The 57,671-nt window shown below is 35.2% G+C and carries 54 protein-coding genes, 4 tRNA genes and 1 pseudogene (1 of these 59 only partly in view); 30 read left to right on the plus strand and 29 right to left on the minus strand.

The annotated features are described in order from the left end of the window. The 4 genes from V7M80_RS04845 to V7M80_RS04860 form a co-directional block, all read left to right on the plus strand. A protein-coding gene (locus V7M80_RS04845) for a hypothetical protein (RefSeq protein WP_333694436.1) crosses the window boundary here: on the plus strand, positions 1-532 show its 3' end. It extends 554 nt beyond the left edge of the window; only the last 532 of its 1,086 coding nucleotides appear in the window; its start codon lies beyond the left edge, outside the window; its stop codon occupies positions 530-532. Positions 533-556: 24 nt separating this feature from the next. Further along, a complete protein-coding gene (locus V7M80_RS04850) occupies positions 557-2,602 on the plus strand; it encodes an FG-GAP-like repeat-containing protein (protein WP_333694437.1) in 2,046 nt (681 codons plus the stop codon). Between the two features lie 76 nt (positions 2,603-2,678). Next, on the plus strand, positions 2,679-3,854 hold the full coding sequence (locus V7M80_RS04855; RefSeq protein ID WP_333694439.1) for a GlmU family protein: 1,176 nt from the start codon (positions 2,679-2,681) through the stop codon (positions 3,852-3,854). A 62-nt stretch (positions 3,855-3,916) separates the two neighbouring features. Then, on the plus strand, positions 3,917-4,435 hold the full coding sequence (locus tag V7M80_RS04860; protein ID WP_333694441.1) for a hypothetical protein: 519 nt from the start codon (positions 3,917-3,919) through the stop codon (positions 4,433-4,435). Between the two features lie 53 nt (positions 4,436-4,488). Here the strand turns inward: V7M80_RS04860 and V7M80_RS04865 are convergent, their stop codons facing one another. The 3 genes from V7M80_RS04865 to V7M80_RS04875 all read right to left on the minus strand — a co-directional run bounded on the left by V7M80_RS04865 (position 4,489) and on the right by V7M80_RS04875 (position 7,061). Further along, positions 4,489-4,710 carry a hypothetical protein gene (locus V7M80_RS04865; RefSeq protein WP_333694443.1) on the minus strand — a complete coding sequence of 74 codons (222 nt, stop codon included), beginning with the start codon at positions 4,708-4,710 and terminating at the stop codon, positions 4,489-4,491. Between the two features lie 84 nt (positions 4,711-4,794). Next, positions 4,795-5,364, minus strand: a complete 570-nt coding sequence (locus V7M80_RS04870) for a hypothetical protein (RefSeq protein WP_333694445.1) — start codon at positions 5,362-5,364, stop codon at positions 4,795-4,797. A gap of 95 nt (positions 5,365-5,459) precedes the next feature. Beyond that, positions 5,460-7,061, minus strand: coding sequence for an ABC transporter substrate-binding protein (locus V7M80_RS04875; protein ID WP_333694446.1), 1,602 nt, complete (start codon positions 7,059-7,061; stop codon positions 5,460-5,462). Between the two features lie 379 nt (positions 7,062-7,440). Here V7M80_RS04875 and mtaB point away from each other — a divergent pair, with 379 nt between their 5' ends. Further along, positions 7,441-8,775: a tRNA (N(6)-L-threonylcarbamoyladenosine(37)-C(2))-methylthiotransferase MtaB gene (gene mtaB, locus V7M80_RS04880; protein WP_333694447.1), complete on the plus strand. Its 1,335-nt coding sequence runs from the start codon at positions 7,441-7,443 to the stop codon at positions 8,773-8,775. A 242-nt stretch (positions 8,776-9,017) separates the two neighbouring features. Here the strand turns inward: mtaB and V7M80_RS04885 are convergent, their stop codons facing one another. After that, positions 9,018-9,644, minus strand: a complete 627-nt coding sequence (locus V7M80_RS04885) for a class I SAM-dependent methyltransferase (protein ID WP_333694449.1) — start codon at positions 9,642-9,644, stop codon at positions 9,018-9,020. Between the two features lie 2 nt (positions 9,645-9,646). After that, on the minus strand, positions 9,647-9,928 hold the full coding sequence (locus tag V7M80_RS04890) for a GNAT family N-acetyltransferase (RefSeq protein WP_333694451.1): 282 nt from the start codon (positions 9,926-9,928) through the stop codon (positions 9,647-9,649). Positions 9,929-10,126: 198 nt separating this feature from the next. On the opposite strand from V7M80_RS04890, the gene V7M80_RS04895 reads away from it, so the two are divergent. Genes V7M80_RS04895 through V7M80_RS04905 form a run of 3 tightly spaced genes read left to right on the plus strand, consistent with a single transcriptional unit; the run spans position 10,127 to position 12,102 of the window. Continuing rightward, positions 10,127-10,786, plus strand: coding sequence for an alpha/beta fold hydrolase (locus V7M80_RS04895; protein WP_333694452.1), 660 nt, complete (start codon positions 10,127-10,129; stop codon positions 10,784-10,786). Between the two features lie 48 nt (positions 10,787-10,834). Next, the gene (locus V7M80_RS04900; RefSeq protein WP_333694454.1) at positions 10,835-11,722 is read left to right on the plus strand and encodes a lytic transglycosylase domain-containing protein; all 888 of its coding nucleotides are present in this window, start codon (positions 10,835-10,837) and stop codon (positions 11,720-11,722) included. A gap of 14 nt (positions 11,723-11,736) precedes the next feature. Next, complete coding sequence (locus V7M80_RS04905; RefSeq protein WP_333694455.1) at positions 11,737-12,102, plus strand: sulfite exporter TauE/SafE family protein; 366 nt, start codon at positions 11,737-11,739, stop codon at positions 12,100-12,102. Between the two features lies 1 nt (position 12,103). On the opposite strand, the gene V7M80_RS04910 is transcribed toward V7M80_RS04905, so the two are convergent. Both V7M80_RS04910 and V7M80_RS04915 read right to left on the minus strand, forming a co-directional pair. After that, positions 12,104-12,796, minus strand: coding sequence for a TlpA family protein disulfide reductase (locus V7M80_RS04910; RefSeq protein ID WP_333694456.1), 693 nt, complete (start codon positions 12,794-12,796; stop codon positions 12,104-12,106). A 140-nt stretch (positions 12,797-12,936) separates the two neighbouring features. After that, positions 12,937-13,452: a DUF2892 domain-containing protein gene (locus V7M80_RS04915; RefSeq protein ID WP_333694457.1), complete on the minus strand. Its 516-nt coding sequence runs from the start codon at positions 13,450-13,452 to the stop codon at positions 12,937-12,939. Positions 13,453-13,608: 156 nt separating this feature from the next. Here V7M80_RS04915 and rpmH point away from each other — a divergent pair, with 156 nt between their 5' ends. The 4 genes from rpmH (at position 13,609) to V7M80_RS04935 (ending at position 18,173) form a co-directional block, all read left to right on the plus strand. Next, entirely contained in the window at positions 13,609-13,770 is a 162-nt protein-coding gene (rpmH, locus tag V7M80_RS04920; RefSeq protein ID WP_026710894.1) for a 50S ribosomal protein L34, read from the plus strand. Between the two features lie 101 nt (positions 13,771-13,871). Further along, positions 13,872-16,724, plus strand: coding sequence for a carbamoyl-phosphate synthase large subunit (carB, locus tag V7M80_RS04925; protein ID WP_333694462.1), 2,853 nt, complete (start codon positions 13,872-13,874; stop codon positions 16,722-16,724). Positions 16,725-16,865: 141 nt separating this feature from the next. Further along, positions 16,866-17,384, plus strand: coding sequence for an ankyrin repeat domain-containing protein (locus V7M80_RS04930; RefSeq protein WP_333694464.1), 519 nt, complete (start codon positions 16,866-16,868; stop codon positions 17,382-17,384). A 3-nt stretch (positions 17,385-17,387) separates the two neighbouring features. Continuing rightward, on the plus strand, positions 17,388-18,173 hold the full coding sequence (locus V7M80_RS04935; RefSeq protein ID WP_333694466.1) for a T9SS type A sorting domain-containing protein: 786 nt from the start codon (positions 17,388-17,390) through the stop codon (positions 18,171-18,173). Between the two features lie 45 nt (positions 18,174-18,218). Here V7M80_RS04935 and V7M80_RS04940 read toward each other — a convergent pair whose 3' ends face one another. The 8 genes from V7M80_RS04940 to V7M80_RS04975 all read right to left on the minus strand — a co-directional run bounded on the left by V7M80_RS04940 (position 18,219) and on the right by V7M80_RS04975 (position 22,517). Next, a complete protein-coding gene (locus tag V7M80_RS04940) occupies positions 18,219-18,668 on the minus strand; it encodes a beta-carotene hydroxylase (protein WP_333694467.1) in 450 nt (149 codons plus the stop codon). Positions 18,669-18,671: 3 nt separating this feature from the next. Beyond that, complete coding sequence (locus V7M80_RS04945; protein WP_333694468.1) at positions 18,672-19,511, minus strand: phytoene/squalene synthase family protein; 840 nt, start codon at positions 19,509-19,511, stop codon at positions 18,672-18,674. Positions 19,512-19,533: 22 nt separating this feature from the next. Continuing rightward, positions 19,534-20,994 (minus strand): phytoene desaturase family protein, encoded by a 1,461-nt coding sequence (locus V7M80_RS04950; protein WP_333694469.1) that lies wholly within the window; start codon positions 20,992-20,994, stop codon positions 19,534-19,536. Between the two features lie 54 nt (positions 20,995-21,048). Beyond that, positions 21,049-21,945: a MerR family transcriptional regulator gene (locus V7M80_RS04955; RefSeq protein ID WP_333694470.1), complete on the minus strand. Its 897-nt coding sequence runs from the start codon at positions 21,943-21,945 to the stop codon at positions 21,049-21,051. A gap of 180 nt (positions 21,946-22,125) precedes the next feature. Next, positions 22,126-22,207 (minus strand) — tRNA-Leu (locus tag V7M80_RS04960). Between the two features lie 39 nt (positions 22,208-22,246). Further along, positions 22,247-22,319 (minus strand) — tRNA-Lys (locus V7M80_RS04965). A gap of 26 nt (positions 22,320-22,345) precedes the next feature. Beyond that, positions 22,346-22,418 (minus strand) — tRNA-Lys (locus tag V7M80_RS04970). Positions 22,419-22,444: 26 nt separating this feature from the next. After that, a tRNA-Lys gene (locus tag V7M80_RS04975) sits at positions 22,445-22,517 on the minus strand. 129 nt (positions 22,518-22,646) lie between these two features. Here V7M80_RS04975 and V7M80_RS04980 point away from each other — a divergent pair. Next, on the plus strand, positions 22,647-23,168 hold the full coding sequence (locus V7M80_RS04980) for a shikimate kinase (protein ID WP_333694472.1): 522 nt from the start codon (positions 22,647-22,649) through the stop codon (positions 23,166-23,168). Here V7M80_RS04980 and V7M80_RS04985 read toward each other — a convergent pair. From V7M80_RS04985 to V7M80_RS04995, 3 genes are read right to left on the minus strand one after another with little or no spacing between them, the layout of a single operon-like run. Further along, entirely contained in the window at positions 23,153-23,653 is a 501-nt protein-coding gene (locus tag V7M80_RS04985) for a phosphoribosyltransferase family protein (protein ID WP_333694473.1), read from the minus strand. The two genes, V7M80_RS04980 and V7M80_RS04985, sit on opposite strands and share 16 nt — an antisense overlap. A 5-nt stretch (positions 23,654-23,658) precedes the next feature. Continuing rightward, positions 23,659-24,243 (minus strand): methyltransferase, encoded by a 585-nt coding sequence (locus tag V7M80_RS04990; protein WP_333694474.1) that lies wholly within the window; start codon positions 24,241-24,243, stop codon positions 23,659-23,661. Beyond that, on the minus strand, positions 24,233-24,616 hold the full coding sequence (locus V7M80_RS04995) for an RNA-binding S4 domain-containing protein (protein ID WP_333694476.1): 384 nt from the start codon (positions 24,614-24,616) through the stop codon (positions 24,233-24,235). Before V7M80_RS04995 ends, V7M80_RS04990 begins: the two co-directional genes overlap by 11 nt. A gap of 104 nt (positions 24,617-24,720) precedes the next feature. Here V7M80_RS04995 and V7M80_RS05000 point away from each other — a divergent pair, with 104 nt between their 5' ends. Then, positions 24,721-25,704 (plus strand): FKBP-type peptidyl-prolyl cis-trans isomerase, encoded by a 984-nt coding sequence (locus V7M80_RS05000; RefSeq protein ID WP_333694477.1) that lies wholly within the window; start codon positions 24,721-24,723, stop codon positions 25,702-25,704. A 41-nt stretch (positions 25,705-25,745) separates the two neighbouring features. Here V7M80_RS05000 and V7M80_RS05005 read toward each other — a convergent pair whose 3' ends face one another. Together V7M80_RS05005 and V7M80_RS05010 are read right to left on the minus strand one after the other, a co-directional pair. Next, positions 25,746-26,699: a transketolase family protein gene (locus V7M80_RS05005; RefSeq protein WP_333694479.1), complete on the minus strand. Its 954-nt coding sequence runs from the start codon at positions 26,697-26,699 to the stop codon at positions 25,746-25,748. A 62-nt stretch (positions 26,700-26,761) separates the two neighbouring features. Beyond that, positions 26,762-27,610, minus strand: coding sequence for a transketolase (locus V7M80_RS05010; RefSeq protein ID WP_333694480.1), 849 nt, complete (start codon positions 27,608-27,610; stop codon positions 26,762-26,764). 190 nt (positions 27,611-27,800) lie between these two features. Between V7M80_RS05010 and tgt the strand changes: the two genes are divergently transcribed. The 6 genes from tgt (at position 27,801) to V7M80_RS05040 (ending at position 35,032) form a co-directional block, all read left to right on the plus strand. Beyond that, complete coding sequence (tgt, locus tag V7M80_RS05015) at positions 27,801-28,931, plus strand: tRNA guanosine(34) transglycosylase Tgt (RefSeq protein WP_333694481.1); 1,131 nt, start codon at positions 27,801-27,803, stop codon at positions 28,929-28,931. A gap of 47 nt (positions 28,932-28,978) precedes the next feature. Beyond that, complete coding sequence (locus tag V7M80_RS05020) at positions 28,979-30,055, plus strand: LptF/LptG family permease (protein ID WP_333694483.1); 1,077 nt, start codon at positions 28,979-28,981, stop codon at positions 30,053-30,055. Next, positions 30,042-30,950, plus strand: coding sequence for a DMT family transporter (locus V7M80_RS05025; RefSeq protein ID WP_333694484.1), 909 nt, complete (start codon positions 30,042-30,044; stop codon positions 30,948-30,950). The genes V7M80_RS05020 and V7M80_RS05025 overlap by 14 nt, the downstream gene beginning before the upstream one ends. An 89-nt stretch (positions 30,951-31,039) precedes the next feature. Beyond that, positions 31,040-31,993, plus strand: coding sequence for an acetyl-CoA carboxylase carboxyltransferase subunit alpha (locus V7M80_RS05030; RefSeq protein WP_333694485.1), 954 nt, complete (start codon positions 31,040-31,042; stop codon positions 31,991-31,993). 141 nt (positions 31,994-32,134) lie between these two features. Then, positions 32,135-33,679 (plus strand): replicative DNA helicase, encoded by a 1,545-nt coding sequence (dnaB, locus tag V7M80_RS05035; RefSeq protein WP_333694487.1) that lies wholly within the window; start codon positions 32,135-32,137, stop codon positions 33,677-33,679. Positions 33,680-33,766: 87 nt separating this feature from the next. After that, the gene (locus V7M80_RS05040; protein ID WP_333694488.1) at positions 33,767-35,032 is read left to right on the plus strand and encodes an asparagine synthetase B; all 1,266 of its coding nucleotides are present in this window, start codon (positions 33,767-33,769) and stop codon (positions 35,030-35,032) included. Between the two features lie 90 nt (positions 35,033-35,122). Here V7M80_RS05040 and cphA read toward each other — a convergent pair whose 3' ends face one another. Beyond that, positions 35,123-37,747: a cyanophycin synthetase gene (gene cphA / locus V7M80_RS05045; RefSeq protein WP_333694490.1), complete on the minus strand. Its 2,625-nt coding sequence runs from the start codon at positions 37,745-37,747 to the stop codon at positions 35,123-35,125. Positions 37,748-37,981: 234 nt separating this feature from the next. On the opposite strand from cphA, the gene V7M80_RS05050 reads away from it, so the two are divergent. Then, complete coding sequence (locus V7M80_RS05050; protein ID WP_333694492.1) at positions 37,982-38,854, plus strand: cyanophycinase; 873 nt, start codon at positions 37,982-37,984, stop codon at positions 38,852-38,854. 20 nt (positions 38,855-38,874) lie between these two features. Next, positions 38,875-39,717, plus strand: a complete 843-nt coding sequence (locus tag V7M80_RS05055; RefSeq protein ID WP_333694494.1) for an isoaspartyl peptidase/L-asparaginase — start codon at positions 38,875-38,877, stop codon at positions 39,715-39,717. A gap of 58 nt (positions 39,718-39,775) precedes the next feature. Here the strand turns inward: V7M80_RS05055 and V7M80_RS05060 are convergent, their stop codons facing one another. The 5 genes from V7M80_RS05060 to thrS all read right to left on the minus strand — a co-directional run bounded on the left by V7M80_RS05060 (position 39,776) and on the right by thrS (position 45,813). Next, a complete protein-coding gene (locus tag V7M80_RS05060) occupies positions 39,776-42,376 on the minus strand; it encodes a zinc-dependent metalloprotease (RefSeq protein ID WP_333694495.1) in 2,601 nt (866 codons plus the stop codon). A 163-nt stretch (positions 42,377-42,539) separates the two neighbouring features. Further along, positions 42,540-42,884, minus strand: a complete 345-nt coding sequence (gene rplT / locus V7M80_RS05065; RefSeq protein WP_333694496.1) for a 50S ribosomal protein L20 — start codon at positions 42,882-42,884, stop codon at positions 42,540-42,542. 122 nt (positions 42,885-43,006) lie between these two features. Beyond that, a complete protein-coding gene (rpmI, locus tag V7M80_RS05070) occupies positions 43,007-43,204 on the minus strand; it encodes a 50S ribosomal protein L35 (protein WP_081709383.1) in 198 nt (65 codons plus the stop codon). A gap of 89 nt (positions 43,205-43,293) precedes the next feature. Beyond that, positions 43,294-43,842 (minus strand): translation initiation factor IF-3, encoded by a 549-nt coding sequence (infC, locus tag V7M80_RS05075; RefSeq protein ID WP_333694625.1) that lies wholly within the window; start codon positions 43,840-43,842, stop codon positions 43,294-43,296. A gap of 24 nt (positions 43,843-43,866) precedes the next feature. After that, on the minus strand, positions 43,867-45,813 hold the full coding sequence (gene thrS, locus V7M80_RS05080; protein WP_333694499.1) for a threonine--tRNA ligase: 1,947 nt from the start codon (positions 45,811-45,813) through the stop codon (positions 43,867-43,869). Between the two features lie 157 nt (positions 45,814-45,970). Between thrS and V7M80_RS05085 the strand changes: the two genes are divergently transcribed. Then, positions 45,971-46,873, plus strand: coding sequence for a TIGR01777 family oxidoreductase (locus tag V7M80_RS05085; RefSeq protein WP_333694500.1), 903 nt, complete (start codon positions 45,971-45,973; stop codon positions 46,871-46,873). Positions 46,874-46,906: 33 nt separating this feature from the next. Here the strand turns inward: V7M80_RS05085 and V7M80_RS05090 are convergent, their stop codons facing one another. Next, positions 46,907-47,569 carry a YceI family protein gene (locus tag V7M80_RS05090; protein ID WP_333694502.1) on the minus strand — a complete coding sequence of 221 codons (663 nt, stop codon included), beginning with the start codon at positions 47,567-47,569 and terminating at the stop codon, positions 46,907-46,909. Between the two features lie 142 nt (positions 47,570-47,711). On the opposite strand from V7M80_RS05090, the gene V7M80_RS05095 reads away from it, so the two are divergent. Both V7M80_RS05095 and dnaJ read left to right on the plus strand, forming a co-directional pair. Next, entirely contained in the window at positions 47,712-48,296 is a 585-nt protein-coding gene (locus V7M80_RS05095) for a nucleotide exchange factor GrpE (RefSeq protein ID WP_442902340.1), read from the plus strand. Between the two features lie 49 nt (positions 48,297-48,345). Then, entirely contained in the window at positions 48,346-49,467 is a 1,122-nt protein-coding gene (gene dnaJ, locus V7M80_RS05100; RefSeq protein ID WP_333694506.1) for a molecular chaperone DnaJ, read from the plus strand. Between the two features lie 250 nt (positions 49,468-49,717). Here dnaJ and V7M80_RS05105 read toward each other — a convergent pair whose 3' ends face one another. Both V7M80_RS05105 and V7M80_RS05110 read right to left on the minus strand, forming a co-directional pair. Beyond that, on the minus strand, positions 49,718-50,008 hold the full coding sequence (locus V7M80_RS05105) for a hypothetical protein (protein WP_333694508.1): 291 nt from the start codon (positions 50,006-50,008) through the stop codon (positions 49,718-49,720). Positions 50,009-50,019: 11 nt separating this feature from the next. Then, positions 50,020-50,676, minus strand: a complete 657-nt coding sequence (locus tag V7M80_RS05110; RefSeq protein ID WP_333694509.1) for a hypothetical protein — start codon at positions 50,674-50,676, stop codon at positions 50,020-50,022. 489 nt (positions 50,677-51,165) lie between these two features. On the opposite strand from V7M80_RS05110, the gene V7M80_RS05115 reads away from it, so the two are divergent. The 5 genes and pseudogenes from V7M80_RS05115 (at position 51,166) to V7M80_RS05135 (ending at position 57,609) form a co-directional block, all read left to right on the plus strand. After that, positions 51,166-52,092: an ABC transporter ATP-binding protein gene (locus V7M80_RS05115; protein WP_333694510.1), complete on the plus strand. Its 927-nt coding sequence runs from the start codon at positions 51,166-51,168 to the stop codon at positions 52,090-52,092. Continuing rightward, positions 52,092-53,399 (plus strand): ABC transporter permease, encoded by a 1,308-nt coding sequence (locus V7M80_RS05120; protein WP_333694512.1) that lies wholly within the window; start codon positions 52,092-52,094, stop codon positions 53,397-53,399. Before V7M80_RS05115 ends, V7M80_RS05120 begins: the two co-directional genes overlap by 1 nt. Positions 53,400-53,411: 12 nt before the next feature. Next, positions 53,412-54,872: pseudogene (locus V7M80_RS05125) on the plus strand (potassium/proton antiporter); the annotation flags it as partial. An 868-nt stretch (positions 54,873-55,740) separates the two neighbouring features. Next, positions 55,741-56,904: a sigma-54-dependent transcriptional regulator gene (locus V7M80_RS05130; protein ID WP_333694514.1), complete on the plus strand. Its 1,164-nt coding sequence runs from the start codon at positions 55,741-55,743 to the stop codon at positions 56,902-56,904. 93 nt (positions 56,905-56,997) lie between these two features. Next, the gene (locus V7M80_RS05135) at positions 56,998-57,609 is read left to right on the plus strand and encodes a DEAD/DEAH box helicase (protein WP_333694516.1); all 612 of its coding nucleotides are present in this window, start codon (positions 56,998-57,000) and stop codon (positions 57,607-57,609) included. Positions 57,610-57,671: the final 62 nt, after the last annotated feature.

Consider the following 57,671-nt stretch of genomic DNA (forward strand, 5'->3'; position numbering starts at 1 on the left):
ACCCTCTGAAGCTGAATGTCTTACCTGTCATAAAATAAATGAAGAAGCAGTACCTATTGGTCCTAAACCTCAAAATTTAAATAAGAGTTTGGCCTACACTACCGGGAATCAAAATCAGTTGGCCAAGTGGGTTCAAATGGGATACTTAGAAAGTTATCCCTCCAATATTACTACAGTAGTAAATTACAAAGATGAAAGTCAGCCTCTAGAATTAAGAGTTCGTTCGTTTGTTGATATCAATTGTGCCCATTGTCACAGAGCGGGTAGTCATTGTGATTACAGACCTATTCGTCTGGCATTTAACGAAACGACAAACAGAGCCAATCTCGGGGTTTGTGTAACTCCGGAGGAAGAAATTCCGGGACTGGTAAATATTGTAACTCCTGCGAATACATCCCGTTCGGTTTTACATTACCGATTATCAACAAATGATGAGCAGTTTAGAATGCCATTGATTGGTAGAAATATGGTTTATCAAGAGAGTGTTGAAATGATTGAACAATGGATCAATTCCCTTTCCGGATGCAATTAAAAACAAAACTAAACCCACTATAAAATGAAAAAAACTTTACTATTATTAATTTTTTCTTTTCAATTTTCGCTTTGGAGTCAATCCAATTGTGCTGAAGCCATTGCTATTGAACCTGGGAACCACACCGTAGGAACAATTAGCGGAACACCTCCAACCACATTTTGTGCCCCAAATGGTTCTGCCACAGCAGCGGTGTGGTACAGATATACTCCTACCACTTCTTCAACAGTTACGTTAACCACTGATTTGCAAGAAAATGCGTCAAATTCTCGTGATACCCGTTTTCATGTTTACACCGGGAACTGTGGAAATCTTACTTGCTTTGCCGGGGATGATGATGGTGGCGTATTAGGAAATGGCTTCCTGTCAACAGCTACTTTTTTAGTAACCGCCAATACAACATATTACATTGCTTTTGATAATAGATGGCAAAATTCAAGTAATTTTATATTCCAATTAACTTTGGGTCAGGTTCAAGATCCGAGTCCAACCGGTACCATAACTTTTACCAATGTTGCACTTCCAACAGTAAACAGCCAATACAATATAGCTGTTGTAGATATGAACGGAGATTATTTGGACGATATCTTAGGCGTGAGTTCTACCAATATAAAAGTTCATGCCCAAACCTCTACGGGTGGATTTGATGTATTGAATTTCCCAACCACTTCGGCAGAGAATTTACCCACTTGGAGTATGGCAGTAGCCGATTTCAATAAAGACGGACACAACGATTTGATGTATGGAGGGGGAAGCGGTGTAACGTTTATGAAATCTGCATCCGAAGGTTCGGCATACGTTCAAGAAAGTTTTCCGCAATATGTTTTTTGTCAAAGAACCAATTTTGTGGATTTAAATAATGACGGAAATTTGGACGCTTTTTCTTGTCATGATGTGCAACCCAATGTTTACTTTTTGAATGATGGGACCGGAACGCTTACCTTTTATCAATCGAATGTAACTGCGGGAGCCATGGCTTTAGGAATTCACCCCAATGGTGGTAATTATGGTTCAATTTGGATTGATTATGATAATGATGGAGATCAGGATTTATTTATAGCCAAATGTAGAGGAGGTTCCGGAACAGCCAAATTCAACGAGTTGCATCGCAATAATGGAAACGGAACATTCACAGATGTTTCTGTAGCTGCCGGTTTGTATGACCCACTTCAAACTTGGTCTGCAGCTTGGGCTGATTTTGACAACGACGGTGACATGGATGTAATTGTGGGAGCTAGCTCTACAAGTGATGGTTCGCACAAATACATGCGAAATAATGGAAATGGTACTTTTACAGATATTACAGCCGGTTCCGGTTGGGATACCAACACCAGTACCAATATTGAGCACATTGCTCATGACTTTGACAATGATGGTTTTGTAGATGTAATGGGTGGAGGTAGTAAAATTATGAAAAACAATGGTGATGGTACTTTTTCGGCTGTTGCTGTAGGTTTTGGAGTTGCTGCTGTTGGAGATCTTAACAATGATGGTTTTCTAGATTTTCAAACCGGAGCTACTTTACGTATCAATAATGGTAATTCGAATAATTGGATCAAATTGAGTTTGCAAGGAGTTCAAAGTAACCGAAACGGTATTGGAGCTCGTGTTGAAATTTACGGCTCATGGGGTAAACAAATCCGAGATGTAAGAAGTGGAGATGGTTTTAAATTTATGAGTTCTTTAAATGTACATTTTGGTATTGGTCAAGCTACTCAAATTACGCAAGTTATCGTAAGATGGCCTTCCGGAATTGTTGATGTTTTTGAAAATCCAACCATCAATCAAAGATTGCATGTGGTAGAGGGAGTTACTCTTAGTACACCAACGGTTAATACAGAAGCTTTCCAGATTTTTCCAAATCCGGCTTCACACACGATTCAAATTAAAGCTCCGGCTTCTAAGTCAATTGTAAGTGTAGAAATTTTTGATACCTTAGGAAAAAGAGTACTTCAAACTCCCGTTGTGAATGAATCTGTTACCATACAACATCTCAATCAAGGAGCCTATATATTAGTAGCCAAAGATCAAGAGGGGAATATAACCTCTCATAAGTTTATAAAAAATTAATTTTTGAATTTATATGCTAAATAGCCCTCCTTTGTGAGGGCTTTTTTTTAACTTTGGATTTCAAAATAGCATCAGAATGAACTATATACTTTTTGACGGACCGGTTCGCAATGCCTTATTGCCATTCACATTCACTCGTCCGGTTGCCGATATCCGCATTGGAATTTTAACCATTCGTGAAAAATGGGAAAAATACTTAGGCTATACCACAACAACCATAACCGAAGATTATTTGTCCGAAAAATATCCTATGGTAGAAATGGAAGAAAATATTCTTATCAACGCCTCTTTTTTACCCAATGAAGTTTTGGTAGAAATGATAAAAAGTTTAGAGAAAAACCAAGCTATTTGTAAAGGGGATGAAGTAATTGCGTTTTACACCAATGACACACAAGAAGAGGTAGATTTTGATTCGTACGAAATCATAGATTATAATGAGGAAGGTCTTCGTATTGAACATACTTGGGATATTTTTGCTAAAAATGATGCCGCTATTCGTGAAGATTTTGAATTGTTAACCGAAGGAAGAACTTCGCAACCCATTCCCAAAAGTGTGAATGTAATTGCTCCCGAGAATATATTTATTGAAAAAGGAGCCAAGCTTGAATTTGTAACCTTAAACGCTTCAACCGGGCCCATTTATATAGGTTCTAATTCCGAAATCATGGAAGGTTCTGTGATTCGTGGCCCTTTTGCCTTGTGCGAAGAAGCTCAAGTAAAATTAGCTACCAAAGTGTATGGAGCAACTACCGTTGGACCACATTGCCGAATTGGTGGCGAAGTGAATAACTCTGTACTGTTTGGTTATTCGAATAAAGGTCACGATGGGTTTTTAGGAAATTCCGTTTTGGGAGAATGGTGTAACATAGGAGCCGATTCCAACAATTCCAATTTGAAAAACAATTACGAAGAAGTGCGTTTGTGGAGCTATGAAACAGAAGGTTTTGCCAAAACCGGTTTGCAGTTTTGCGGACTCATGATGGGCGACCACAGTAAATGTGGCATCAACACCATGTTTAACACCGGAACGGTTGTAGGTGTTTCAGCTAATATTTTCGGTAGCGGATTTCCACGCAATTTTGTACCGAGCTTCAGTTGGGGTGGAGCAGCCGGGTTTACAACCTATATTACTAAAAAAGCGTTTGAAACCGCTCGTATTGTGATGTCTCGCCGTCAAGTAGAATTCACCGAACAAGATGCTAAGATTTTAGAACATGTGTTTGAGGAGACGAAGAAGTGGAGGAAGGAGTAGGGTTTAACCGCAAAGGGCACAAAGATTTACGCAAAGTAATTTTTTAAATTTAAAATGATATTTTGAAAAAGATATTTTATCCTAAAATTTTTTTGCCATCAATAAAATTGATTTTTATTATTGGATTTTTTTACTTTCTCTTTTTAGGTGTGGTTAAATTCATTGACAAGCCAAAGTCACATATAGATTTAGGATTTATAATATCTGCAATAGTTTTTTCTTTGTTTATAGGTTATGTAATTTTTCATTTAGGCTATTTTTTTTGTTTTTATTTTAAATATGCTTCATTAAATGAAAATGTACTTTCAATATTCGAATTAAATAAATTAAAAACGACTAAAGTTAATCTGGATCAAATTTCAGGATATTCAAAATCTGAAGTTTATTTTGGAAGATATACTTGGAAATCTAAATCAATTGTAATTTATTTTAAATTAGGTAAAACATCTGAAATTCTTAGTAGTTTCGTTTCAGGAGTTGATGATTTAGAAAAAGAATTAAAAAAACGAAAGGTAAAATATTTAGGATTTGAGCATTATAATACAGGTTGGTTTTTTCGAGAATATAAGTTCAATAAATAATAAATTTCTTTGTGTACTTCTTGTAAACCTTGGCTAACTTTGCGGTTAAAAAATCATTTTACCTTATAGAAAAATCCCTCAATCCATTTCCAATTATTATTGAAAACATAAAGAGCAATAGCAAGCACAATCAAAAACAAAGTAACTTTTATAAGAAGCTTTTTTCGTTCTAATTTACGTTCAACAAGCATTTTTTCTCGAATGGATTCCAATAATTCAGGAGTGGCTTGCACGTGATCCACAAAATCAGTTGTTTCGTTGGACGTGTTTTCCAAACGTTTTAGTTTGTCAATTCGATTTCGTTTGTTGTTTCTCTAACTAATTAAAGCGTGCAACATGGAACCTTCTCCCGGCATAATTTATAATATTAATGTTCCTTGATAAAAGAAAGTAACTTTAGCATTCTCTATAAATTCTTCCATTTTCATATTTTTGTTTCCCTTCTCATTATGCAATTCAAAATAGCATTCTTGTGGATTTGCAACTCCAATTCTAAAGAGCCAAAACATGAATCTTTTTGTTTTAAAGTTGGGATTTAATTTTTCAAGTTCCTCTAGATTACCAATTGTAAGGCTGTCATTTCTTGTTAGGTTGTAAAATATTTTTTTATTGGTTGATAATGAATCTAATTCATTTTTCGTTAAAATTTTAGTTGACTCTTTTCCAAAAATAATTTCTGGATTAAAAATACCTTTTGAGAATATTTTAATAAGAGAGGCGTCATTAGAATAGATCTTTAAAACTTTATCTTTAAATTTTAATTCATTTTCATTTAATCTCTCAATTTCTCCTTTAAAACTTTCAAAAGTTGTCTTTTTGTATTCTTTTTTAAAAACTTCTTTTGCAAATTGGTATTTAACGTCATCACTATTTTGGCCAAATATTTGGAATATAAAAAGTTGTAATATGATTAAAAGTGTTTTTTTCAATTTATTTTATATCAGTTTTGGGTTTCTTGCCAAGTCGCCAAGTTTTTCTCTGCGTCTCTGCGTCTTTGCGAGAAATAATTTTAGCGAGCTTAAGTTTAATTCTTCCTAACCCTCTTTAAAGATAACAAATTCAACGGATTAATTCCCAAACCTTCCACATTTTTTCTGGTAAACCTTGCTACTTTATCATAAAACAACGGAATCACGGGAGCTTCTTCAATGATGATTTGATCCATTTGTTGATACAGTTCAAATCGCTTGGTATCATCGGTTTCTAGGAATGCTTTTTCATATAACGCATCAAATTTAGGATTAGAAAAATGGGTGTAATTGGGTCCGTTGGGGGCAAAGTTTTTACTATAAAAAAGCGATAAATAATTCTCCGCATCCGGATAATCGGCAATCCAACTCGCTCTGAAAAAAGTAACTTTTCCGGTCGCAATTGCTTGGCGTAATGTTGAAGGTGGATTCACATCAATTTCAACATCCAACCCAATTTTTTGCCATTCGCGTTGTAAAAATTCGCCAATATCAATGTAAGTTGCATTGGTACTCAAAACGATTTTTGGTTTTTTAATGCCGGTTTCTTTGACAAATTCGGCTACCAATGCTTTGGCTTTTTCAGGTTCAAAATCATAGCCTTTTTGATTGTTAAAACTCGGCATTCCGCTCGGAATGATTCCACTTGTGGCCGGAATTCCCATATTATTTCGCAAATACGTAATCATCTTTGCTCGATCAAAACCATAATTTAAGGCTTGACGGATGCGTTTGTCCAAAATTGTTTGATCTGAACCATCCATTCTGAAACCAAGATATTCGGTGTTGAGGTACGAACCGCTAATCAAATTTACATCATCTGCATATTTGGGTTGTAATTCGCCTTTTTGTGTTAGAATTTCATCTTTGTACGAAGGATCCAAACCGGAAACAAAATCAATTTTTCCTTGCATAAATTCCAAAAAGCCACTTTGTTTGTCGGGTAAAAAAGTAATGGCAACAGCTTCTAAATAAGGTAATTGCTTTCCCTTTTCATCTTTTTCAAAATAAATCGGATTTCGTCGCAACACCAATTTTACATTTTCTTCCCAAAATTTAAATTGAAACGGTCCGGTACCGATGGGTTTTGTTCTAAAATCATAATTCGGACTTTCGATAATTTCTTTGGGAACCACCGAAGCATATTTCATGGATAATAATCCCAAAAATGCCGGAAATGATTTCGTCAATTTTATTTCAAAAATAGAATCGTTGATGGCTTGAAAATTTTCTACATTTTGCAAAATCCATCCGCCTGGCGAGGCAATTTTTTCGTCTTTCAAACGCTTCAAACTGTATTCAAAATCAGCGGCTTTAACGATTCGGGTGGAATCTTTACCAAACAAATGATGCTTGTGAAAATAAACATCACTTCGAAGTACAAATTGATAGGTTTTTCCATCTTCTGAAATCGTCCAACTTTTGGCAATATCCGGTTGAATGTGCAAACTGTCATCCAACTGAACTAAACCGTTAAACAATTGATTACACGCCCAAATGATGTTTTGTGATTTGGAAAAGGCCGGGTCTAACGTGGCAATATTTGCACTTTCGTTATAACGAAAAACCAGTGAATCTTTATTTTCTTTTTTGGAATCGTGACAAGAAACCAATAGAAAGGAGAGTAATACCGAAACAGCGTACAGTAGTTTTTTCATTCAACTATTTTTAATCAGGCGATAAACGAGGTAAAGTTAGCATAATTTAAAATGGAAATACTAAAGTTTTTAAGTATATGACAAAAATTATATAACATTGAAAAGCTAAAATATTAACCACATAGATACATAGTTTTATTATGATTTACCTTTTTGTAAAGTTTCATAGTTCACCTTTGGTGACATAGTTTTGTTGAACTATATTTTCCACCAAAGGTGGAAACTATGAAGAACTAATAAGGGTGATACTAATCTATGTTTCTATGTGGTTTAAATTTGTTATATACATTTTTTGTCATGTGCTAAACTAAAGTTTGAAAAATCTATGTAAATTTGCAGCCTTAACTTTTTGACAACGATTTCATTAGTTAAGTTTTTTATGGAAAACAAGAAAAAAGTAGCATTCTACACTTTAGGATGTAAATTAAATTTTTCAGAAACTTCTACCATCGCAAGAAATTTTCAACAAGAAGGTTTTGAACGCGTTGACTTTGAAGAAGAAGCTGATATTTATGTGATTAACACCTGTTCCGTAACCGAAAATGCGGATAAACAATTCAAACAAATTGTAAAAAAAGCATTAAAAATCAACGAGAAAGCATTTGTGGCTGCGGTGGGATGTTATGCTCAATTGAAACCCGAAGAATTGGCTGCCGTGGATGGAGTGGATTTGGTTTTGGGTGCGACAGAAAAATTCAAAATCACCGATTATTTGAATGATTTGACCAAAAATGATTTGGGTGAAGTGCATTCTTGTGAGATTGAAGAAGCTAATTTTTATGTGGGAAGTTATTCCATTGGTGACCGAACCCGAGCTTTTTTGAAAGTGCAAGACGGTTGTGATTACAAATGTACGTATTGCACAATTCCGCTAGCTCGTGGGATTTCTCGTAGTGATGAATTGCAAAATGTATTGAAAAACGCCAAGGAAATTTCGCAGCAAGGCATCAAAGAAATCGTCTTGACAGGTGTGAATATTGGTGATTATGGCAAAGGCGAATTTGGCAACAAAAAACATGAACATACTTTTTTAGAATTGGTTCAGGCGTTGGATGAAGTAGAAGGCATTGAGCGTTTGCGAATTTCGTCTATCGAGCCGAATTTATTGAAAAACGAAACCATTGATTTTGTGTCGAAAAGCCGAACGTTTGTGCCGCATTTTCACATTCCGTTGCAATCGGGAAGTAACGACATTTTAAAGAAAATGAAACGGCGTTATTTGCGAGAATTGTATGTAGATCGCGTGAGTAAAATTCGCGAAGTGATGCCGGATGCGTGCATTGGCGTGGATGTAATTGTTGGTTTTCCCGGTGAAACAGACGAGCATTTTTTGGAAACCTATCACTTTTTGAATGACTTAGACATTTCGTATTTGCATGTTTTTACGTATTCTGAACGAGACAACACAGAAGCCGCTGAAATGGATGGAGTGGTACCGATGAATGTTCGCTCCAAAAGAAGTAAAATGCTTCGAGGTTTGTCTGTAAAGAAAAGAAGAGCGTTCTATGAAAGCCAAATCGGTACTATGCGAACCGTTTTGTTTGAAGCTGAAAATAAAGAAGGGTATATTCACGGTTTTACCGAAAATTATGTAAAAGTAAAAACCCCTTGGAATCCGGAATTGGTGAACACGTTACACGAAATCAAATTGACGAAGATTGATGAAGATGGTGCGGTGCGGATGGAGTTTGTGAGGGATGGTGTTTCGGTCTAGAGTTTAAAATTTTTCTCATTTTGTGCCATTTTGATGATAGGAGACTTGTTCGAAGCGAATAGGCGAAGCAAATCACGTAATTCAAGTTAACTTTTTATAATCCACAACTCATTCTCAACGAAATGAGATTCCTCCTGTGTCGGAATGACATAACGGGGTGGAAATTACTGATTCTTTAATTATTGACGAACAACTGAACCCTCTCTTCTGGTAAACTGTGACTGTAAACTCAACACTGAAAACTACCTCTCAAAAACCGTCACTCTCCCCTCAATCGTATAACTTGAAAAACCGATATTTTTCGTAATCCATTCCATTGTTTTGGGATGATAGAAGAACACATGGGAATGGTCATTTTTGTAATACCACGTGTCAAAATTTTGAGTTTCGGAGAAAAAATCGGTCATGCAGATGAGTTTTCCGCCGGGTTTTAGGAGATTGTACAGTTTTTTAAATTCCTCAAACGGATGATGAAAATGTTCAATCACTTCGCAACAGGTGATGTAATCGTATTGTTTTTCCAAAACTTCCGGATGGTTGAAAAAGAATGGGTCGTATTCTACAATATTGTATTTTTTGTCTTTCAATAATTTCACAATCACCGAGTTGGTTCCTGCACCGAAATCTAAACCGGAGTGTTTGGGTGTGAAATCGTTCAATACAATTTTTACAATAGGCGAAGCAAATTGCTGATAGCCTTTATCGTTTACATCATTATTGTGAAATTCGTAATGCTTTTTTTCATCCGATTCAGACAAATAGTTTTTAATGTCTAAAAAGACTGAAAAACAAGTGGAACAAAAATAAAATTCACGGTGTTTGTGCGTATAAAAATGATTGGCAATATCGGCACACAACGGACATTTCATGATTAAATTTTGATTCCCGGAGGAAGTAATTCTTTATACACCGGATTTTTTCTGAAAAAATGAGTCACTTTTGGGTGAGTTGGAACCACTTTCAACTTTTTTTCTTCGGCAAACGCAAGTACTTGTTTTATAAATTCATTCGTTATACTCTCCTCAAGTTCATCCGGTTGATTCAATTTGGTCAAAAAAAGTTTACGCTCTTGAATGGCATATTCCAATACCAATAAACCTTCTGATGTTTGCGTTTCAAATTGGCGGAGTAATTGATTGTCTTTAATTTCCATGATTCAATTTCTTTAAAAGGGTTGTATTTTTTTACATGGCTTTGAAATCAAAGTAGTTACAAAGATACAATTTTTAAATTTTTTTTGATTTGGTTTTTACATAATTCCACAAAATTAACATTTAGCATAAATTTACCATTTCCTTAAACTTACCTGAAAAATAAATCTTATTTTTAAGGAGAAATCTAAATCTGTAAAATGAGCAAAATTCCAGTCTATTTTATGCCGGGATTGGCGGCTAGCACTTCTATTTTTGAACGCATACATTTGCCCGAAGATCAATTTGAAATGTACTTGTTAGAATGGATTTTGCCTGAGCCCAAAGAAACCTTAAAGTCATATGTTTCAAGACTTTCAAAAAAAATAAAACATCCCAATCCGGTTTTGGTAGGGGTCTCTTTCGGGGGAATAATTGTTCAAGAAATGGCAACGCTTATTCCGGTTCAGAAAACGATAATCATCTCGAGTGTTAAAACCCGAAATGAATTTCCAAGAAGACTAAAATTGGCCAAAACGACAAAGGCTTACAAATTGGTACCAACCGGAATGATTCAAAATTTGGAAGATTTTGGAAAATTTGCTTTCAATCAAACCTTAACACAGCGAGCTAAACTTTATGAAAAATATTTAAGTGTTCGTGACAAAAACTATTTGGATTGGGCCATAGAATCGGTAGTTTTATGGGATAGAATTGAAGCAGATCCATTGGTTGTTCATATTCATGGCGATAAAGATGAAGTTTTTCCCATAAAATATATTCAAAATTGTGTCGTTCTTAAGGGAGGTACCCATATTATGATATTAAATAAGCACAAATGGATTTCAGAAAATTTACCAAAATTAATTCTTAATGATTGATGATTTGGACTGATTTTTGTAGTTTTACTTTAAGCAAAAGATAGTATTATGAAGATGTTATATTCGACAATCGGTGCAGTTTTACTCTTAGGTATGAGTGGACTTTTTATATATTCGACCTCTTTAAAATCTGAAGAGCCCAAAACGATTTCTTTTTTTTCTTTGCCCAATGAAATTGATTTTGCCGGAGAAAAAACACCTTTACATTTGGTAGATGTTAGAGAGCGTTTGGATAGAGAAATGTTGATTAATACCAATTTGCACTCTACAACCACTTTGATTATTAAGAGAGCTAAAAGAGCCTTTCCGGTTATTGAGCCCATACTTGCTAAGTATGGGGTTCCGGACGATTTTAAATATTTGGCTGTTATTGAAAGTGGTTTGACTAACGCGGTTTCTCCTGCCGGAGCAAGAGGTGTTTGGCAATTTATGCCCGAGACAGCAAAGGAAAAAGGTATGGAAGTTAACGAAATTGTGGATGAACGGTACCATTTAGAAAAGTCAACAGAAGCCGCTTGTAAATATTTAATTGATGCTAAAAATAAGTTTGGAAGCTGGACACTAGCAGCGGCAGCCTACAATGGCGGTATGGGTGGAGTGAACAAACAAATTACCAATCAACAGGTGAATTCCTACTACGATTTGTTACTCACAGAGGAAACTTCACGATACGTTTTTCGAATTTTGGCTTTAAAACAAATTATGAAAAATCCGGTTGCTTACGGATTCGATATTCCTTCTTCTCAATTGTACCATCCTATCGAAACCCAAAAAATTCAAGTAGATAGTTCGATTACTGATTTGGCAGTTTTTGCCAAGAATTTAGGAATCAATTATAAAATTCTTAAAATTCACAATCCTTGGTTACGCGACCGTAAATTGGAAAATAAGTCCAAAAAAACTTATGTTTTGGAAATTCCTGTTGAAGGATATTAATTGAAAATATGAAAATGACAACATCAACACTTTTGCTATTATTGTGTATTGGCTTAGTAGCCGGAATATTGAGTGGTTTAATAGGAATTGGTGGTGGTATCATTATGATTCCTTTGTTGCTTTGGCTGGGACTTTCGCAACACCAAGCCCAAGGAACTAGTTTAGCTGTATTGGCTGTTCCGGTTACTGCACTTGCGGCATACAACTATTACAAAGAAGGATATGTAGATTGGCGTTATGCTGCTTTGATTGCCGTTTTTTTTGTAATTGGGGGCGTCATAGGAAGTAAATTGGCATTGCAAATCGATCAAAAACTATTGAAAAAAATATTTGGTGTGCTATTGTTGTTGGTTGCCGGAAAATTATTATTTACAAAATAAATTAATATTTAACCAAAGTTTCTTTTTTGTTAAAGTTGGAATTTATTTGGGCGAGTCGTTCTTTAAATATAGAATAATTCAGCTCTATGGCTTTTTTTAAAGGTGTTTTTAAAGGAGCAGCTACAATACCTCTCTTAATATCAATCAATTGCAAGTCTGATGTCATCATGTAAACTGTGGGAAAACCTAAGGTTTCTTTCATGTTTTCTACTATCTCGTTGTCGTTTCTATAGTTTTTATGAGCATAACACACTTCAATATGATGATTAAATTTTGACGAAAACTTCTTTACTTCTTGTTTTTTTCCAAAAACAATGACTATAAATTCAACTTCATTGTGAAACTCTTTTGCCAATTTGTTTAGGGCCGGAATTTCACCTTTGCCGGGAACACACCAAGCTGCATAAGTAATGAGAAATATGGGTTTTTTGAGTTTACTCATTTTGAGTTTGCGATTGGAAACTCTTTTGAGGGTATAATCGTTGAATTTTGAGCCGATTAACTGGTTTTGAACCAAACTGTCAAATAAGAATTGGCCTCTTTCAAAGTCGCCTTCTTTGAATGCTTTGTTGCTTTGTCTTTTAAAATGAGAAAAATTTGTCCTAACGGCTTCAGAAAAAAGTTTAGTTTCTTCTTGAGCCCAAGTGGGTAAGTAGAGGAGAAAGAATACAACTAAGAATACTATTTTTTTCATAGGCTCAAATTGTATTATCTATCAAAAATATAAAAACCAAATAAGATAAGCAACTTTTTTTGATGTAAAGTGTTGTTTATCAGAATAAAAAAAACACTTTACAAAGTTGTAAAGTGTTTTCTTTTGAAGTTTGAAACGAATTAAATTTTCTTTAATTGTTGCTTCATCATTGTAATTTGTTCTTTCAACATATTTTGCTTGTCCAATTTAGACACTTCTTGGATTAAATTGGTTGCTTCAATCTTTCTTCTGCGAGACATGGCAATTCCGGCTAAATTTAATTTGGCAACAGCCAAATCCATATCTAAAGAGAGTCCGAGTTCTATAGCTTTTTTGAAAAATTTCTCAGCTTGATTCAAATTGGTTTGAGAAACCATTAGGCCATGAAGGTAGTTGTAATAACCTTGTTGTTTTCGAACCAAAGCCGTTTCCGGATTTTTTATTTTGTTAAGCCAAGTTTTAGCTCCTTCAAAGTCTTGTTTGCGAAGTTTGAAAAAAGCCATTAGAATATACTCATTTTTAAAGTATAGAAAAATTGGGAAAAAAATAAGTAAAATGATAAATATTCCGTTTCCGATATTGTTTTCGGTAAATTGCCAAATTGCTGTAGCCAATAATAAAGCAGCAATAACTAATTTGATGTTTTTGTGAAACATAATGAATTGAAATTTTGTGAATGCAAAGGTAATAAAAGGAATTGAAAATATTTTTAGAAAACCACTTGTGAGAAAAAAAAGTCTTTGTATATTTGCACTCGGTTTTCAAAGAACCTCAATCAAGATAATATTATAGGATTTTAAAGATACAAAACAATGAGTAAGAGAACGTTTCAACCATCGAAAAGAAAAAGAAGAAATAAACACGGGTTTATGGATAGAATGGCTACTGCAAATGGTAGAAAAGTCCTTGCTCGTAGAAGAGCTAAAGGAAGACATAAGTTGACTGTTTCCTGCGAACCTAGACACAAAAAATAATGATTATTTTAAATCATATATAAAGGCGTTACTTTTTTTAGTAACGCCTTTTTTTTATATCTTGTACACACAAAACAACTAAACTATTATAACACAACAACATGCCAAAAGACAATTCAATTAAATCGGTATTAATTATTGGGTCTGGACCAATCGTAATTGGTCAAGCTTGTGAATTTGATTATGCGGGTTCACAATCGGCACGCTCATTACGAGAAGAAGGTATTGAAGTGATTTTGATTAACTCAAATCCAGCAACTATCATGACTGACCCTTCTATGGCCGATCATGTTTATTTACTTCCATTAACTACTAAATCCATTATCGAAATTCTCAAAAAACACCCCAATATTGATGCTGTTTTGCCTACAATGGGAGGTCAAACAGCTCTTAATTTGTGTTTGGAAGCCGATGAAAAAGGTATCTGGGCCGATTTTGGAGTTCGATTGATAGGTGTAGATATTAATGCTATAAATATAACAGAAGACCGAGAGCAGTTTAAACAATTACTAGAACGCATTGGCGTGGGTGCGGCACCTGCCAAAACAGCAACTTCTTTTTTAAAAGGAAAAGAAATTGCTCAAGAATTTGGATTTCCATTAGTAATCAGACCTTCGTTTACTTTAGGAGGTACCGGAGCCGCTTTTGTACATCACAAAGAGGATTTTGATGAATTGCTTACCCGTGGTCTTGAAGCATCACCCATTCACGAAGTATTGATTGATAAAGCTTTACTAGGCTGGAAGGAGTATGAATTGGAATTGCTACGCGATAAAAATGATAATGTTGTTATCATTTGCTCTATTGAAAATATGGACCCTATGGGAATTCATACTGGGGATAGTATTACAGTAGCTCCTGCGATGACTTTATCGGATACCACTTTTCAAAAAATGAGAGATATGGCTATCTTGATGATGCGTAGTATTGGGAATTTTGCGGGAGGTTGTAACGTACAATTCGCTGTTTCTCCAGATGAAAAAGAGGATATAGTAGCTATTGAAATTAATCCGAGAGTTTCACGTTCCTCTGCCTTGGCTTCAAAAGCCACCGGTTATCCCATTGCTAAAATTGCAACAAAGTTGGCATTAGGATACCATTTGGATGAGTTACAAAACCAGATTACAAAGTCAACTTCGGCATTGTTTGAACCTACACTTGATTATGTAATTGTAAAAATTCCCAGATGGAACTTTGATAAATTTGAGGGAGCAGATCGAACTCTGGGACTTCAAATGAAGTCTGTTGGAGAAGTTATGGGAATAGGTCGTTCTTTCCAGGAGGCTCTTCACAAAGCCACACAATCGTTGGAAATTAAACGAAATGGTCTTGGTGCAGATGGGAAAGGTTACAAAAACTACGAACAGATTATAGATAAATTAACACATGCCAGCTGGGATCGTGTTTTTGTGATTTATGATGCGATACAAATGGGAATTCCTTTGAGTCGTATTCATGAAATAACCAAAATTGATATGTGGTTCTTAAAGCAGTATGAAGAACTTCATCTTCTTGAAAAAGAAATTTCCAAATATTCTATAGATACCATACCCAAAGAATTGTTGTTGGAAGCCAAGCAAAAGGGATTTGCAGATAGACAAATTGCACATATGATTCGTTGTTTGGAGAGCCAGGTTCACAAAAAACGTGAAGAACTTTCAATCAACAGGGTTTATAAATTAGTAGATACTTGTGCCGCTGAGTTCAAAGCCCAAACCCCTTATTATTATTCTACTTTTGAAGCCGAAATTGAAACACCCCTAGGAGAACGCTATGTTCAAAATGAAAGTGTAGTTTCGGATAGAAAAAAGGTGATTGTTTTGGGTTCCGGTCCAAACCGAATAGGACAAGGTATTGAGTTTGATTATTCTTGTGTGCATGGTGTTTTGGCAGCTAAAGAATGTGGTTATGAAACGATTATGATTAATTGCAATCCGGAGACCGTTTCTACCGATTTTGATACCGCTGATAAATTGTATTTTGAACCGGTTTTCTGGGAACATATTTATGATATAATTCAACATGAAAAACCGGAAGGGGTTATCGTTCAATTAGGAGGACAAACCGCTTTAAAATTAGCCGAAAAATTAGATCGATACGGAATTAAAATATTAGGAACCAGTTTTGATGCTTTAGATTTAGCTGAAGATAGAGGTCGTTTTTCAGAATTATTAGCAGAGTTGAAAATTCCTTATCCTAAATTTGGAGTTGCAGAAAATGCCGACCAAGCTTCTGCATTGGCCGATGTTTTAGATTTTCCCTTACTGGTTAGACCTTCGTATGTATTAGGTGGGCAAGGCATGAAAATCGTAATCAATAAGCAAGAATTAGAGGAACATGTAATTGATTTATTGAAAAATATTCCCGGAAATAAATTGCTTTTAGATCATTATTTAGACGGTGCTATTGAAGCCGAAGCAGATGCTATATGTGATGGCGAAAACGTATACATCATTGGGATTATGGAGCATATTGAACCGTGTGGAGTACATTCCGGTGACAGTAATGCTACTTTACCCCCTTTTAATTTGGGTGAGTTTGTAATGCAACAAATAAAAGAGCACACCCAAAAAATTGCTTTAGCTCTTAAAACTGTAGGTTTAATTAACATTCAGTTTGCCATTAAAGACGATATTGTTTACATCATAGAAGCCAATCCAAGAGCATCACGTACCGTCCCTTTTATTGCCAAAGCCTATGGTGAACCGTATGTAAATTATGCCACCAAAATCATGTTAGGAGAAAATAAAGTTACCGACTTTGTTTACCAGCCACAATTAAAAGGATATGCAATTAAGCAACCGGTTTTTTCTTTTAGTAAGTTTCATGGAGTCAATAAAAAATTAGGTCCAGAGATGAAGTCTACCGGCGAAAGCATTTTGTTTATTGACGATTTAAAAGATGATCAATTTTATGAGTTGTATTCCAGAAGAAAAATGTATTTGAGTAAATAAAATTAAAATTCATAATTTCAAACCCTAATCAAACCCTGATTAGGGTTTTTTCGTATACTATAGTATCGAGTGTTATAATACATGAAATACTTTGAATTGCATTAACAAAATTTTTGTAAATTTGATAACTAAATCTATAAAATGACAAAAATAATTCAAATTTTAATTTGTATTGCGGGTTTTAATTTTCATTTATTGGCACAAACCGATTTGATTCAAATGGTTCGTGTGAATGATTATGAAGGAGTGCAAAAAGCTGTAAAATTAAATCCCGATTTAGTCAATCAAAAAAGTAACGAAGGTTTTACTCCACTTATATTGGCTTCATATAGAGGGAATTTGGATATGGTGAAATTTTTATTAGATTCTGGTGCACAAGTTAATGTAGGAACTTCAATGGGTTCAGCTTTAATGGCTGCAACTGTTAAAGGACACTATGAAGTTGTCGCTTTATTACTCGAAAGGGAAGCCAATCCTGATTTGACCGATTCAGAGGGGACAACAGCTTTGATGTATGCAGTTCAATTTCGAAATGTAGCATTGACTAAATTGTTGCTTCTTAATAAGGCTTCTAAAACACTATTGGATTCCAAGGGGAAATCTGCATTTGAGTATGCTGTATTTACCGGAAATGAAGAAATTATTAACCTATTAAAATAAGATATGAAAAAAATTACTCTTTTAACTTTTATGTTTCTCATTCAACTGGGTTTTGCCCAAATCAAATCGACCGGTTTGCTTACAATGAATGAGAATTTGTCTGCTCAATTGGATTTAAATCAAGCCAATTCAACAGTTACTTTAACTTTAATCAATCCTGCAAATAGTTGGTTTGGATTGGGTTTTAGTACGAATACTTTAGTTTCCGGTGAAGGCATGCCTGCTTTGGTAGATTGTGTAGTAATGCGTTCTACAACAGATTTTAGCGACAGTAGGACTCGTTCTTCAGGAACCGGAAACCCTGATATTGATGCCTCTCAAGATTGGACTTTAGTGAGTAATACGGTGTCTGAGGGAATACGAACCGTTGTAGCAACTAGAGCGTTCAATACCGGTGATTCAAACGATGTGGTTTTTAATTTTAATGACACTTCTATTTCATTAATGTATGCAAGTCCCAATAGTGGTAATTATTCTCTGGTATATCATGGATCCGGAACCAATAGAGGTATTGTTAATGCTTCTCTAACATTATTGGGTGTTGATGATTTTACATTAAATAGTCTTCAAGTTTATCCAAATCCATCCAGTGGATTACTTTTTCTTAAAACTAAAGTTTCAATTGAAGAATTGAATTTGTATTCACAAACCGGTGCCTTTCTAAAAAGGCTGACTTTTGAAAATGAAACATCAGATACGGTAAGGATATCAAATTTGGCTACAGGTATTTACTTCTTAGAAATTAGGAGTTCTAACGAGAAAATATGGAAAAAAATAATTGTAAATTAACAAAAAAAAAGCGGTTCTTTTGAACCGCTTTTTTTTTACTGTTATTTATTTCTTGAAATATTTAAGTGGAACAATAAGCATTCCAAAACATTCTCCGTGATCTTTTCCGGTGTGTTTGTGATGCATTTTATGAGCTCTTCTTACCGCTTTGGCATAAATGTTATTCGCATTGCGAAACATTTTGAAACGTTGGTGGATAAAAATGTCGTGTACTAAAAAATAGGTTAATCCATAAGCAAATATTCCAAGTCCGATAGCTAATCCTAAACTAAAGATGTCGTATCTCCATAAAAGAAAGAAACTAATACTAACCACGGCATAGAAAATAAAAAAAGCATCGTTTCTTTCAAACCAAGAATCATGGTCTTTTTTGTGATGGTCTGCATGCAAACTCCACAAAAAACCATGCATTACATATTTATGGGTAAACCAAGCCATAAATTCCATTAGAAAAAAAGTTAAGAAGAAAACCAAAATATGAATCCAAATCGACATAATTTAAATCGTTTTTAATCTATAATTAATATAACATTTTGCCAGTAGCCCTACTTTTTCATAATCGGGTACTCTGATACGTGTATTTTTTATTTCTAAAGAAGGTGTTTTTTTGAGTTTTGATAGTAATTTTTTGTAATAAACATAAGCAGTATAAACCCCAAATTTGGCTTCGAGAGGTAATTTTTGAATTCCTTCAAATCCAGCTTCAAAATCGGCTTCAATTTCTTCTATGATTTGAACTTTAGAAGCTTCATCCAATTGATTTAAGTCGGTATTAGGGAAATAGGTTCTGTTTAATTCTTCAAAGTCGGCTTTTAAATCTCTTAAAAAATTTACTTTCTGAAAAGCCGAGCCCAATCTCATGGCACTGGTTTTCAAATTATCATATTGTTCTTTATTACCATTTACAAAAACAGTCAAACACATTAAACCCACAACATCGGCAGAACCATAAATATAATCTTGGTACTCTTGGGTGGTGGTGTAGGTTTTTTTGGTTAGATCTAATTTCATGCTTTTCATAAATGCATCTATTAAATCTTTGGAAATATTATATTTGTATACGGTATTTTGAAAAGCATTCAAAACTGGATTTAGACTTATTTTGTGGTCTAAAGCCGCTTGAAGGTCATCTTCAAAAAGTGAAAAAAGTTGTTCTTTATTATAGTCATGAAAAGTATCTACAATTTCATCTGCTAGTCTAACAAATCCGTATATATTGTAAATGTCCTGGCGAATTTTGGGAGCCAGCATTTTTACGGCAGAGGAAAAAGAAGTGCTGTAAGCCTTTGTTACATTTTTACTGCATTCAAATGAAATTTGGTCAAAAATAGATTTCATAGGTGTAAAATTTTTATCAATTCTAGGAATACTTACTTATCAATTCCGAAACTAATTTTCCAGAAATTAGTGAGGGAGGTACACCCGGTCCCGGCACAGTTAATTGACCTGTAAAGTATAAGTTTTTTACTTTTTTACTTCTTAATTTAGGCCTTAAAAATGCAGTTTGTAACAAGGTGTTTGCCATTCCATATGCATTGCCTTTATAAGAATTGTATTCTTTAATAAAATCGTTGACACAAAAAGACTCTCTAAAGATAATATAATTTTTGACATCTTGTTTTGTAATTTTTTCAAAACGCTCTATAATCAAATTGAAATAGGTATTTCTTAGCTCTTCTGTATCTTCTAATCCGGGAGCTAAAGGAATAAGAAATATACCGGCTTCATTTCCTGAGGGGGCAGCACTTTCATCTGTTTTTGATGGAAAACTTGCATAAAACAAGGGTTCTTCGGGCCATTTGGGATGGTCATAAATGTCTTTGGCATGCTTGTCAAAAGGGACATCAAAAAATAGCGAATGGTGCTCAACATTCTGAAGTTTTTTGCTAAAGCCCACATAGAACAATAAAGACGATGGGGCAAATGTTTTTTGATTCCAATATTTTTCTGAATAGGCTCGGTATTCAGGTTTTAATAAAGTTTCGGTATGATGGTAATCGGCTCCACTGAGAATAACATCTGCCAGTTTTGAAACGCCATTAACTTTGATTCCTACTGCCTTTTGATTTTGAACAATAATTTCTTCCACATTGGCATCGGTTTCTATTTGTACACCCAATTCATGAGCCAATTTTTCCATTGCAAGAATGACACTATACATACCGTTTTTAGGATGCCAAGTACCTAAGCCAAAATCGGCAAAATTCATAAAACTATAGAATGCCGGAGTATCAGATGGTTTGGCTCCTAAAAATAAAACCGGAAATTCTAAAATCTGAATTAATTTATCATTCTTAAATCGTTTTCGGACTTCCTTACTGATGTTGGAAAAAAACTGATTAATTTTTTTGGCCGATTTTATAGTGACCAATTCTAATGGTGATTCTCCGGGTCTGTAGACCAAGTCTAAAATAGCAATGTTGTAGTTGTCTTGTGCTTCTTTCATAAAAGCCTTTAAAACTGCTCCGCTACCGGGTTCAATAGACTCAAATGTTTTAGCAATCTCTTCCAAATTGTCTGCAATGGTGATAAAATCTTGTACACCAAAATAAACTTGATAAGCAGGTGAGAGTTTGATTAAATCGTAATAATCAGAGGGCTTTTTATTAAAGTCAGAAAAGAAACGTTCAAAAACATCGGGCATCCAATACCAGGTTGGTCCAATATCGAACACAAACCCCTCTTTTTTTAACTGTCTGGCTCTGCCTCCAATGGTTTTATTTTTTTCAAAAAGGGTTACTTGGTTACCGTCTTTAGCTAAGTAACATGCTGCGGCAAGTGCCGAAAAACCCGAACCTATTATGTGTATTTGTTTTTTCATATTGTTTAACAAATATAAACAAAAAGTTAAACAAAATGAGCTTTTAAGAAAAATTTATAGAAAATTTGATAATTCTTGTATAGACTTGAATATCTTAACTTTAGGGTGTGTATTGGGTTTGATAAATTCAGTTATTCTACCAATAGTCCAAAGTTCGTTTTCGGTTTGATCTAAAATCTCTTCATAAAAGGTTTTTAAATAATCGTTTATATCGTCTTTGGTTGGCTCTACAGTCATATATGAAACGTATACCACATTGTCAAAAAATCTATTTATATCCTTTAAACTAGATATAGGAACACTCTCGCCTAGGTAGATGCATTTATAGCCGTGAACTAAAACTTCATAATTTAAATACATCAATCCAAGTTCGTGTATTTCATTTAGAGGAAGAAAAAGAACAAAGATTTTATCATTTCGAGTAGGCTCAACAATTTGAACTTTCTCGGTATTAATTAGAAGCTTTTGTTTAATAAGATAGGAAATGAAATGTTCATGAGCCGGACTAATGGTGTCTGATTGCCATAAGAGGCCGATTTCATTCATCAAAGGGATGAATACATCGTAAAAAACTTCTCGAAATGATTTTTCGGTGAGTAAATTATTGTAGGTATTAAAAAATAAGGTTTGGTCAAAATTCATCATAGCCATTTTAAAAGCATTAATGGCATGATGTTTTACGCTTTTTTCATTGACAATTTCACGAACTAATTGGGCAATTTTTTCATTATTCAGCTTCGAAATCTTTGAAATTTTGTAGCCGTGATTGTGTAAAAGCGTAATGTTTAGTATTTTTTGTAGTGCTGCCAAGTCGTAAAACCGGATATTAGTATCCGTTCGCATGGGCTCCAATACATTGTATCTTTTTTCCCAAATGCGAATGGTGTGTGCTTTAATACCCGTTAGGTTTTCAAGATCTTTGATGCTGAAAACATTTTTTACACTGTTCATTATTTTTTGTTATTTGTTAAACAAAATTACAACTTTTAGTGAGATACACTATTTTTTTGGCATTATTTTTTGAATTAAAAAGGTGAAATGTAGTAACTGTAAGAGAAATGATATAAAAAATGAATTCAATAATTGTAGAAATAAAAAAAACAAGCCTTGTAAATGCTTGTTTTTGTATCGTGACCACGATCAGATTCGAACTGACACGTCTTGCGACACCACCCCCTCAAGATGGCGAGTCTACCAATTTCTCCACGTGGCCTTAAAAAAAGTAAAGACGTTGCATCGCAACGTCTCTTTGTGACCCGACTGGGGCTCGAACCCAGGACCCCAACATTAAAAGTGTTGTGCTCTACCAACTGAGCTATCGAGTCATAGCATTAAGAAGTGAAAAAAATTGTGACCCGACTGGGGCTCGAACCCAGGACCCCAACATTAAAAGTGTTGTGCTCTACCAACTGAGCTATCGAGTCATAGCATTAAGAAGTGAAAAAAATTGTGACCCGACTGGGGCTCGAACCCAGGACCCCAACATTAAAAGTGTTGTGCTCTACCAACTGAGCTATCGAGTCAATAATCAATTTCTTGAATGCGGGTGCAAATATACGGCCTTATTATTTATTTTTCAAAGCAATTTTATCTTAAATTTGTAATTTAATAATAATCTTTCTTAATCCCTTAAAATACAGGGAATTATTACTATGAAAAAAATCATTTTGCTAGGATATATGGGTTCAGGGAAGTCAACAATAGGGAAAAAATTGGCCGAAGTGCACCAATTAGAGCATCGTGATTTGGATGAAATCATTGAAAAAAAGGAAGGCAATTCCATTTCTGAGATTTTCAGTCAAAGAGGGGAGCTGTATTTTAGAAAGCAAGAACATCTTTATTTTAAAGAACAATTAGATTCTTCCGAGCGTTTTGTGTTGAGCTTAGGAGGCGGAACACCTTGTTATGCTCAAAATCACCTTTTTCTTCAAAACGAAAATGTACTTTCAATCTATCTGAAAACCCCCATTGAAACCATAGTAAAACGTATACAAAATTCAGCTCACATCAGACCTTTACTCCAAAACAAAAACACAGAAGAACTTTCAGAATATGTAGCGATGCATTTGTTTGACAGAAGTTTTTTTTACCATCAAGCTCATCATGTTGTAAATACTGATGGGAAATCGGTTGATCAATTGGTTGCCGAAATTGGTTCTTATTTTGATAAATAAGCAAAACTTGTATGGTTTTCAAATACCACTTGAACGTGTTCAAAATGGGATGTTGATAAAGAAATCCCTTTGAAGTCGACTTTTACCGGGTATTTTTTGTGATTGCGATCAACCAGTACAGCCGTTTTGAATTTTTTCAATGGAACATCTAAAAAGTGTTTAACCCCATATATCAAAGTGGTACCCGAATTGAGGACATCATCTACCAATACTACGCCTTTATTTTCATATTGGTTTGAGGTTAAACTAGTTTTTATGGGGCCAAAAGGGTTCTGTTTGTTTAATTGTACCTCGCATAACAATACTTTAATTGGGGCAATTTTTTCAAGTTCAGCGGTTATTTTTTGGGCTAAAATGAAACCATTAGAGGCTATACCAGCTATAACAATTTCATCTTCATTCACAAAGGTTTCGTATATTTGATAAGCAATTCGTTTGATTTTTTGTTGAATTTCGGTGTGAGTTAAGATAATGCTCTGTTCCATAAGGATTATTTTTTCTCAAAGATAAAAAAGAGTTCTTTGTTTTCTCTTGGTAAAATGGAATTATATGCGGTTTCAAGTTTTTTAATTGTAAAAAAAGGCTCAAATAATGCTTTATATTCGCCAGAACTTCCTCCAAATGGTGGGCCTACCTCTGTAAGTGGAAATTGAAAAAGAAGTCCGGCTAATTTACCTTTTGAGTTGAGAAGTTTATGCATTCTTTCAGCATACAAAGAACGAAGTTTAGGGTCTAATGCACAAAAAAAGGTTTGTTCCAGTATTAAATCAAACTTTGTATCAGGTGAAAAATCAAAAAAATTGATTTGTAAAAGGTGTTCTTTGGGAAATTGAGGCAATCGTTTTGCAATGGCATTCAATGGGGCAGAGGCATAATCTATTACCCAAATGTTTGTAAATCCGTTTGCAAATAAATAATCAACTTCATAACCATTGCCGGCACCGGGAATCAAAATCCGAATTTGCTTATTTTCAATTTGGTCGCAATATTCTTTGAGAGGTAAAGTTATGGTGCCCACATCCCATGAAGTAGTTCCCTCTTCATATCTTTTTTCCCAATATTCTTTACTCAGCATTGCCATAATCTTGATCGGTATAATTTTCGATATCTCTGCGGTCTTTTTTTGTGGGTCTTCCTTCTCCGGTTTTTCGGTAGTGTTCTTTTGATAATTTCAAAAGTTCTAAATGTGCAAAAACTTCCGGAGGGGTTTCATCTTTACGATAGATATCTACTAATTTGGCTCCCACTCTGTTTTGAGGTATATCAAGGACACTAATTTTATACGTAATTTGATCTTTTCTAAAGGTTATGGTATCCGAAGGAAAGACTTCTTTGGATGGTTTGGCAATTTGACCATTTACTGTAACGTGATTTTTTTTGCACAACTCAGTAACCATATTTCGGGTTTTGAAATATCGGACACACCATAAATATTTATCGACTCTCATTTAATTTAGAAAACTTCGTTAATTTGTTGTACAAAAATAAATCAAAATTGTATCTTGCGGCACCTTATTTGAATCAAGTTTTAAATAAGTTTCCAATTTTTGAAATGTATTCTAATTTGAAGATGATGCCAAACCAACTTAAAACGCTTTTCAGTTTCACAGCTGTATTGTTACTATTTGTTTCGTGTAAAAAGGATGACGAAGGAGCAACTCGAACTCCACCCAGAGATAGAGCGGAGCAATATGCCACAGACCAAGGTTTGATAGAAGAGTATTTGAAAAATAATTACATGACTGTTAATGCCAATATGGATGTTACAGTAACCGAAATTCCAAATGGTGGAACACAAACTTCTATTTGGGATCAAACCGAATATCCTTTGCAATATATTGTTGTTAAAAATGATACTCGTGTTAGTTTGAGAACAGATGGACGTATTAACGATCCGGTAGAATACAAATTGTATTATATTTTATTGAATGAAGGAGGTGGTCAAAGGCCTACTACGATAGACTCTACACACGTGAGTTACAGAGGATGGAATTTTGATAATGAAGAGTTTGACCGAACTTCTACTCCGGTTTGGACTTCTTTTCCAAGTGATATTCAGTTTATATCGGGATTCAGACAAATCTTACCTCTTATGAAAACGGCAGAGAATACAACTGTTAATACAGATGGTACGGTAAACTATTCAAACTTTGGAAACCTTGTAGTTTTTATTCCTTCCGGATTAGCTTATTATGAAAGTTCACGTAGTACTCTTATTCGTTCTTACTCTAATTTGGTATTCCAAATACAGTTGAAAAATTTGCGTTACAATGATCACGACAGAGATAAAATTTTATCTAAAGATGAATTGTACGGCACTCAAACGGATTACTTTTTACAAGATACTGATGGTGATGGTATTCCGGATTTTTTGGATACCAACGATGATGGGGATTTGATATTAACCCGAAACGAATTGAAAATTCCAAATACCAATCCACAACAATATTACAGCTTTGATGCAATTCCGGATTGTTCCGGGAATACAACAAATCCGAATCGTTTGAAAAAGCATTTGGATCCCAGTTGCAATTAAAAAAATCCCGATTCATTGAATCGGGATTTTTTTTGGATTTATTATTTACGAGCTATAACTTTTAGAGCTTTTTCAATAATCGTTTTGTGATTTAATTGGTATTTCTCCATTAATTGTTCCGGAGTACCACTTTCACCAAAACTATCGTTAACGGCCACAAATTCTTGAGGTTTTGGATTGTTTAAAGCTAAAGTTCTAGCTACGCTTTCACCTAAGCCACCAAGCATATTGTGTTCTTCTGCTGTAACCACACAACCGGTTTTTGCAACCGATTTTAAAATTGCCTCTTCATCCAAAGGCTTAATAGTGTGAATATTGATAACTTCAGCTGAAATGCCTTGTTCTTCCAATTTTTCTGCAGCTATCAATGCTTCCCAAACCAGATGACCTGTAGCTATTAGAGTAACATCGGTTCCTTCATTAAGAATAATGGCTTTGCCAATTACAAAAGGTTCATCGGCTGGAGTAAAATTGGGAACAACAGGTCTACCGAAGCGAAGATATGCCGGACCGTGATGATCTGCCAATGCTAAAGTTGCTGCTTTGGTTTGGTTGTAATCACAGGTGTTAATTACGGTCATACCGGGTAACATTTTCATCAATCCGATATCCTCTAAAATTTGATGGGTAGCACCGTCTTCACCTAATGTTAAACCTGCATGTGAAGCACAAATTTTTACATTTTTATCAGAGTAAGCTACAGATTGTCTAATTTGGTCGTAAACTCTACCGGTTGAGAAATTGGCAAATGTACCTGTAAAAGGAATTTTACCTCCTATAGTTAATCCGGCAGCAATTCCAATCATATTGGCTTCTGCGATGCCCACTTGAAAGAAACGTTCCGGGTGATTTTTTTTAAAATCGTCAAATTTTAAAGACCCTATCAAATCGGCACATAGGGCTACTACGTTTTCATTTTTTTGACCTAATTCGGTCATACCGGCTCCAAAACCAGAGCGGGTGTCTTTACTTCCTGTGTTGGTATATTTTTTCATTGTATTGTTTCAAAATGCATTAAAATGGAGTATGAACTTAAAGAATAAGCTCCATTTGATTTTTAGTAATCTCCTAAAGTTTCCGGATTTTGTTCTAAACCTCTGGCTAATTGCTCATCGTTTGGAGCTTTACCATGCCAAGCATGAGTATGCATCATAAAGTCAACCCCATGTCCCATAACGGTATGAAGTAGAACACAAACCGGTTTTCCTTTTCCGGTTTTGGCTTTTGCTTGGGCCATACCGTCCAAGATAGCTTCGATTGAATTTCCTGCTTTAATTTCGAGTACTTCCCAGTCAAAAGCTTCAAATTTGGCCTTTAAATTTCCAAGTGTTAAAACTTCATCGGTAGAGCCATCAATTTGTTGGCCGTTGTAATCGATAGTGGCAATTAAATTGTCAATTTTTTTGGCAGAGGCATACATTATTGCCTCCCAATTTTGACCTTCTTGTAATTCGCCATCCCCATGTAAGGAGTATACCAAATGAGAATCGTTATTTAGTTTTTTGGCATGTGCTGCCCCAATGGCTACAGATAAACCCTGACCCAGCGAACCGGAAGCCATACGCACTCCGGGAAGTCCTTCGTGTGTAGTAGGATGACCTTGCAGTCTGGAGTTTAGTTTTCGGAAAGTACTCAATTCCGAAATGGGAAAATAACCACTTCTTGCCAAAACACTATAAAATACGGGAGAAATGTGACCGTTGGAAAGGAAGAATAGATCTTCATTTTTCCCGTCCATATCAAATCCCTCATTACGGTGCATGATTTCTTGATATAAAGCTGTTAAAAATTCGGTACAGCCTAAAGAACCACCGGGATGTCCGGAGTTTACGGCATGAACCATGCGAAGAATGTCTCTTCTGACCTGTGTTGAAAAGTCGTTTAGTTGTTGTACGTTAGATTTCATTATGAATAATAGAAGTTAAACCTTGGCAAAGGTAATCAGATTATTGGACTTTTTCAGAAAAAGCCAATGTGGTTTTTTTAAAGTTTTCAAGTAGGCGTGTTGATAAGGAATGAAGGGGTGTATAAATATATCCTAAATAAGAAGTCATAAATTTTTATTCTTTTATCTTTGCTGCCTGTAAAATTATTTTATGAAGTTTGATTTATTGACAACCGACAGCCAATCTAAAGCAAGAGCCGGTTTGATTACTACCGATCACGGCGTGATTGAAACTCCTATTTTTATGCCTGTTGGTACTGTAGCTTCTGTAAAAGGAGTGCATCAAAGAGAATTAAAGCAGGATATTAATCCTGATATTATTTTAGGAAATACCTATCATTTATATTTAAGACCTCAAACCGCTATTTTAGAACAAGCCGGTGGTTTACACCAATTTATGAATTGGGACCGAAACATCCTTACCGATAGTGGCGGTTATCAAGTTTATTCTCTATCTTCTAACAGAAAAATTAAAGAAGAAGGGGTGAAATTTAAAAGTCATATAGATGGTTCCTACCATTTTTTCTCACCTGAGAGTGTGATGGAAATTCAACGATCTATTGGGGCAGATATTATCATGGCGTTTGATGAGTGTACTCCTTATCCTTGTGATTACAGATATGCCAAACGTTCTATGCATATGACACACCGTTGGTTAGACAGATGTATAGCTCATTTGGATAAAGTTCCTTTTAAATATGGATATGAACAAACTTTTTTTCCAATTGTTCAAGGAAGTACTTATAAGGATCTCAGACAAGAATCGGCTGAGTATATTGCTAATGCCGGTGCCCAAGGAAATGCAATTGGTGGATTGTCTGTTGGAGAACCGGCAGAAGAAATGTATGCTATGACAGAAGTTGTAACCGCCATTTTACCGCAAGACAAACCTCGGTATTTAATGGGGGTGGGGACACCCATAAATATTTTGGAAAATATAGCACTTGGTATAGACATGTTTGATTGTGTTATGCCTACTCGAAACGCCAGAAACGGGATGTTGTTTACTGCTCACGGAACATTGAATATCAAAAATAAAAAGTGGGAGAACGATTTTTCTCCCATTGACGAAATGGGTATTACCTTTGTAGATACCGAGTATACTAAAGCCTATTTGAGACATTTATTTGCAGCCAATGAATATTTGGGAAAACAAATAGCCACAATACATAATCTGGGATTTTACATGTGGTTGGTTCGTGAAGCCCGAAAACATATATTAGCCGGTGATTTTAGAGTTTGGAAAGATCAGATGGTTAAACAAATGAGTCAAAGATTATAATCTGATTTTGAATCAAAAGTAAAATTTTAAAAGTCTTATGCTGTAAAATGAAAATCATTGATAAATATTTGCTCAAGCGTTACATTTTTACTTTTGTAGTAATGTTGTTGTTATTTATCCCAATTGGGATTGTAATTGACGTTGCCGAAAAAATCAATAAAATTTTAGAAAGTAAAGTTCCTTTTTCGGCGGTTGCATTGTATTATCTTGATTTTACAATTTATTTTGCCAATTTACTTTTTCCTATTTTTCTCTTTTTATCAGTCATTTGGTTTACTTCAAAATTGGCCAACAATACCGAGATTATTGCAATTTTGAGCTCCGGTATTTCTTTCACCCGATTTTTAAGACCCTATTTCATAGGAGCCACTTTGGTGTCGCTTTTTGCTTTAATTATGGGTTTTTTCTTGGTGCCAAAAGCCAGTAAAGGGTTTAATGATTTCAGATATACTTATCTCAAAAACAACCAGGAAATTAGAGAAAATTCGAATGTTTTCAGACAAATCAGTGACGATGAGTTTATTTATGTGAGTAATTTTAATTCCTATTCAAAAACGGCTTTCAACTTTACCTTGGAAAAGTTTGACAAAGAACGATTGGTTTCCAAAATTACAGCCAATCGTTTAAAATGGAATGAAAAAGATAGCACCTATTCTATGTTTAATTATCAAAAACGAAAAGTAGGTGTGTTAGGAGATGTTATTGAGCGTTCAGAACGAAAAGATACAGTTTTTAGCTTTGATTTGGAAGATTTAACGCCTGTAATTTACATAGCCGAAACTTTGACTCTACCCGAATTGAATCGATTTATTGATAAAGAACGAGAGCGAGGCAATTCGAATATCAATACGTATTTGGTTGTTTTGTATAAAAAATACAGTTTGCCCGTTACGGCTTTTATTCTAACCATTATAGCTGTAGCGGTTTCTTCTATGAAAAGGCGAGGAGGTATGGGGGTCAATCTGGCTATTGGTATTGTACTTGCCTTTACGTACATATTTTTTGATAAGATTTTTGGCACCATGGCCGAAAAATCGAGTATTCCGCCACTGGTAGCCGTTTGGTTTCCAAACGTTGTATTTGGAATTTTAGCGATTTATTTATTAAGAAATGCCAAGCGATAATATCAAAAGTTATTTGCATTTACACCTCATTGTATTTATATGGGGATTCACGGCTATTTTGGGCGAGTTGATTTCATTGGATGCTTTACCTTTAGTTTGGTATCGTATGCTTTTAGCTGTAATTTTTATTTTGATTTTCATCTTAATTACTCGAAAAAAGGTAGCATTGCCCACCAAAACTTTGCTTTATTTTCTTTTTTTGGGTCTAATTATAGCCTTGCACTGGCTCACTTTTTTTAAAGCCATCAAAGTGTCCAATGTTTCTGTAACATTAGCTTGCCTTTCTACCGGGGCTTTTTTTACTTCATTTTTAGAACCTCTTTTTTTTAAACGAAAAATTATTGGGTATGAAGTTCTTTTTGGACTACTGGTGGTATGCGGACTCTACATTATCTTCAATTTTGAAGGGAACTATGTTTATGGAATCATTTTAGCTCTTACATCGGCCTTTTTATCGGCTTTGTTTTCTGTATTAAATGGAAAATTGGCTCAAAAGTATGACTCCACCGTAATTTCTTTTTATGAATTAATGGGAGGGGTTTTGTGTTTCTCCGTTTTTTTAGTCATTAGCGGGGGGTTTAGCTCTTCCTTTTTTACACTCTCGATGTCAGACTTCATTTATTTACTTATATTAAGTTCTGTATGTACGGCCTATGCTTTTATAGCATCGGTAAAGGTTATGAAATACATCAGTCCTTATACCGTAATGTTAACAATCAATTTGGAACCGGTTTATGGAATCATTTTAGCTCTAATTATTTTTGAAGAAAAAGAAAAGATGAGCACTCCTTTTTATTTTGGGGCTTTGTTGATTTTAATTACCGTGCTCTTAAATGGTGTGGTTAAGTTTTATTTATCGAAAAGGAAAAGTAAGTCAAACCCAATAGAGTTGTAAAAAAATAGAAGTAATCGTTTAAATTTACTTTAAGAAACGATTAAAAATTTTATCTTTGCTATTCAAACAAAACAAAAATAATCTAATCTATGGAGTATTTGGATTTTGAACTTCCCATCAAAGAATTGGAAGATCAATTGGATAAATGTCAAATAATTGGAGAAGAATCCAATGTTGATGTTACGGCAACTTGCAAACAAATTGAGAAAAAATTAGAAGAAACTAAGAAAAAAATATACAAGAATCTAACGGCTTGGCAGCGGGTTCAATTATCCAGACACCCCAGTCGCCCTTACACAATGGATCATGTAAGAGCTCTTTGTGGAGGAACATTTTTGGAATTATTTGGCGATAGAAATTTTAAAGACGACAAAGCCATGATTGGTGGTCTCGGAAAAATAGGAGGTCAGTCTTTTATGATTGTTGGTCAACAAAAAGGCTACAATACCAAAACCAGACAATACCGAAACTTTGGTATGGCCAATCCCGAAGGTTATCGCAAAGCTTTGCGTTTGATGAAAATGGCCGAAAAATTTGGCATTCCGGTTTTAACACTAATTGATACTCCCGGAGCTTATCCCGGTTTGGAAGCCGAAGAACGCGGACAAGGTGAAGCTATAGCCCGAAATATTTTGGAAATGATTCGTTTAAAAACACCTATCATTACGGTAATTGTTGGTGAAGGAGCTTCAGGTGGAGCATTAGGAATTGGAGTTGGAGATCGTGTTTATATGTTGGAAAATACGTGGTATTCTGTAATATCCCCCGAATCTTGTTCTTCAATCTTGTGGAGAAGTTGGGAATACAAAGAACAAGCTGCAGAAGCTTTGAAGCTAACTTCCTACGATATGAAAAAACAAAAATTAATTGATGAAATTATTCCGGAACCACTAGGGGGAGCTCATTATGACAGAGAAACCACTTTTAAAACCGTAGAGCAATATATTATCAAAGGGTTTAATGAATTAAAAGATTTATCAACAGAAGAATTAGTTGCCCAAAGGATGGATAAATACAGTAAAATGGGTGAGTTTAAAGAATAATTCTTACATAATTTTATTTTAATCCGAAGCCTTTACACTTCGGATTTTTTTTGTGTTATTAACAATTGAAGGAGAGTTGTCAACATCCTTTTATTAACAACTCAATGTCGCTTTTTTTTATATTTATGTTACTTTAGCCCTATGGAAAATTTGAGAAATATTAACCCCATTAAGGTAGATAAATCTACTCTTATCAGTTTGGAAAAAGGAAAGCTGCCACCACAAGCTCTTGACCTTGAAGAAGCGGTGTTGGGAGCCATGATGATTGATAAAAAAGGGGTTGATGAAGTAATTGATATTTTACAACCGGACGCCTTTTATAAAGAAGCTCACAAATATATTTTTGAAGCTATAGTGCAGTTGTTTACCGATACCCAACCGATTGACTTATTAACGGTTTCGGCACAATTAAAGAGAAATGGAAAATTAGAGTTGGTAGGAGGTGATTTTTATCTCATTCAACTTACTCAAAAAATTTCATCTTCGGCTCACATCGAGTTTCATTCTAGAATTATTTTACAAAAATTCATCCAACGTAGTTTAATTAAAATATCTTCAGAAATTATTGAAGAATCTTACGATGAAACAACCGATGTATTTGATTTATTAGACAAGGCCGAATCTAAATTATACGAAGTAACGCAGGGTAATATCAAAAGGAGTTCAGAAACGGCACAGAGCTTGGTTATTCAAGCCAAAAAAAGAATTGAAGAGATAGCCAATAAAGAGGGACTTAGCGGTGTAGCAACCGGATTTGAGAAACTAGATAAAGTTACTTCAGGTTGGCAACCCAGTGATTTAATTATTATTGCTGCCCGTCCCGGTATGGGTAAAACGGCCTTTGTGTTATCTATGGCACGAAACATGGCCATCGATTTTGCTCAACCGGTTGCCGTTTTCTCCCTGGAGATGTCATCCGTTCAGTTAATTACCCGTTTGATTTCTTCTGAAACCGGATTATCTTCAGAGAAACTTCGAACCGGAAAACTTGAAAAGCATGAGTGGGAACAATTGAGTGTAAAAGTTAAAAATTTGGAGAAAGCTCCACTTTATATTGACGATACTCCTTCGTTGTCTATTTTTGATTTGCGAGCCAAAGCCAGAAGGTTATCTTCTCAACACGGCATTAAGTTAATTATTGTAGATTATTTGCAATTAATGACAGCCGGTGGAGGGGGCAAAGGTGGAGGGAATAGAGAGCAAGAAATTTCGACTATTTCAAGAAATTTAAAAGCCTTAGCGAAAGAATTAAATATCCCTGTGATTGCACTTTCACAGCTATCACGTGCTGTTGAAACCCGGGGTTCCAGTAAAAGACCTTTGTTGTCCGATTTGCGTGAATCGGGAGCTATTGAGCAAGATGCCGATATCGTTTCGTTTATTTACCGTCCGGAATATTACAAAATAGACGAATGGGATGATGATGAACGCTCTCCAACAGAAGGTCAAGCCGAGTTTATTATTGCCAAACACAGAAATGGAGGATTGGAAAATATTCGACTGAAATTTATAGGTAGTTTAGGTAAGTTTGATAATTTGGATGATTACAGTAGTGGGTTTAGTGATTTACCCTCTCGTATGAATTCTGACGATACCCCATTTATAACCAAAAATTTACCTTCTCCCAATGAAGCATTCGGAAGCCATATGAATACAGATGAAGAAGATAGTGAAGTTCCCTTTTAATAGTAAATCCGCAGTAGCGGATTTTTTTATCATTTTCTTCACAAAAAATCAGTTATCTTTGATTTTACTTGATAGAAAACTGTACTTATGACTCTCAAAAAATTGGCCTACATTCTTATTTTCCTAGTCTATACTCAAGGAGCTTTAGCCGGTTTCCTTCTATTGCCTATGGATGAATCTACCCAACAAAATCATTTAAAAGCCTACGGAATAACATATTGGGCTTTGGATAAAGATTACAAAGCAAGTTGGTTATTAAATTACCGAGGAGGCTCCTTTTTATTACCTGATGCACCCGAAATTCGCAAGGAATGTCAAATTAGAGGTGTAAGTTTTGAGCCCTTATCCGAAGCTCAGGTTAATCAACTGATGGAAGAGATAAGCAGTCCTTCTCAAAATATGGAATCGGTAGTTTTGGAGAAAGCACCTAAAATAGCGGTTTATACTCCTCAAGGAAAAAAACCTTGGGATGACGCAGTAACATTAGTATTAACCTATGCAGAAATTCCGTTTAAAGCAGTTTATGATGAAGAGGTGCTTTCCGATCAGTTGTTACTCTACGATTGGCTTCATTTGCATCACGAAGATTTTTCGGGTCAATATGGAAAATTTTTTGGAGCTTACAGAAATGCTCCATGGTACATAGAACAAAAACGAGATGCTGAGGCTTTAGCGGCTAAATTGGGGTTTTCCAAAGTTTCGGATTCCAAATTAGCTGTTGCCAAAAAAATTAGAGATTTTGTTATAGGGGGTGGGTTTATGTTTGCTATGTGTTCTGCTACCGATAGTTTTGATATAGCTTTATCGGCTGAAGGAGTTGATATTTGTGAACCTATGTTTGATGGTGACGAAAGCGAACCCAATTATCAGTCAAAAATTGACTTTTCTAAAACGTTTGCCTTCAAAGATTTTATTTTAGAGCGTTCGCCAACGGTTTATGAGTTTTCGGATATTGATATGACTACAAAACGAAAAATGCCTATTGATAAAGATTATTTTACCTTGATGGAATATTCTGCCAAATGGGATCCTATTCCAACGATGCTTTGTCAGAATCATACGCAACTGGTAAAAGGATTTATGGGGCAAACGACAGCTTTTGATAGCGAAAGAATCAAATCTCACGTATTAGTAATGGGTGAAAATCGATATAACGGAGAGGCGAGATACATACATGGTACCAAAGGAAAGGGGATGTTTACATTTTTTGGGGGTCACGATCCGGAAGATTACCAGCATTTAGTAGGTGATGCTCCAACGGTTTTGGATTTACATCCCAACTCACCCGGATATCGTTTAATATTAAATAACGTTTTGTTTCCGGCAGCTAAAAAGAAGAAACAAAAAACCTAATACGATAAACGACTTTAATGAAATCCCAAAATCAAATTGAATTGATTTTGGGATTTTTAATTATAAATACTTCAGAAAGAAATAGCTGATTTAGCTTAAGCTTTCTTCATTTTCTTTATCTAAATATTCTTGTACAATATCAATGGCATTGGTTACCACATCACTTAAAGCGGTAATAAAAGTACCTTCATCTGCAATACTAATGGCATGTTTAATCGCTTCAATTTCTTTGGTAATGATTTCATAGGTCACCGGTCGATTTGCTTTTTGAATTCCTTCCAAGATTAAATCGATTATTTCTTGTTCGGTTCTTCCACGAAGGTGTTTTTCTTGTCTGATGATAATGTGGTCAAACATGCGAGCGGCAATCTCCGCACAATCTCTAATATCCTCATCTCTACGATCTCCAACCCCTGCAATGATTCCAATTTTGCGTGTAGCTTCAATATTGCTCAACAAGTCTTCTATAGCTGAATATCCGGCGGGATTGTGAGCAAAATCTATCATGACTTTGAATTTTTTAAATTCAAAAATGTTCATTCTTCCCGGAGTTTGTGCCACACTAGGAATAAAGGTTTGTAACGATAAGCTGATGTCATCCGTTTTAAAACCATACAAATAACTTGCAAGGGTGGCTGCTAATACATTTTGAATCATGAATTTAGCTTTTCCTCCAAGGGTCAATGGAATATGAAGAGCTTTTTCAACTCTTATTTTCCAATCTCCTTTTTTAATTGTTATGAACCCATTTTCATAAACCGCTACAATTTTTCCTTCTTTTGTTAATTTTTTTACCACAGGATTTTCCTCGTCCATAGCAAAATAGGCAATATTGCAACTTAAATCGTTGGCTATTTTCAAACATTGTTCATCTTCGGCATTTAAAATGGCCCAACCGTCTTTTTTTACACTTCTTACTACGACACTTTTAACACGGGCTAAATCATCTAATGTGTTGATGTCATTTAATCCCAAATGGTCTTCTCTAATATTGGTTATAATGGCTATATCGCATCGACTAAAGCCTAATCCGGCTCTCAAAATTCCACCTCTTGCTGTTTCTAAAACGGCAAATTCTACGGTAGGGTCTTTTAAAATGTACTCGGCACTCAAAGGACCTGTAGTATCTCCTTTTTCCAACATGTGATTTTGAACGTATATACCATCAGACGTGGTGAAGCCTACTCTGAATCCGTTATTTTTGACTATATGAGCCAAAAGACGTGTAGTAGTTGTTTTTCCATTGGTTCCGGTTATGGCTATAATAGGAATTCGACTGGGTTTACCGGGTGGATAGAGCATATCAATAACCGGAGCTGCTACATTGCGGGGTAAACCTTCAGAAGGGGCCAAGTGCATACGAAATCCGGGTGCTGCATTTACTTCTAAAATTACGCCTCCATTTTCTTTTAAGGGTTGTGTTAAATTTTCGGCCATAATATCTATTCCACATACATCCAGACCAATAACTCTGGAAATTCGCTCAGCCAAAAATATATTTTCGGGATGCATCATATCTGTAACATCTACTGAAGTTCCACCGGTACTTAGATTGGCTGTAGATTTTAAATATACAATTTCCTCTTTAGCGGGTATACTCTCTAAAGTATAGTTTAGTTTAGTCAGTAAATCTAAGGTGTCTCGGTCAACCGTGATTTCGGTTAACACATTTTCATGTCCATATCCTCTTCTAGGGTCTTGATTGGTGATATCGATAAGTTCTTGAATGGTGTTTTTGCCATTGCCAACAACATGAGCCGGAACCCGCTTGGCCGCAGCGACCAATTTGTTGTCTATTACCAAAACTCTAAAATCAAATCCGGTTATAAACTTTTCTACAATTACTCTTCTACTGTACTTTTTGGCGTGTTCCAAACCTTCTAATGCCTCTTCCCAAGTGGTCACATTTATGGAAGCTCCTTTACCGTGATTGCCATCTAGAGGTTTGATAACTATTGGATAGCCAATTTTTTTTATCGTATGTTCTAAATCTTCTGCGTCTACACAAATTGAACCACTGGCAACTGGAATGGAAGCCATTTCCAACATGCGTTTGGTTTCTTCTTTATTGCATGCAATATCAACGGCTATATTACTTGTTTTGCACGTTATAGTGGCTTGGAAACGCATTTGGTTAACTCCATAGCCTAATTGCACTAATGAGTTTGTGCCTAAGCGAATCCATGGAATATCTCTTGATACGGCTTCTTCAACAATACTTCCCGTTGATGGACCTAAACGAACTCTTTCTCTGATTTCTCTCATCTTTTGGATATCGGCTTCCAAATCATAGGGTGTGCCGGCTATTAGAGCTTCTGCAATACGAACGGCACTTTCTGCAGCAAATAGACCAACATTTTCTTCAACATAACTAAAAACCACATTGTAAACGCCGGGAGTTTTGGTTTCTCGGGTTCTTCCAAATCCGGTTTCCATTCCGGCTAAAGTTTGAATTTCTAATGCAATATGTTCAATTACGTGTCCCATCCATGTACCCCGTTCTATACGAATAAAGAATCCGCCTCTCACGCCTTCTGAACATCTGTGCTCTATCATGGTAGGGAATAAACTTTCAATTCGCTCTCTAAATCCTTCAATTTTATTGGTAGGAAACTGCTCCATTTCCTCCAAATCCAAACGCATTTGAATAAGTTTTTTTCGTTGTACACTCCAAATATTTGGGCCTCTAAGTGCTTGTATTTTTAAAATTTTCATAAGAATATTAAAATTGAGAAGGTTTTAAATTTTAATTGTTGATTTTGTTAAAAATAAGGATAATTTTTTTTAGATTTTGATTTTTTTTAGGTTTTTGAAAAAAAAGATTTACAATTTCGTGGGGTTTAGGTGGTTTTGTTGAATTTTTTAATTATAAACTATTGTATTTGTGTAGATTTCTCAAAATATACTTAAAATTAAGTATGATTTTAATCAATTCACTATTTTTGTTGCATGAAAAGTAAAGGAAAACTCATTATAATTGGAGGAGCTGTAGATAAAGGTAGTTTTACAGAGTCTAGTTTTGATCAAGATGTTTCAAAAAACATGAATTTTTTTGAAACCGGTATCCTAAAACGAATTATTGACGAATCGAAGTATAAAGAAAAATCTCGTATAGAAGTAATAACTACGGCATCAAAAATTCCGAGAGAAGTAGGACCTGAATATGCCAAAGCTTTTCAATATCTGAATGCTTCAAACGTAGATGTTCTCTACATAGAAAGACGTGAGCAGGCTGGTGAGGATGCTGTATTGGAACGTTTGAAAGCTGCGGATATAGTGATGTTTACCGGAGGTGATCAATTGCGACTGTCTTCCATTTTAGGAGGAACAAAATTTCACGATATTTTATTGGAAAAATACCGAAACGAACACTTTATATATGCAGGTACGTCGGCCGGAGCTGCAGCAGCTTCTAATAATATGATTTACCAAGGAAGCAGTCACGAAGCTTTGTTGAAAGGGGAAGTTAAAATTTCTAGTGGCTTGGGCCTCATTGATGATGTAATTATTGATACTCATTTTGTACAAAGAGGTCGTATTGGACGTTTATTTCAAGCGGTTGTAGGAAATCCTAAAGTTTTAGGAATAGGTTTAGGGGAGGATACCGGACTATTAATTACACACGATACCAAAATGGAAGCTATTGGTTCCGGATTGGTAATCTTGGTAGACGGTAGAGAGATCAAAGATACCAATTTGACTCAAGTGGAGCTGGGACAACCCATATCTATCAATCATTTGGTAACTCATGTAATGAGTATGTATGATACTTTTGATTTGGAAACCTATAAAATGCACATTCATTCTTCGCAGTATATTTAATCATTTGGAATTCTTTTTTTATGAAGCTTATTATTCATGGAGGTTTTTTTTCTGAATCATCCACATCCGATGAAACCAAAAAAGCCAAGCAAGAGGCTATGTCCTCAATCGTTTTGGCATCCTTTGATTATTTGAAGTCGCATTCAGCTTTAGAAACCGTTGTTTATGCAGTAAGTTTATTGGAGGACGACCCATTGTTTAATGCCGGAATTGGTTCTCAAATTCAAAGTGATGGTAAAATTCGAATGAGTGCTGCATTAATGGATGGCGGTTCTATGAAAATGAGTGGAGTTATTAATATTGAAGAAGTGAAAAACCCGATAAAAGTTGCCTCAGTTTTGATGAAAGAAGACGATAGAATTGTTGGAGGAGAAGGAGCAACACGCTATGCAAGAGAGCATGGATTTGAAGTTTTTTCTACAGAAATTCCACAACGTAGAGCCGAATTTGAAGCTAAAGTAAAAGCAAATGGGCAAGGTACGGTAGGTTGTGTTGCAATTGATGCTGAAGGTAAAATAGCTGTGGCAACATCAACTGGTGGAAAAGGTTTTGAAATTCCGGGAAGGATTTCAGATTCGGCTACAGTAGCCGGAAATTATGCCAATTCCTTTTGTGGGGTAAGTTTAACGGGGGTAGGAGAAGATATTGTAAGCGGGGCCGTAGCAGCAAAAATTGTTACCCGTGTAACCGATGGATTTACTATTGAAGAAGCTTTTCAAAAAACGTTTGCCGAATTAAAACCTTTTGATGGTTTTGCCGGTGCTATTGGAATAGATTATCGTGGAAATATCTATCACATGGATTCTCATCCTAAGATGGTATTTGCATCATTCGATGGAAATGAAGTTGAGGTTTTTGAATAGAAAAAATAATAAAAAATCCCAATCGCTATGATTGGGATTTTTATTTGTCTTTGATTTATTATTTTACTGCAAGTGCCGAATCAATATTGAAAATTAAACTGGCTCTATGGGCTCTTGTGCTTTCATCTGAAGCACCGGCTGAAGCCAACATACTTCTTACTTTCTTCAAGGTTTGATAGGCTGCTGCTTTTGCAATATCATCATAAGGATTATTCGTTTTATTGGTCGCAATATCAATAATTCTCTTTACGTAATAATTTTGTAGATATTGTCTGTGCGTATTTACTTTCCCATTTAAATCAGCTCTGAAAATTCCGTTTGTTAAATCGGTTAATATTTCGGCTACCGAATAATTATTTCCGTACAAACTGGAATTGGAAACTCTCATTAATGTTGTAGGATGTAAAATATGAGCTAGAGCTGCATCGCTTTGCATAGATAAATACAAGTTATTTAACTTTGGATCTTCAGTAGTTCCCATAAAACCAAATCCTCTACGTTGCATTTGTAAATAAGGATATAGTGCTGTATCTGCATCAAAAGCATTGGGAGCAAAGGCATATTGCGTTAAGATGGCAATGGCTCTTTTTTGGTCTTCTTTAGAAACCGGAGTAAATGGTTTTTCTTTAGCATTTTGACCAATGTAAGTACGATCTACATATACACCTCCAACATATCGACTTACTGCCGAAATCATATTGCGTCTTTGGCCGTTTAGTAAATAAAAACGTGAACGTAATTCGGCATAATTATCTCCGGGTTTACTGTATTTGGTTTTAATTTTACCCATAACAGTATTGATAAGTTTGAAGCGGTCTACAGCATATCCCATAGCATCACTACTTAAATCTTCTACCATAACTCTCGGGTCTATTGCTTTACCGGGAGCACGCATGTCATCGGCATCGTTACCAAAAGTTAAGTAAGGCTCAGAACTTCGACTCAAAATTTTGTTTAATTCGGCCTCTTCATCTTGGTTTGCTCCAAATTCACGGTATCCATATTCAATTGCCCAATTGTCATAAGGCCCCGGAACGGTAGTAAAAAAATTGCCTTGTTTTGATCGGTCTGATGCCAAGTTGATAGCCGGATAATCCATCACTGAACCAATTAAACCAATTTTTTCAGTCAATTCTCTATTGTTTAATTCGGAAGGTTTAAGCATTTGACTGGCTTTCATGTTGTGATTTAGACCCAAAGTGTGACCCATTTCATGCAATACCAAGTAGTACAAAAATTCTTTGTGTACACGTAAAATAGTTTCCGGATCGTCTTCGGAAGCTTCAATTAAAGTTGCACCAAGCATGTATTGGCTTTTCAATTGGTGAGCTAATGTACACATATGACCGTTGTGGTTGGTGCAAGGTGTTAATTCGTTATCAGACGAACTTCCGTTGGCGGCAAATAAATCGTCTAGAATAGGGGAGCGGCTAGCCGAACTCCATTCGATTGTAATATCTGAACCCAGAATTTGTCCGGTTCTTGGATTAGCAAAACTAGGACCTATAGCTCCATAACTCGGTCTTGCAGACGAAACCCATCGGATAACATTGTATCGAATATCACCGGCATCCCAATCAACCGTATCGGGTTGCATTTTCATAACAATGGCATTTTTAAATCCGGCTTTTTCAAATGCAAGATTCCAACGATTACCGGCTTCCATTATGGTTTGTCGGTATTCTACAGGTGTGGTATTTTCTACCCACCATACGATAGGTTCAACAGGTTCGCTGATGGCCGCATTCGGATCTTTTTTAGTCAAGTGCCAACGGTGAATAATGTCTTTGTAAGGAGCAGCTTTCACACTGGTTTGATCGTTAACCGTTTCTCCAAAATATCCAATTCTTGGATCGTCTCTTCGAGGTTTGAAGTCGTTTTTGGGCATTTCCAAGAAGGAATGTTGCATTCTAACGCGAACATAACGAGCATCTGTAATATCTGGACCACCCGAATTAAATGGAGTAGCATTGTCATAAGCTAAATCTACCGTTACATCTACATTGTTTGGGAATGATCGGATGGAATTGTATTTTGATTTGGCAGCAACAAAATTACCTAAGGTAAATTGCATACCGGGGGGAGTACCAGGTCTTGTTATGGGTTTTACAGGATCTAATTTTTCACTGATAAACAATCCATCAGCAGCTATAAGAAATCCGTTTGCGTCTTGAGCAGTTATTTTTTCAGCTAAAAAGATAGATTCAGAAATATCTATACCTTCTGTTTTGCTGATTGCATTGTTTTTATCATAATAAAATGAAGTATTAACCAATCCAAATTCGATTTTGTCATAAGCTTTTTTGATACTGAAGACATTAGTAGAACGGTGCATACTTTGATTTAAAAATAAAGCAGTAGGGCCATTCATAGAATAACTTTGGTAAATGAATTCTTTTCCTAATTGGTCTTTTTTAACATATAGTTGTACGCTACCGGTGATGGTGTCTTGGTACAAAGTAAATAAACCTTCAATTTTTTTGCTACTTTTTACTTTTTCAGCAATACCGGCTTTGGGTGCTTTTTTCACTTTTGCGGTGTCGGGCTTGGTAACAGCTACTTCATTTTTTTTGCTTTTGGATTTGTTGGTCTGGCTTGAGGCACAAGAAATCATGGCAATAGTTAATGATAGCAACAACAGCGTTTTGATTAATTTCATAAAGTTGTTTTCGTATTAAGTTTGTATGTATTTGTTTGACTTACGAAAATAACCTTTTAAAGTTTAGTTTTGTTTTTTTTAAGTTTTTTTTAAAACTTAAAAAAAATCCCGACGATTAGGTCGGGATTTGATAAGTAAGTTGAAATCGGGTTGTTAAAAACGTTTATTTTACTTTATTCACGATAGCTTTGAAAGCTTCCGGATGATTCATAGCTAAATCGGCCAAAACTTTACGGTTTAATTCAATTCCGTTAGCTTTAACTTTACCTATAAATTGTGAATAACTCATTCCTTCCAATCTTGCACCTGCGTTAATACGCATAATCCATAGAGAACGGAAGTTTCTTTTGTTTTGTTTTCTGTCACGGTAGGCATACAACATGGCTTTTTCAACCGCATTTTTGGCAACCGTCCAAACGTTTTTACGTCTTCCAAAGAAACCTTTGGCTTGCTTTAATACTTTTTTTCTTCGTGCTCTTTTAGCAACAGAATTTACTGATCTTGGCATAATTTTCTTGATTTTTTGTAGTAGGCGTCCTGAATTAAATCAAAGGAACTTTATGAGCCATACTCCAAGGTTATTAAATTGTTTTTTAACCTAAAGAATTTAAGTTGTAGTTAAACTACTTCTTAGATAATTCTTAATTGTTCTTTTACACTCTTCATGTCAGTTGAGTGAACTAACGCAGAGTGAGTTAACGCTAATTTACGTTTCTTTGACTTTTTAGTCAAGATGTGGCTTTTGAAAGCGTGTTTTCTCTTGATTTTTCCAGAACCTGTAACTTTGAATCGTTTTTTAGCACTGGATTTTGTTTTCATTTTAGGCATAATTTCCCAAATTTATTTATGATTTAACTTACTTACTTTTCTTTAACTTCAGGGTTTCAATATCGAGTATGATGAACCTGAGTAATGATTTATTTTTTCTTTTTAGGAGCAATGTACATAATCATACGTTTACCTTCTAAAACCGGTAAAGCTTCAACTTTTCCTAGTTCTTCCAAATCTTGAGCGAGACGTAACAATAAAATTTGACCTTGCTCTTTGTAGATGATAGAACGTCCTTTAAAGAAAACAAATGCTTTTAATTTGGCTCCTTCTTTCAAGAACTTTTCGGCATTTTTCTTTTTAAATTCATAGTCATGCTCGTCTGTTTGCGGTCCGAAACGTATTTCTTTTACCACAATTTGAGTGGATTTGGCTTTCAGCAATTTATCACGCTTCTTTTGCTCGTAAACAAATTTACCGTAATCCATTAACTTACACACCGGTGGCTCGGCATTGGGAGAAATTTCAACTAAATCTACCTCCAATTCTTCAGCTAAACGTAAAGCTTCTGTGATTTTGTATACTCCAGGCTCGATGTTTTCACCTACAAGACGAACTTCCGGTACACGAATTAAATTGTTAATTCGATGTGCTGCTTTTTTTTCTACTCTGGGTTGATAACCCTTGTTGTTTCTAATTGCTATGGCTCTAAATTTTTAAAGTTAAACGTCAAATGTTTTTAATGTTTTGGCAATTTCTTCATTTACAAGATTTGCAAATTCAGTTATTGATATTGTGCTGTTTCCTTTGCCTTCCTGACCTTGTTTTCGAATAGAAATAGTATTGTTTTTCTCTTCTTCTTCTCCAACAATAATCATATACGGAATTTTTTTCACTTCAGCATCTCTGATTTTCTTCCCAATTGTTTCATTGCGGTTGTCAATCAGGCCGCGAATTTCGTGATTTTCTAGCAAAGTTAAAACTTTTTGTGCATAATTTTCATATTTCTCACTCAAAGACAGTATAATAGCTTGTTCCGGCATGAGCCAAAGTGGGAAATTTCCTGCTGTATGTTCCAGTAGAATTGCAATAAATCGTTCCATTGAACCAAAAGGGGCTCTGTGAATCATAACCGGACGGTGTAATTCGTTATCGGCACCTTTGTAATTTAAATCAAATCGTTCCGGTAAATTGTAATCCACTTGAATTGTTCCCAATTGCCATTGTCTTCCCAGAGCGTCCTTAACCATAAAATCTAATTTTGGTCCATAAAAAGCCGCTTCACCATACTCTACAACTGTATTCAAACCTTTGTCTTTAGCTGCATTTATAATAGCATTTTCTGCTTTTTCCCAATTTTCATCAGAACCTATATATTTGTCTCTGTTTTCAGGGTCTCTCAACGAAATTTGAGCTGTAAAATTCTCAAAACCTAACGATCCGAAAACATACAAAACCAAATCTATTACTTTCTTAAACTCACTATCCAATTGATCTGGGGTACAAAAAATGTGGGCATCATCTTGCGTAAATCCACGTACTCTGGTTAAACCATGCAATTCACCACTTTGTTCATAGCGGTATACAGTTCCGAATTCGGCATAGCGTTTTGGTAAATCTTTGTAACTCCAAGGGCGAGTATTGTAAATTTCGCAATGGTGTGGACAGTTCATTGGTTTTAATAAAAACTCTTCTCCTTCTGCAGGTGTATGAATAGGTTGAAAGCTATCGGCACCGTATTTGGCATAATGTCCCGATGTTACATACAATTCTTTTTGACCGATATGTGGCGTAACTACTTGTTCGTAACCGGCTTTTTTCTGAGCTTTTTTTAAGAATTGTTCCAATCGGTCTCTCAAAGCAGCTCCTTTAGGCAGCCACAAAGGAAGACCTTGACCTACGCGTTGAGAAAAGGCAAAAAGTTCCAATTCTTTACCCAGTTTTCTGTGGTCTCTTCTTTTTGCTTCCTCTAAAAGTTCGAGGTACTCCGTTAAGTCTTTTTGTTTTGGAAATGAAATGCCGTACACCCGAGTGAGTTGTTTGTTTTTTTCATCTCCTCTCCAATATGCTCCGGCTACACTCATGATTTTCATTGCTTTTATCAAACCGGTGTGAGGAATATGACCCCCTCTGCACAAGTCGAAAAAGTTGGAATGATCACAAAAAGTAATAGTTCCGTCTTCTAGATTGGATATCAGTTCGGTTTTGTATTCGTTGTTTTTGTAAACCTCTAAGGCTTCAGCTTTTGATACCGAACGCATTTTGAATTCGTGTTTTTCACGGGCAATTTCCAAGACACGGTCTTCTATTTTTTTGAAATCGGCGTCCACAATTTTCTGATCTCCAAAATCAACATCATAGTAAAAACCATTGTCAATTGCAGGACCTAATGTAAGTTTGATTCCCGGATACATTTCTTCCAATGCCTGAGCCATTACGTGAGATGTGGAGTGCCAAAAGGCCTTTTTGCCTTCTTTGTCGTTCCAAGTAAAGAGTACCAATGTTCCATCTGTGGTCAAAGGGGTTTCGGTTTCTACAATAGTTGTATTGTAGGCGGCCGAAATTACATTTCTTGCCAATCCTTCACTAATACTTTTGGCTACATCCATAGGAGTAGTTCCAACAGCCATTTCCTTTACGGATCCATCGGGGAGCGTTATCTTTATCATTCTTTTACATTTACGGAATGCAAATATATAGGATTACAAAATCACTTACAAACTATTACTACCTTGAATTTTTGGTAATGCAAACAAGACTTAAACTATTCCTAATTAACTTTAATTTTTGTAAAACCTACTTTACCTTTGTAAAAAAAAAATAAGCATGAAAGTTTTGATTACCGGAGCCACCGGATTAGTAGGAAAGGAGTTGGTAGCATTGTTGTTGCAAGAAGGCATAACCGTACATTACCTTACTACGTCAAAATCTAAATTGGACGATAAGACCCACTACAAGGGTTTTTATTGGAATCCTTCACAAGGGTATATAGACGATACTTGTTTAGACGGAGTAACAGCAATAATTCATCTTGCAGGTGCTACGGTTTCAAAAAGATGGACCCATAGTTACAAGCAAGAAATTATTGAGAGTAGAACTTTAACCTCTCAGTTGTTGTTTAAGACTTTGAAAAACACCCCACATCAAGTAAAGCAGATTGTTTCCGCTTCGGCTATCGGAATTTATAAAGATAGCTTAACTGAGATTTATACAGAAGATTCTAAAAATTTTGATGATACTTTTTTGAGTAACGTAGTACAAAAATGGGAAGACCATGTTTCTGTTTTTAAAGTTTTGGGAATTCAAGTTTGTTTTTTAAGAATTGGTTTGGTTCTTTCTCCTAATGGTGGAGCTCTTCCCGAAATTTTAAAACCCATAAAAATGGGTGTTGGAGCTCCTCTGGGTTCCGGAAAACAAATTCAATCTTGGATTCACATTCAAGACTTAACGGCATTAATTTTATTTGCTATTCAAAATCATTTATCCGGAGTTTACAATGCGGTAGCTCCCAATCCCGTAACACAAACCGAATTTACCAAAGTTTTTGCTAGTGCCTTAAAAAAACCTTTGGTATTACCACGTGTTCCCCGTTGGGTTATGGCTCTTGTTTTGGGTGAAATGCACCAACTTTTATTTTCGAGTCAACATGTGAGTTCGGCTAAAATTGAAAACGAGGGTTTTAAGTTTCGTTATCGCGATTTAAATAAAGCCGCAGATAGTTTGGTATAAAAAAAAACTCCCGTTATCGGGAGTTTTTCATTCTTATTTTGTAGCGGTTACACTAACTTTTAATTCAATATCGTCGTTTACAAATTTGTCTTTCAGATTGTCAAAAATTGATTTTGAAGCATAATTTACACCCCACTCTGTTCTGTTGATTGTAAACGAATCACTGGTTAAAGTTAATTGGTCTCCATCAACAAGTAACGTAGCTTTAAAAGATACCGGTTTGGTAATTCCTTTTAACGTTAGGTTTCCGTTTACGGTAGTACTTCCGTTTTCGGTAACTACAGAAGTGATTTCAAAAGTTCCTTCCGGAAATTTTTTGGTGTTGAAAAAATGATCAGCATCTTCCTCTTTACCTAAACCTTTCAAATGGCCCTCCAAATCTTCTTTACCATCTCCGGCTGCAAGATCCAACACCGTAATTGTATTCATATCTATGGTAAATTTTCCACTTTCTACTTTACCGTTGTTTAAAGAAATCTCTCCAGAAGACAAAGAAAGTGTACCGTTGTGTTTACCTGCCGGTTTAGAACCTACCCATTCGATTACAGAATTTTGGGTGTCAACTTTGTATGCAGAACCTGTTTCTGATGCTGCTGCAGCTTCTGCCGGTTCTGTAGTTTCTTTGGTTTCGTTTTTACAAGATACAGTTAGAAAAAGAGCTGTTACCAGCAAAGAACTCATTACAATTTTTTTCATAATTTTTTAAGATTTTAAGTTTTAAACAAAAATAGAAAATCAACTTGCCTCAACCTCTTAAAGAAATATTAATTTTTTTGCTGACAATTTGACATTATTCAACATTTGGCAGTACTTTTGCAATCCCAAAATGACACCTCAAATGTTTAAAAAATTTTTTAATACTATGAATCAAGAGAATACTGATAATGTAGAAAAGGAAATCGTTGCGAATGAAATAAATGACGTTCAAAGTCCGGAAAGTGTAGAGGAAACAGGAGTTGAATTGACAGCCGAAGAACGTTTGGCCGAAGATTTAGCCAAAGAAAAAGATAAATTTTTACGTCTTTTTGCCGAGTTTGAAAACTTCAAAAAACGAACGGCCAAAGAGCGAATCGATTTATTTAAAACAGCCAATCAAGAGGTTTTACAAGCTATGTTGCCGGTTTTGGATGATTTTGACCGTGCATTGGTTCAGATATCTAAAAACGATACCACAGAAGAGCAACAATTGTTAAAAGGGGTGGAATTGATTCATGAAAAATTAAAATCCACTTTGGTTTCCAAAGGATTAGAACAAGTTGATATTAAGGCAGGTGATGATTTTAATGCCGATTTTGCTGAAGCAATTACCCAAATTCCGGCTCCGACTGAGGATTTGAAAGGTAAAATTGTTGACGTAGTAGAAAAAGGATACAAATTGGGCGAAAAAATCATACGTTTCCCTAAGGTTGTAATTGGACAATAAGAATTGAGGGTCTCCCTTTGAAAAAATAGAATCTATCGAAATTGAAACGATGAAAAAAGATTATTACGAAATATTAGGCATTTCAAAAAATGCTTCGGCAGAAGAAATAAAGAAAGCCTATCGCAAAAAAGCGATTGAATTTCATCCGGATAAAAATCCGGGAAATAAAGAAGCGGAAGAAAACTTTAAAAAAGCGGCCGAGGCCTATGAAATTTTGAGTGATCCCGATAAAAAAGCCCGATATGATCAATACGGTCATGCCGCTTTTGATGGTAATGGCGGTTTTGGCGGTGGCGGTATGAACATGGATGATATTTTCAGTCAGTTTGGAGACATATTTGGTAGTGCTTTTGGCGGCGGTTTTAGTGGATTTGGTGGCGGCGGATTTGGCGGTGGCCAACGCAGAATGAAAGGCAGTAATTTGCGAATCAAAGTAAAACTCACTTTGGAAGAAATTGCTCATGGAGTTGAGAAAAAAGTGAAAGTAAAACGCAAAGTTCAAGCTCCGGGTGTTTCTTATAGTACGTGTTCAACTTGTAACGGTTCGGGACAAGTATTACGCGTAACCAATACCATTTTGGGTCGCATGCAAACGGCTACTACGTGTCATGTGTGTGGAGGAAGCGGACAGACTCTAAGTTCAAAACCTGCCGGAGCAGATGCTCAAGGTATGATTTTGGAAGATGAAACGGTTTCTATCAAAATTCCTGCGGGAGTAGTTAATGACATGCAATTGAAAGTTTCCGGAAAAGGAAACGATGCCCCAGGGAATGGTATACCCGGCGATTTGATTGTAGCCATTGAAGAAGTTGAACACGAATTTTTAAAACGCGAGGGTGAAAATCTCCATTACGATTTGTATATCAGTGTAGCAGAAGCGGCTTTGGGTGTTTCCAAAGAAATTGATACTGTGGGCGGGAAGGTTCGGATTAAACTGGAAGAAGGAATCCAATCCGGTAAAATTTTGAGATTGAAAGGAAAAGGAATTCCGAGTTTGAATTCGTATGGTAATGGCGATTTATTGGTGCATATTAATGTGTGGACTCCCAAGACCTTAAATCGCGAACAGCGTCAGTTTTTTGAGAAAATGCTCACGGATGAGAATTTTATTCCGCATCCTGAAAAGTCGGATAAATCTTTTTTTGAAAAAGTTAAAGATATGTTTTCGTAATTTGAAAAATATTTTTACATTTGAACTTTACTAGGAAACTAGTAGATTCTTTTTCATAGCAATTTTTCCCATCCTTGTGTCACCATAAGGGTGGGTTTTTTTTTGAAGATTGGTTCTAGTAAAGTTTGTTCGTTGTGTCATTTCGACCAGAGGGAGAAATCACATAAAGTTGTTAACGAATTTGCGTAGTGTTATGTGATTTCTCCTGCGTTGTAATGACACGAGTGGGGCGAAATCAATGCGAATCAGATTATTTCTTTGTTTCTCTCCTTTTATATTTTTTGTTTTCAAAAACTAAAAAGTTTTGCATGTTGAGGATATCTTGATTGTTTTTGATTTCAATTTCGTAATATTCTTGACCATCAATAATAATAGGATTTTGCCAATCAATATCAACAAATTCAGGTTGTGACTTTCTTACCGTTTCTATATCCGTTTCCACTACCAAATTATCTGCCCAATCCATCGTTTCATTGTAGTAATTTTTACAGCTAATAAAAATTGAATAAAGGAAAAATAGAGAAAAAAGTTTTTTGTTCATGTTTTGGAATTTTACCTTGTGAATACTTGAATTACTCCATCAGCTCCTTTTTTTCCAAAAAGTGGAACGCTTTTTTGCTTTGGAATAATTTGAATGTCTTTGATTTCTAATTTTTCCAATGTTTCCAAAAGTGTGTTTTCTGAATATTTAGTTAAGGAATTATTAACTTGTAAAAGTGGGTTTTTACCGATTTCATTTTGTATTATTTTTTCTTCAATAAAAAGCTTTAAGTTATACTTTTTTTTACCTTTTTCATTGATGGTGTAATGATTACTTTCATTGATTGTAAATTGATTTTCTCGAATGATTTTCCAGAATTTTTCAGCCCATTCTCCATTGTTCCAAATTTCTTTTTTTTTGTTTAAAGTCTTTTCAATAATTTCTTGTTCAGTTTTTTGTTCAATAAGGATTTCTAAAAGAAAATGCATTTCAATTGGCCATTTTGCCGTTTCAAATCTTTTGGTAAAAGTTGAATTAAAATCATTTAAATCTACATTACTTTCTTTAGCGTTTTTAATAAAGTTCCACAATTCTAACGATTGTAATTTTTTAATACTATCGTTAAAAGTTTTTTCAAATTCTACTTTAGGAAGTTTTTTCATTTTCTCAATACTTTCATTTTGAGAAAAAGATATTAAAGGGATTAAAAGAAAAAATAATATTCTCATAAAGATTTTTGAGCAATTTTTAATTTACAACGATTGAAATAAGTTTTTGTTGTTTTAGTTGAGTATGCGATTTCGAAAAAATATGTTCACCGTGTCATTTCGACCAGAGGGAGAAATCACATAAAGTTGTTAACGAATTTGCGTAGTGTTATGTGATTTCTCCTGCGTTGAAATGACAAAGTCGGGAAATTTTTATTATTATATATCAATTTAAGGCTCGCCTTTTTCCTGAAATAGTACACTTCTTTTTTACCTATAATTTCTTTGCGTGAGGGATTGCAGCGGAAAGCCCGGAATGTAGCCGGAGCTTGTGGAGGCGAAATGAGGACTTGCAGCGAAAAGCCCGACCCCGTTGCTCTCCAATCGTTTTATTTTGCACTTCTACTGCTTGCAACGGGGGCACGCCCACAAAAAAACCCATATCTTGATGATTCTTTACGCGATATTTTGCGGTTATTTCTTATATTTACCCAAACACAAAACAAGTTTATGAGCCACATTTTAGAAGTTAAAAATGTTGTTAAACAATATGGCGATTATACCGCTTTAAACAACGTGTCTTTATCTGTCCCGAAGGGAAGTATTTATGGTCTTTTGGGACCCAATGGAGCCGGAAAAACATCGCTAATTCGAATTATTAATCAAATAACTATGCCGGATAGTGGCGAAGTGTTTTTGGATGGCGAAAAATTGCAACCGCATCACATTCAGCATATTGGTTACTTGCCCGAAGAACGCGGTTTGTATAAATCGATGAAGGTAGGCGAGCAGTGTTTGTACCTGGCTCAATTGAAAGGACTGTCTAAGGTTGAAGCCAAAAAGCAGTTGATGCATTGGTTTGAACGTTTTGGAATTGAAGGATGGTGGGACAAGAAAATTCAGGAACTTTCTAAAGGAATGGCTCAAAAAGTACAGTTTGTGGTTACGGTTTTGCACCAACCCAAATTGTTAATTTTTGACGAACCTTTTTCGGGTTTTGACCCCGTAAATGCCGCACTTATTAAAGATGAAATTTTGGAATTAAAGAAAAATGGAGCCACGATTATCTTTTCTACACATCGCATGGAAAGTGTGGAGGAGTTGTGCGATGATATTGCTTTGATTCATAAATCGAATAAAATGCTCGAGGGAAAACTCACAGATATCAAACGGCAATTTAAAACGCATACATTTGAGGTAGGTGTGGCAACTTCTAACACCGAAAGCTTATTGGCTCAATTGTCACAAAACTATAACTCGGTAAAACCGGCCTTTTTTAAATCGTTGAACCACGAATTGAAATTGGAAATTGAATTGGGGAATCAATCGTCTAATGATTTACTTCAATTGCTAACTTCACATGGGATTGTAACTCATTTTGTCGAGAAAATTCCAACTGCAAACGAGATTTTTATTCAAACTGTAAACGAAAAATAATGAGTGTTTTAAGCCTAATCATTAAAAGAGAGTTCATTGCAAAAGTTCGTAACAAATCTTTTATTGTAATGACGTTTTTGAGTCCCCTATTGTTTGTAGGCATTGCCGTTTTTGTGGCTTTTTTGGCTTCTATTAAAGCCGATGTCAAACGTATTGGGATTCATGATGAAACGGGATTGTTTCTTAAAGAATTTACCAATGACGAATCGTTTACTTACCATGATTTGACCACTTTAAATTTGAATCAAATTAAAGATAGTTTAATTTTGGAAAGCTACGAAGGGGTTTTGTACATCCCTCAAGTAGATAGTCTCCCGGATTTGGTTTCCAAAGTTCAATTTATTTCAAATGAAAGTCCGTCTATGGACTTTATCATGGATTTGGAAGATGTGATTTCGCAAAAAATTACCCAATCAAATTATGAAAAAATTGGTTTAGATACTCTTCAGTTAAATCAGGCTCAAGCCGATGTTTCTATTATTTTGAAAAAGTCAACCGGAGAAAACACCGTAAAAGGTTTAAATGAAATCAAATTGTTTTTGGGAGGAGCTTTTGGGTATTTGATAATGATGTTCATTGTAATTTACGGCAATTTTGTGATGCGAAGTGTCATTGAAGAAAAGACAAATCGAATCATAGAAATCATCATTTCATCGGTCAAACCCTTTCAATTGATGTTGGGTAAAATTATTGGAAATTCACTGGCCGGTATTCTACAGTTTTTCATTTGGGCTGTTTTGGGTATCGTGTTGTTCTTTATTGTAACTTATGTTTTGGGACTCGAAATGGGAGCTTCGGCGGCAGCTTCTCCAGAAGCGATGGAAGCTGCTCAAAATTCGGGTTTTGCAGAAAAATTGCCATTGTATTTGAATGAATTTTTAAGTTTGCCTTTGTTTACGCTGCTTTTCTCATTTGTGTTGTATTTTGTAGGCGGATACTTTTTATACAGTTCGTTCTACGCAGCTATTGGTTCGGCTGTGGATAATGAAACCGATTCGCAACAGTTTTTATTACCTATTATTTTACCCTTAATTTTAGGTGTTTATATCGGATTTTTTACCGTTTTAAACGATCCTCATGGAACAATTGCCACGGTTTTTTCCATTTTTCCATTAACCTCACCCATAGTAATGCTAATGCGAATACCTTTTGGTGTACCTATTTGGCAATTGATTCTTTCTTTAATTCTATTGTATGCTACATTTTTTGGAGTGGTATGGCTGGCAGCTAAAATTTACAGAGTTGGAATTCTAATGTATGGTAAAAAACCCACTTGGAAAGAATTGTATAAGTGGATGAAGTATTAAATGTGTGATTAAATGAGTTTAAGTATAGAGAACATATTACTAATTGGCTCCTTATTACTTTTAATAAGTATAATAGCAGGTAAAACATCTTATAAATTTGGCGTTCCCACATTAGTATTGTTCTTAGCTATTGGTATGCTTGCCGGTTCTGAAGGTCCGGGCGGAATTCTATTTGATGATCCGAAATTGGCACAATTTATTGGAATAGTTTCACTTAATTTTATTTTGTTTTCCGGAGGTTTAGATACAAGTTGGGGTTCAATCAAACCCATTTTATGGCAAGGAATTGCTTTGTCCACATTTGGTGTTTTTATCACGGCAATATCTGTAGGTATTTTTGTTTACTACATAACCGATTTCACAATTTATGAATCTTTGTTGTTGGGTTCAATTGTTTCATCTACTGATGCCGCAGCTGTATTTTCTATACTACGATCTAAAAGTTTAGCATTAAAATCAAATTTACGACCTACACTCGAGTTGGAAAGTGGTAGTAATGATCCTATGGCTTATGTTTTAACAATTGCACTTTTAGGGTTGGTGGTTAATCAGGAGCAAGATCAAAATGTTTGGTCAGTTGTTCCGTTGTTTTTACAACAAATGATTATTGGTGCAGGTGCCGGTTTACTTTTTGGAAAGTTGAGTAAATACATCATTAACCAAATCAAATTAGACTTTGAAGGATTGTATCCCGTTTTGGTAATTGCTTTAATGTTTATCACTTTTTCTGCTACTGATTTTGTAGGTGGAAACGGTTTTTTAGCTATTTATTTATGTGCTGTTTATTTGGGAAATCAAGACATTATTCACAAAAGAACCATTTTGAAAATGTTTGATGGATTGGCTTGGTTAATGCAAATAGTATTATTCCTGACTTTAGGTTTATTGGTTTTTCCGTCACATATTGTTCCGGTAATTGGAATTGGCTTGTTAATTTCTGCTTTTATGATTTTGGTAGCAAGACCTATCAGTGTGTTTTTAAGTTTGATACCATTTAAAATCAAAAACAGAAAAAAGCTATATATATCTTGGGTAGGTTTGAGAGGTGCGGTACCTATTGTGTTTGCCACTTATCCTTTACTTGCCGGAATTGAAAAGGCAGATATGATTTTCAATATCGTATTTTTTATTACATTAACCTCTATTCTTATTCAAGGGACAACCCTGTCAGTAATTGCAAACTGGCTTCATGTTTCTTTACCTGAGAAAGTTAAATTAAAAGGACCCTTGGAAATCTTTTTTGACGAAAATCCCAAGTCGCATATTGGTGAGATAAACATTGTTAAGTCTGATTACGGTGTAGGGAAGAAAATAGTTAATCTTGGTTTTCCAAAAAATGCTTTAGTAACGATGATAAAACGAAACGAAAAGTATATAACACCAAGCGGTTCCACAATTTTAGAGTCAGGTGATAAATTAATTGTTCTTTCTGATAAAAAAGAAAGTATAGATATAATTGCAGAGCGATTAAAAAGTAATAAAGTAGAGTTGCCTAAACGATTTATTTTATTCTTGGAAACTACAGAGCATAGTCAGTTACTAATTAAAAATGCTTTGCAAATGGCCCAAAATCATAAAGTCGAATTCTGTTTGGCTCATCAAACTTATAATTTTTTACCCAAAATTATAGATAATTCCGAACGTTTATTGGCAGTTCGAAATGCTAAGACAGAGGCTCTAATTAAATTGAAAGAGTTAGCCAAAATTGAATTTAGTCCAATAGAAGTTGATTTTTTTGTTTCAGAAGAACGAATTCCAAAGATGTATGCTAAACTTAAGAATCCATCATATGAAGATTTCATTTTTGTTGGTTTAAAAGGTACCGGTTATTTTAAAAAACACTTAATTGGGAGTATAGCTACTCAAATTACAGATCACATTAATGCTACTTTGTTTGCCTTTCCTCAAATACAATCGGATTTAAAAATTGAAGAGTTTTATGTTGGAATACTCAAAGCTCAAGAATTTAATTTTGATGCATTGAATACTGTAATTCCATTTTTTGAAAATTTAAAGAAAATTGTAGTTTTTACAATATCAAATAACTCGGAAGATTGGATATTTAATCAGGATGAATTAGAAAAAATTCATTTTCCGGAAAATAAGAAACTGGAAATAGTATGTAAAGTTTTGGAAGATAAAGAAACTTTAAAAGAAACAATAGAGTCTAAAAATGCTCAATTTACTAAGATTTTAGTTATTCAAAAAGGGGCTCGTAATGTTTCAGATAAAATGTTTAGAAGTTATTTTTCTAACGAATTCATATACGAAGGTAAGTTTCCTATGATTGTCTTACCTTACAAAGAAAAAACTATTTTAAATTAATATTAGTATTATAAATATGCCAAAAATTTTGATTATTGAAGATGAAGCTCCTATTCGTAGAGTGTTAACCAAAATTCTTTCGGAGGAAAGCGATACCTATCAGGTGGAGGAAGCCGAAGATGGACTTTCCGGAGTAGAAAAAATTAAAAACGAAGATTACGATTTGGTACTTTGTGACATCAAAATGCCCAAAATGGATGGGGTAGAGGTGCTTGAAGCCGTGAAAAAAATAAAACCCGAAATTCCGATGGTCATGATTTCCGGTCATGGCGATTTGGAAACGGCTGTCAATACGATGCGATTGGGAGCCTTTGATTACATTTCAAAACCACCCGATTTGAATCGATTGTTAAACACGGTTCGCAATGCGTTAGACCGAAAACAACTGGTGGTTGAAAATAAAATTCTTAAAAAGAAAGTTAGCAAAAATTATGAAATGATTGGTCAGTCGGAACCGATTAACCATATCAAAGAAATGATTGAAAAAGTAGCTCCTACAGAAGCACGTGTTCTTATTACCGGACCAAACGGTACCGGAAAAGAGTTAGTTGCCCATCAATTACATGAAAAAAGTGAACGTTCGGCTTTTCCGATTATTGAAGTGAATTGTGCCGCCATTCCATCAGAATTAATTGAAAGTGAATTGTTTGGTCATGTGAAAGGAGCCTTTACATCAGCTGTAAAGGACCGAGCCGGAAAATTTGAGGCGGCTGATGGCGGAACTATTTTTTTGGATGAAATTGGCGATATGAGTTTGGCTGCTCAAGCGAAAGTATTGCGTGCTTTACAAGAAAATTTGGTTCAACGAGTTGGAGCGGATAAGGACATCAAAGTCAATGTTCGGGTGATTGCAGCCACCAATAAAGATTTGAAAAAAGAAATTGCCGAAGGGCGTTTTCGAGAAGATTTGTACCATCGTTTGGCGGTGATTTTGATAAAAGTACCGGCTTTGAATGATAGGCGAGATGATATTCCGCTATTGATTGAACATTTTTCAAGCAAAATTGCCGAAGAACAAGGCAATGTAGCCAAGAAATTTTCAGCTAATGCAATTAAATTATTACAAGAATACGATTGGACCGGAAATATTCGCGAACTTCGCAACGTGGTAGAACGCTTAATTATTCTGGGTGGAAATGAAATTTCGGAGAATGATGTCAAGCTTTTTGCGAGTAAGTGATGAAACCAAAAAGATAAAAAAATCTAAAAAATCTAAATCATTGATGATAACATTTTAGATTTTTTAGATTTTTCAATTTTTTAGATAATAAATATGCAACTAAAAAAAATAAACCCAAAACTTCAACTAGCCCTTGTTGAATGTGGTTTGACGGAAGCGAATGAAATGCAACAAGAAACTTTTTCTACCTTGAAGAGTGGAGCAGATGCAGTAATTCAATCACCAAACGGAAGTGGAAAATCAACAACTATTGCTTTAAATGTGATTCAGCGACTGGAAAAACCGGTTGGCGAAAGCACTCGGGCTTTGGTAATTGTGGAAACCAAAGAAAAAGTAATCGAAATGGTTGAACTTTTTCAAAAGTTTGGAAATTATACCCATTTACGAGTGATTGGCGTTCATGAAAAAGGTGATATTGATTACGATAAAAACCAAATTTCACTGGGAATGGATGTGTTGATTGGTACACCAACTAAAATTAATGATATGTTTTCTTCTGCCGGATTCAATATGAATACTATTAAAATGTTTGTGGTAGATGATTCCGATGTTTTATTTCGAAACCGAATGGATGCCATTATTTTGCGACTCTCCTTAAGTGTTGAAAAAACGCAACGTATTTTCTTTTGTTCTACCATCACGGAACGAGTAGAGGTATTGGCCGATAAAATTATGATTGAGCCGGTTTTCTTCGAAGCGGAATAGTTGCCAGTTGTCTGTTGTTAGTTGACTTTTTTCAGTTGTCTTTTCACAGCAATAATAACTAA

Origin of the sequence: Flavobacterium sp., assembly GCF_036759525.1 — a bacterium.
Lineage (GTDB): Bacteria > Bacteroidota > Bacteroidia > Flavobacteriales > Flavobacteriaceae > Flavobacterium.

Bases quoted from the DNA above. Each gene is read 5' to 3' on its own strand.
- V7M80_RS05000 (WP_333694477.1), top strand. From the start codon at position 24,721: ATGTATTCTAATTTGAAGATGATGCCAAACCAACTTAAAACGCTTTTC.
- V7M80_RS04995 (WP_333694476.1), bottom strand. From the start codon at position 24,616: ATGAGAGTCGATAAATATTTATGGTGTGTCCGATATTTCAAAACCCGA.
- V7M80_RS04930 (WP_333694464.1), top strand. From the start codon at position 16,866: ATGACAAAAATAATTCAAATTTTAATTTGTATTGCGGGTTTTAATTTT.
- V7M80_RS04875 (WP_333694446.1), bottom strand. From the start codon at position 7,061: ATGAAAAAACTACTGTACGCTGTTTCGGTATTACTCTCCTTTCTATTG.
- rplT (WP_333694496.1), bottom strand. From the start codon at position 42,884: ATGCCAAGATCAGTAAATTCTGTTGCTAAAAGAGCACGAAGAAAAAAA.
- V7M80_RS05090 (WP_333694502.1), bottom strand. From the start codon at position 47,569: ATGAAAAAAATTGTAATGAGTTCTTTGCTGGTAACAGCTCTTTTTCTA.
- V7M80_RS05135 (WP_333694516.1), top strand. From the start codon at position 56,998: ATGCAACTAAAAAAAATAAACCCAAAACTTCAACTAGCCCTTGTTGAA.
- V7M80_RS05110 (WP_333694509.1), bottom strand. From the start codon at position 50,676: ATGAGAATATTATTTTTTCTTTTAATCCCTTTAATATCTTTTTCTCAA.
- V7M80_RS04990 (WP_333694474.1), bottom strand. From the start codon at position 24,243: ATGCTGAGTAAAGAATATTGGGAAAAAAGATATGAAGAGGGAACTACT.
- V7M80_RS05025 (WP_333694484.1), top strand. From the start codon at position 30,042: ATGCCAAGCGATAATATCAAAAGTTATTTGCATTTACACCTCATTGTA.
- V7M80_RS04910 (WP_333694456.1), bottom strand. From the start codon at position 12,796: ATGAAAAAAATAGTATTCTTAGTTGTATTCTTTCTCCTCTACTTACCC.
- V7M80_RS05020 (WP_333694483.1), top strand. From the start codon at position 28,979: ATGAAAATCATTGATAAATATTTGCTCAAGCGTTACATTTTTACTTTT.
- V7M80_RS04950 (WP_333694469.1), bottom strand. From the start codon at position 20,994: ATGAAAAAACAAATACACATAATAGGTTCGGGTTTTTCGGCACTTGCC.
- carB (WP_333694462.1), top strand. From the start codon at position 13,872: ATGCCAAAAGACAATTCAATTAAATCGGTATTAATTATTGGGTCTGGA.
- V7M80_RS04980 (WP_333694472.1), top strand. From the start codon at position 22,647: ATGAAAAAAATCATTTTGCTAGGATATATGGGTTCAGGGAAGTCAACA.
- V7M80_RS05030 (WP_333694485.1), top strand. From the start codon at position 31,040: ATGGAGTATTTGGATTTTGAACTTCCCATCAAAGAATTGGAAGATCAA.
- V7M80_RS05060 (WP_333694495.1), bottom strand. From the start codon at position 42,376: ATGAAATTAATCAAAACGCTGTTGTTGCTATCATTAACTATTGCCATG.
- mtaB (WP_333694447.1), top strand. From the start codon at position 7,441: ATGGAAAACAAGAAAAAAGTAGCATTCTACACTTTAGGATGTAAATTA.
- tgt (WP_333694481.1), top strand. From the start codon at position 27,801: ATGAAGTTTGATTTATTGACAACCGACAGCCAATCTAAAGCAAGAGCC.
- V7M80_RS05115 (WP_333694510.1), top strand. From the start codon at position 51,166: ATGAGCCACATTTTAGAAGTTAAAAATGTTGTTAAACAATATGGCGAT.
- dnaJ (WP_333694506.1), top strand. From the start codon at position 48,346: ATGAAAAAAGATTATTACGAAATATTAGGCATTTCAAAAAATGCTTCG.
- V7M80_RS04900 (WP_333694454.1), top strand. From the start codon at position 10,835: ATGAAGATGTTATATTCGACAATCGGTGCAGTTTTACTCTTAGGTATG.
- V7M80_RS04885 (WP_333694449.1), bottom strand. From the start codon at position 9,644: ATGAAATGTCCGTTGTGTGCCGATATTGCCAATCATTTTTATACGCAC.
- V7M80_RS05120 (WP_333694512.1), top strand. From the start codon at position 52,092: ATGAGTGTTTTAAGCCTAATCATTAAAAGAGAGTTCATTGCAAAAGTT.
- cphA (WP_333694490.1), bottom strand. From the start codon at position 37,747: ATGAAAATTTTAAAAATACAAGCACTTAGAGGCCCAAATATTTGGAGT.
- V7M80_RS05105 (WP_333694508.1), bottom strand. From the start codon at position 50,008: ATGAACAAAAAACTTTTTTCTCTATTTTTCCTTTATTCAATTTTTATT.
- V7M80_RS04905 (WP_333694455.1), top strand. From the start codon at position 11,737: ATGACAACATCAACACTTTTGCTATTATTGTGTATTGGCTTAGTAGCC.
- rpmH (WP_026710894.1), top strand. From the start codon at position 13,609: ATGAGTAAGAGAACGTTTCAACCATCGAAAAGAAAAAGAAGAAATAAA.
- V7M80_RS05050 (WP_333694492.1), top strand. From the start codon at position 37,982: ATGAAAAGTAAAGGAAAACTCATTATAATTGGAGGAGCTGTAGATAAA.
- V7M80_RS04955 (WP_333694470.1), bottom strand. From the start codon at position 21,945: ATGAACAGTGTAAAAAATGTTTTCAGCATCAAAGATCTTGAAAACCTA.
- V7M80_RS05085 (WP_333694500.1), top strand. From the start codon at position 45,971: ATGAAAGTTTTGATTACCGGAGCCACCGGATTAGTAGGAAAGGAGTTG.
- V7M80_RS04985 (WP_333694473.1), bottom strand. From the start codon at position 23,653: ATGGAACAGAGCATTATCTTAACTCACACCGAAATTCAACAAAAAATC.
- V7M80_RS04935 (WP_333694466.1), top strand. From the start codon at position 17,388: ATGAAAAAAATTACTCTTTTAACTTTTATGTTTCTCATTCAACTGGGT.
- V7M80_RS04895 (WP_333694452.1), top strand. From the start codon at position 10,127: ATGAGCAAAATTCCAGTCTATTTTATGCCGGGATTGGCGGCTAGCACT.
- dnaB (WP_333694487.1), top strand. From the start codon at position 32,135: ATGGAAAATTTGAGAAATATTAACCCCATTAAGGTAGATAAATCTACT.
- rpmI (WP_081709383.1), bottom strand. From the start codon at position 43,204: ATGCCTAAAATGAAAACAAAATCCAGTGCTAAAAAACGATTCAAAGTT.
- thrS (WP_333694499.1), bottom strand. From the start codon at position 45,813: ATGATAAAGATAACGCTCCCCGATGGATCCGTAAAGGAAATGGCTGTT.
- V7M80_RS04915 (WP_333694457.1), bottom strand. From the start codon at position 13,452: ATGTTTCACAAAAACATCAAATTAGTTATTGCTGCTTTATTATTGGCT.
- V7M80_RS05095 (WP_442902340.1), top strand. From the start codon at position 47,712: ATGTTTAAAAAATTTTTTAATACTATGAATCAAGAGAATACTGATAAT.
- V7M80_RS04945 (WP_333694468.1), bottom strand. From the start codon at position 19,511: ATGAAATCTATTTTTGACCAAATTTCATTTGAATGCAGTAAAAATGTA.
- V7M80_RS05130 (WP_333694514.1), top strand. From the start codon at position 55,741: ATGCCAAAAATTTTGATTATTGAAGATGAAGCTCCTATTCGTAGAGTG.
- V7M80_RS05040 (WP_333694488.1), top strand. From the start codon at position 33,767: ATGACTCTCAAAAAATTGGCCTACATTCTTATTTTCCTAGTCTATACT.
- V7M80_RS04855 (WP_333694439.1), top strand. From the start codon at position 2,679: ATGAACTATATACTTTTTGACGGACCGGTTCGCAATGCCTTATTGCCA.
- V7M80_RS04940 (WP_333694467.1), bottom strand. From the start codon at position 18,668: ATGTCGATTTGGATTCATATTTTGGTTTTCTTCTTAACTTTTTTTCTA.
- V7M80_RS05055 (WP_333694494.1), top strand. From the start codon at position 38,875: ATGAAGCTTATTATTCATGGAGGTTTTTTTTCTGAATCATCCACATCC.
- V7M80_RS04890 (WP_333694451.1), bottom strand. From the start codon at position 9,928: ATGGAAATTAAAGACAATCAATTACTCCGCCAATTTGAAACGCAAACA.
- V7M80_RS05005 (WP_333694479.1), bottom strand. From the start codon at position 26,699: ATGAAAAAATATACCAACACAGGAAGTAAAGACACCCGCTCTGGTTTT.
- V7M80_RS04850 (WP_333694437.1), top strand. From the start codon at position 557: ATGAAAAAAACTTTACTATTATTAATTTTTTCTTTTCAATTTTCGCTT.
- V7M80_RS05010 (WP_333694480.1), bottom strand. From the start codon at position 27,610: ATGAAATCTAACGTACAACAACTAAACGACTTTTCAACACAGGTCAGA.